Here is a 57,671-nt window from a genome sequence, read left to right on the forward strand (position 1 = left end):
CTCTAAAGCAAATTGATTTTTGCAAGGCAATTGCAACAAGATTGAATCTCAAATTACCAGTAAATCTAGAAAAAGACTATCGTATTGCCAAAGAATTTATTGAGAAAAACATCAAGGCTTTTAATGAGAAAAAGACTTCGTATTATCATGTTTATTGATTCTTATGTTGATTAAGGTTTATTTTGATACTAAAATATTCTTATTAAAAAAATAATTAAGGTTTCTAAGTCTCTAATATAGAAAACGCCTTGAAAAATTAGAAAAGGAACGAAAATGGCATTTATAAAAGATACTGATTTCATAAAAAATACTGAATACAAAAAAAGACCTAAGTGAAATATGAAAGAGAAAATATATGATTTAATCGTATATAATAACTTTTACTTTGAAGATCTTAGTCCTAAAAAACAACAAAAGCTAGAAAAGAGACTCGAAAAAATATTGGAGAGGTTTGAATACTACATAGATGAGTACTTCAGGGAGAATTAAAATGATGATGAGAATCTAAAGAAATTTGAAGAATCTTTACACTCTATTAAATGTAGTCAAAAAACTTGTTAAAAGGAAAAAAATGGAACAAACTGTTTTTGAAATAGATAACCAAGAGAATGGATTTGAACTCGCTTGCAAACAGAATGGATTTTATATGACTAGCTTGTCTGTCTTATATGGCTCAAAGTATGTAAAAAGTCTATACAATGAAATTGACCCCAAAAAGCAAACCCAACCAAAAATACATACCTTAAAAGCTTATTTCATTAACAGTGCTCATTGGGCTTTAATGTGTATCGTGCTATCAATGCAAATAAAAAGCGAAAAGAGGCAGTCAAGGGTTTGGAGTTATGCAGGTTTTATGCACAAGGAGGAGAGCGAATGCTTGAAGAAGATTTGCCAGATATACGAACTTTTGATGGGCTTCCCGATGCATTGGAGCGAATTGGAGCTTTAGGCAATGCAGTGGTACCTCAAATAGTGAGTATTTTTGCTAAGAGTTTAGCACAGACACAGGAAATAGATATAAGGAGTAACAATGAATAAGAAAAAGATAAATGCAATCTTAGATGAGCTCGAAGATACTAGAATCAAGCTAAGACTCATTAAAAAAGAAGTGTTTGATTTTATTGATTTTCTTGATTTGCATGAAGAAGAAAAAAACCTGCTGGATAAATGTTTAAGAGGGGTTGTTTCTGAAATTAAAAGATATCAATGTCGTATTTCTAATATTTTAGGATTTGCAGAATTGTATAAAGATGAACTAAAGGGAATTTTAAAAGAACAAAAACAGATTTTAAAAGATTTATTTGAAATCTTAGGAGATCTCTTAAAAATAAAAATATCCCTAAAAGCTAGAGAGATAAAAAACAAATAGAGAAAGGAACTAGAAATGAATAGGAAAATAGGGAGGATTAAATGTCAAATAGTGTTAAAGTGAATGGAGAGTATTTTGATGGTTTTGATTTATGCTATGGAGATGTTGTTTTTGTACAATTTGGCAAAGAATCAAATTCGTCAGGTTTTAAAGGTGTACTTTGTCAAGTGAGCACTAAGCAAGGATCTATGAATGCGATATATGATTATGAGCATTTTTTAAAAGATTTAAAATCAAAAAACCCTCATAAACTTTTTAAATATGAAAGAGAAGAGGAATGTCTTGAATATTCTTTTTTAGCAGATGATATTCTAAACAAAATGGTGTTTTTAGATAATTTTGACAGAGAGACTATAAGAATCACAAAAATAACAGAGAGTAATACCTTTACTTATCTCTTACTAGGGGAGGGATACTTAACGTTAGAATATAGATTAAGTCACTTTGAAGAGATATTGATCAAGTTTGGAATTTATGAGCTTGAAGAGGGAGAACCATATTTTATTTTGTTAGATATAAATAATAAATTTTATTTTGTAGAATATGAGTATTTTAAAGATAATTTCAAGAAGGGAGAAAATATCACAGAGCATTTTAATAAGCTGTCAGATCAGAAATGGGAATACACAATTAAGGTAGAAGGTGTTTATAAGCCTCAGGAATTTATACTTGTTTATATCTCAAGTTTTACAGATTGGGATTTTAAAAATAAAATACAAAGGATAGAAAAAGACGAAATAAAAAGAGAATCAAAAATACCTATACAAAGATGTATGCAAGAGCAATTGATGGTTGTGAAAGATCTTAGTTAGAAAAGGAGAATTAAGTTATGGAAAAAACAAATTCAATTAATGATATAGTATTACTAAAGTCTTAAAAAGATATTAATAAAGTATATAAAAAGCATTGATATGGCTAAAATAATGAAAAAATAATGTTTTAATCATAATAAATCATTGACAAAGAATTAGTCCAGATTGATTTTATAAAGGGTTTGTGATAAAATGATTTAAAAAAGAAGATTGGAGATTAAGATGGATAAAAGTGTGTCGTTAAAAATATCAAGGAGAATATCTTTATGTTTTTTAATTTATGTTCTAGCTATAGGTATTTATGGATCAATTGTGATACTTCCTAAAGCTAAAATAATAGAAGCTAAAATAATAGACGATCAAGATGTAACCATTGGCCTTTTAATAATAGCTACAGCTTTTTTTGCAATAATGGTTAAAATGACACCTAATGATTTTTTCTATTATTGGAACAGAAAACACAGAAAACTAAAAAGACAATTCATAAAGAAGTGCGGAAGAATTGAAGAGAGTTTTAATAAAGAATATGGGAAACTTGAGGACATGAAAAAATATTCTAATATGAATTTTCCATCTTTGACTTTTATCTATATTGCAATCATGCAAAGAGAAGAGATACTAGAAGAAGTTTTTTTTAAAAATTCTTCAAAACTTTTAGGTCTAAAAAGAGACCTTAAATTTCTCTACAAGGTTATAGGATTTTATAATAAAAATGCTATTGATAATTTTTATAAAGAGAGAAAAAGGAAACACTATGATTATGGCTTTTTGAAGTATTGGACAACTGGTCATGAAATTGCTAAAGAGTTTTATTCTGAAGTTCGATTATATAATTTTTTCTTAGAAGAAATTTAATATAAAAATAGAATAATAAATGAACATAAAAGATGAAATCATTTTAGCTTGTTTTAGGGAAAAGGCAAATGAGATGCCTAAATAACAATATAATTTGAAAAGATACTTGCTGATTTTGATAGAATCTGTTATAGATGATATGCATTATAATGATTCTTGGTTTTCTTCAGATTCAAAAGCCTCTGGAATCTTTGATTGGGGCTGTTTCTTTTCTCTTTTTTCCATAAAATCAGTGATGAGACTAGCAATCTGTTTTTGTAACTCATATTGTGCAACATGTTCAAGATGAATTATTTTTTCATATCTGATTTTTAATCCTTGATTATCTTTTTTAAAACGAATGCCACCTTCAAAAGATTTTTGATTTCGTTTTTTGCTTAGTTGCTCACCTTTAAGGATTGCTTCAATGTATTCTAGTGTCATATCTCTGTTAATTTTATCTTCTTGATATGAATTCCACAATTTAATCTGTTCTTTTGGATAATCTTTTAAATTAGAAAGTCTTTGCAAGACAACAATATCTTTTTTAATAGGTTTTTTACGGTTTCTAATAGTCCCGCTCAACTCATCAATGATGTCTTGATGCAAAGATTTCTCAATTTTTAGAGCACGATAAATCTTTAATGGTTTGATTCCTAGTAATTGGGCAATTTTTTGGATTGATGTTTTTTCTTCAAGCTCTCTATAGTTTTCTATGATTTTTTTATAAATCATTGCTTCTTCAATAATATTCAATTCTTCTCTTTGAAGATTTTCAATAATATTAAATATGAATTTCCTCTCAAGATCCAATCCATTCTCTTCAAAATTTTCCATATCTTCCTTTTTATACAAAATGGCTTTGATGGTTTGAAAATTATTTTTTATACAAGCATAAACTCTACGGTGACCAAAAATTACCTCATATCCCTGTTTTATTTCACCTGTTTCAAGTCTTATGCTTACTTCTTGAACACCAATGGGTTGTTGTAGTCCAAATTTCTTAATATTGTCAGCAAGATTGATAATATCTTCGTTTTCTAGTATTTTTTTATCTTTAAAATCATTATAAAGAAGTCTAGTTTGATTTTGATTCGGTTGTAATTTATCTATTGGGACATCAATGATTTCAACGTTACTTCCTTTGGGTTTTTCATTATATAGATCTGGATATGCGGATTTGAGATGAACTTCAACCTCATTCAATCCCTTAGGAACGTTATTTCTCATTGCTTCTTCCTTAGAACTTTATTGTTTAATTCTAGGAATTGTAGCAAAAAAAGATTATTAGTTCCTTAATGGTTAAAAAAATAGATGAAAGAAGGCTCAGTCCAGAAGAGAACTGAGATTTGATTAAGTATGCAAATAAGATTATCGTTAAGGCTTTTTTTGATTGTTGTTTTGCCAATTTTGATTCAAATTATTTTTAGGAATTTCTTGTTTGGGGATTTCTTGTTTAGGTATATTGTTTTCTTGAAAGTGAGATTGTTGTTTAGGAAATCCCTTTGGAAATTCTTGCTTGAATGCATTGTTTTCTTGAGAATGAGGTGATTTTTTATTATTGTCATACATGATTAATCCTTTATTTTTTTGTCAGTAACAAATTTATATGGAACAGCATTGATTCCTGCATCAATTACCATCTTTGAGTTTTCTTTAGCCTGTGAAACATCTTTTACAACTGGTTTGTAAGATGAATCAAAATACACTTTTTTAATATGATTTAAGATTTCCTCCTCTTTGTTTTTTTGATTTTTTTTGTTTTTTAGAACATCTTGCGTGTATTGTAAAATATCAGCACTTTTGATCTCTGAATTTTGATGTCCAATGATTCCCACAAAAATAAGAGCAACATTGCTATTTTGTAAAATATCATCAATTCTTTGCATCTCATCTTTGCAATAAGGGCAATTTGGATCAGTTACAATATAAGTGGTTTTGTTTGTTGCTACACCGCTTGAAAGATAAACAATATTACTCGGATATTTCTTAAAAGCTTCTAGCAATCTTTCTTGTTTGCCTCTAGAGTTATAAGCTTGAGTTTCCCTAATTGTTTCTTGGGTGGCATCTAAAACTTTTTGATCTGAGGTTACGAAAATTTCGGGCATTCCAAAAATAGTTTTTCCATCATCAGAGCTGAATAATGCTAATTGGTTGTTATTTATCTCAATGATTGATAAATTGAGTTTTTTTATATCAATGGGCTTGACCTTGATGACCTTTACTTGGGTATTTGTTTTTTCAAAGATAGTTTCTTCTATTTTTTTGCTCAATGAATTTGCCCCTAAAGGGGATAGGGAAACTAAAGTAGTTGCTATAAGGGCAATTAGTTTATTCTTTAGCATCATTATGCCTCTAGGGATTTCTTAAGTTCTTGCTGAGCATCTTTAAGCTTGTTGGCAATCTCAATTTTAAGTTTTTCTATTTCTTCTAATTGTTCAATATTGTTTTTGATTGCATCAGAGTCTTGATTAGAATTTATCTTTGATCTGATATTTGACTCTAAATTAGTGATGTTGTTAAGCTCTCTAGATATATTTTTAATAAAGCTGTCCCCTACAAGAACATTAACATCATTGATTTGGGTTAAATTCTGAAAAATGATGTAGGATTTATTAATAAAAGAAGTTTTTTCATAATTGAATCTGTTATTTTGCAAGAACCTCATGATTTCACTTGATTGTCTTTGAGCTCTTTTTTTAGCAAACTCAATTTGCTTTTCTCTACTTCTTGTGTTATTTCCACTTGCATTAGCCTCAGTGGAGGTTTCGTTTTCAGCTGATTCATTTCCCATTATTTCATTATTTATTTTTTTTGCCATTTTTTATCCTTATTATGTTTCCCTTAAAAAAGGGGATTGTTTTTTACTTTAAGTTCTGCTTATGATATGCTAAATCACTTATATTATTTTACGCTTTCTTGCACCTCCTTATTTTGATAGAATGTTTTTTTGGATTCTATATACTTTGTGATATTTTTCATATCTAATAATATTGTTTTTGAAGTGTATCTAATGATTGGTATTTCATTATTTTTAATAATTTCATCAAGCTTTCTTCTACCGATTTTCATTACTTTGGTGGCTTCAGGAATCGTCAAAAAAAGATTTTCAGTAGATAATTCCTCAACCTTTTTTTCCAACTTTTTTACATCATCACATAAAACTCCTATCTCGATTTCTAAGTCTTCTAGGGATTTAGAGGCTTCTTTGCTTAAATTATCATCTGCACTGATTCTATTGATATATTCTATTATTTCGTCATACCTTGTCATTTTCTTTCCTCACTTGTTATTAAATTTCCTATTGCATTAAAATATTCAGAATTTTTAAAAGTTTGAATACTTGATGCGTATTCTTTGTTAATGAAATATCCGCCTCCACCAACAAAACAAATTGCATCTAATTTGTCAAATTCATTTCCATACTTTTGCTCTAAAAACAACATCGTATCTTTAGTATAGCTGTTTTTAAAGTCAGTTACAACTTTATTAAGCTGGTGGATCTGTCCTCTTAATTTATATTCTCCACATAGGATAACAGCTAAAGCTTCTTTGAGTGTTATTTCTTTATTGAAATGCTCTCTAATATGATTTTGCATCATTTCAGCTATCCTTACCACACCTCTTTTCTCAAAAGAATTGTTTTCATTAAGTCTTGATTTATCAATTTCTCTGTCGTAAATGATAATGGTGTCGATTGTGTTAAACCCTATATCAATGACGATATAGTTATCATACTCTTTTTTATCCTGCTCCTTCCAAAAATATTTCAATGCTATTGTTGCACCAAAACCTTGTGGAATTATTAATGTCTTTTTAAAAGAATAGTCCTTTTTGTTTAACGAAAAACTAGAGATTTTTTTTCTAAAATTTTCTACTTGATTGATATGAGCTGGTGCCAATCCTAGTGTGATGACTTCTATCTTTTGAGGACTTAAGTTTTCTAACTGCAAGGTTTTACCTATAAGCAAAGGAGCATATTTTTCAAGCTCTTTGTATGTATTAACTTCTTTGATTCTCTTTAAATCTTGTTTTAGAGCAATGTCGCCAATATAATAAGATTGACCATTAAAGAGAAAAATATTTTTATTAAACTCGTCTATAACCTCATCTGTAAGAGCTAAAACACTAGGAAATTTTCCGAGTTTAAAGCCACCATCTTTGTTCCTGAATGCATATTTTGTGTGCCCAAAGCCAGTATCTATGCCTATTAACATTGTTTTCCTTTTTTTAAATATTGAAGCCTTTTGATTCTATTTCTAATGCTTCTTCTGCTTGATTAGAAATTTCTGTAGAAACTTCTTCTCTTGTTTTCATTTTCTTGTTATTTTTAGATAGAGATAAGCTCTTGTCTAATTCTTCAATGATGCTGTTTATCTCATCTTTTTGAAAGTATTTTATTAGAATATTATGTAATGTTCCGTTTTTGATACTTTCATTAATAATATCACTGATGATATTTGATGAATTTTTGCCTATGTTATCAATAAGGGTTTTACTTAAACCATAAAATCTTAATTGCTTCATAGTGTAATCATTTCTCATTCCTGACCTCCTTTCAATGGTTTATCTATATTCTAATAATGTTTTTTCTATGCCAAAGCATTACTCAGAAAAAATCACACATAGAAAAATTATGCTTTAATAGTGTTTTTTCTATAGTAAAGTATTGAAAAATAATCAAAACAATAAAAAAATACAACTTTTACAATAGAATGACATGATCTTTATAATGCTAAAATATAGCTTTTGTTTTGAAAAAACATAGTTTAAAACATGTTATAAGTTGGTTTAAACTAAAAAAATTGTATCTTAAATTTTAAAAATAATCAAGTTTTTTTCTGAAATCTTTTTGATTTTCTGATACGTTTTAACAAAAAAGATGATAGAATATCTGTAAAAAAAATATCAAAAAATTCATCATAAAACGAATCAAAAATCATAAAAAGGTAACCTTTGACTGAAGAAATTGAAGCTAATTTTGTGCTCTTATGTGACAAATATTGTTGTAGTAGTAAGTTCTTAATTCTGTCTATCAGGAATGCTATTTGTAGCTTCTATAGTCATAAAAAAATCATCTCTTTTGATCTGGAAAAGCAGTTAATATATGAACTTAAAGATGAAAAAATAGTACCCTTTAGAGCTAAAAAAAGAGATCAAAACATTATTAAAAATAATCTAATTAGAGCTTTAGAAGATAGAAGAAATGAGATTTTTTTACAATCAAATTCGTTAAAAATTAGAGAATTTTATAAGAATTCTTTAGGAGAAATTAATAGATTTTCTATCATAAAAATCGAAGATAGAGAGATATTTTTGACTCTAAAAAGTGATAAAAAGGTTTCGGACAGAGTGATTTTTTTAGCCTATATTGATGATTTTTTAGACAAAGATTTGATTTCAATTGGCTATAATTTTTTCTTTTTTATTAAGAATGTTGAGTTTAAAAAGGAGGGGATTTTTATAAAATTAACTAGAAAAAAGAACGAAATTATTAGAAAGGAGGTTGAAAATATTTTTGATTTTATTGCCAAAAAATATGATAAAAACATTGATTTTAATATCAATTTTATCGATTTTAGGAACAAAAAAGTGGTGCTAACGGTAGCTAAAAAAGAAGAAGAATCTATCTTAAAATCTATAAAAAAAATTGTAAAAAGTAGGATAGATTTTGAAATATTTTGGAAAATTAGAAAGGAAAGAAGATGAAAAAAACTAAAAATATTCATTCTATTTTGGATAAATTAAAGCAAAAAAATGGAGAAAACAAAAGGATAAAAGTATTCAATGATGTGTTATTTTTAGACTTAAAAACATATCAAAATATTGAGTTTTTAGTCAAAGTTTTTGGGTGGGAAAAGCTAACTCAGAGTATTCCACAATGGAAAGAACTGTGCAATATTATTAATGAACTAGCAGAAACTGAGAGAAATAAAGAGGTGAAAAATGATTGATAAGATTAATTTTGTGGAGACAAAAAAGGTTGATTATAGTGAAATATTGCAGGTTTCTGAACTATTTTATCGCAATAGAATGCCTATCACTATGTTCAATGCAATGGCTTATATGGTGAATTTCAGCATTGATGAAAAAAAGAAAGATGGTAATGCTTTCCCGATGATCATACATACGGGAGTCTATGAAGCTATTAATATTGAGTTTAATCTCTTTATAAAAGCATTAAGTATGAATTTTACGAGGGAAACACAAAGCAAGTTTCTGTTAGATTTTTCTATTAGCGAAGGCATTAGAGAAGCGAATAATATGAAGGCTCCATTATTCTTGTGTAACTCAATTTTAAGGACTTATTGTAAGTTATGTACAGAGGCTAAAAGTTATTCTTTTGAGAAAAATGGGGGCGTCTATAATGTTGCGAATTTTTATGTTCCAGTTATTTATGAAAAAGATGGAATTGCTAAGCAAATGTCGGCTATTACGGTAAAACTAAATAGTCTTATTGAGCTAATTAGTGATGTTCAAAATTCTGGTGTTTTGTATAGTGCCCTAGAGTATTGTTACGGTGCGATTGTTGAATACAAGCAGGTTGCTTTTGGAGTAAGGCAGTGCAATGAGTATTGGATAAAAAATAATCGACATAAGACTGTTTTATATAAGGCTTTTGTTTGATAATTGAGAGTAATTATATATTCTAGTATATTCTAGTATATTCTAGTATATTCTAGTATATTCTAGTATATTCTAGTATATTAGTTACTTTCGTAAGAAAGTATGGCAATTTTTAGAAAAGGAGCTTGAATTGAATTTTTTGATAAGCGACTCAGTTGTATTTTTAATTTCATTGAAGCAGGATAAACCTGATGTTTTGTTTTTTCTATTTTTTCTGATGAGTCATCTTTTATTTTTTGGATCAATATCTTTTTTGAGATCTTTTTTCAAAAAATCAAAAAAAAAGAGTGTGGGCAAAAAAAAAGATATTATTGGCAAAGTTAATCAGGCTGAACAAAATAATTTAAAAAACTTTATGTTTAGGTTCAATGAAAAAGAAAATGACAAGATCGGAATTTTTGATTTTTTAGGAGGAGTAAAAGATGTTCTGAAGTTCATTTCAATTAAAAAAAATATCAACAGCAAAAATAAAATTTCTATACCTCTGCATCAAGCTATTTATTTATTGAGGCATTACCCAGAATATTTTTATTATGCTGGAGAAAAACAAAAAATCTTTTTTGAAAAGATAAATGAGAAAATTCTTGAACCATCTTTTCAGGATTTGCATAATCAAAAACTACAAGAACCTCCTTTAAAAAAAATAGAACTTGACAATGGGTCCAAAGTCTTAATTGATTCAAGTGGGATTATTCAGGATTTGGTTTCGACAGAATCTGAAAATAAAAAAATTGCTGAAAATATTTTAAATGATTTTTCTACTAGCGAAGATAAGAAACTCGAAGAAGAAAATAAAAATCTTTTATTGCAAGATGATGCTAAAGAAGAAGATGGCAAAGTTGAAGAAACAAAGCCACTTAGCAAAAAAGATTTTCAAGAAAAAATTAGAAAAGAAAAAAAGGAAAAAAAAGAAAAGCTAGAATCAGAAATTGACAAAAACCAATTGGAACAAATTGAGGAGATTGTTGATTCAATTTTAGAAAATTCACATAAAGACTATCTTGATAAAAAAACTAAAAAGGAATTAATTGAAACCGAAAAAAATATTAAAATCAGAAACGATTCAGAAAAAAAAGATACACAAAATATTTTGAATACTTTAAATTTGAAATTCATAAAGGAGAGAATAAAAAAAGATTTTTTTGGAGAGATGGTTTTTTTGATTAAGAACAAACTGGTTTTAGATAAAAAATTTTTCAGAGAATTTTTAGATTTTAAAGACAGTGATTTCAACAAAGAGGAGATCTTGCTAAAAAACTTAATTAAAAAATTTGAATTTGAGTACCAGATTAAAATTTTAATCAATCAGGAAATTGATGGTTATTTTGGAGAAAAAAAAGTAAATGGAAGATTCTACTTGATTATTTTGAGTGAAGACGAAAAAAAGACCGTTATTGATTTTTTTCATTTAGATTCAATACAAAATACTCTCTAGAACATTCAAAATGGCATCTAAAATCGATTTTATTTCATTCATAGTATGTTTTTAAGATAAAAAATAGATCGTTGATTTTAGATGGGTTTTTGTGCGTTTTTAGATTTTTAGATTTTTTATAAAAAAATATGATAAAATTTTGATAAAATTCAATGGTGTATTTAATAACATGTTGCAAATTATCAAGAAAATATGAGGTGCTTATACAGCTTATTGACCTTGAACATCTATTATAAGGATTCCATCTTGTTTAAAAAGAACAAAAAAGAAGACATTGTGAGCATTTTAAATAAAAATATAATCATCTTAAAAGAAATCAGTAGGGCTAGAACTAGAATCAAGATTCTACAAAAAACAACTAGTGATTCTATCCTTAATTGCAAAGATGAGGCTATTTTACAAGCTTATGGTATCTATAAAGAACGTTTTAAAAAACCGCTTTTTAGTGATTTAATTTCAATTTTTTTGAATCATGTTGAAGAATTTGAATTTCATAAATACACTTCTGTGCCTCAAGCATTTAAGGTTCAGTACAGAGAGAATGAATCAAGATTTTTAAAATTAGGAAAAATAAATTTAAAAGATCATTCATTGAGAGTCTTCACCATCGCTTGTTCTAAAAACAAAAACAATCCAGACAGGTTTGCTGAAGAGATTGTTTTGTTGGCCTTAACCCATGACTTTGGAAAATGTAACAAGGTTATTGATTTTGTTGGTTCTAGTGCAAAAGAAACTCACAATCAGGTCAGTGCTCATTATGTTTCAATAATAATGCGTCAATTGGGGTATCCTGAAGAATTTGTTGAATTATTTTATCAAACACTTTATCATCATCACTCTCATCAAGAAACGATAAAAAACACATTTTATATTCAAGCATTAAATGAATGTGACTATGAAGCAAGAAGAGAGGAAGAGAAAAAAATAATGAAGCTTGAAGGAAAACAAAAAGGAGCCTACCGTGACTTTTAAAAGCCATATTGCTTTAGGTGCAATAGGAGGATTAACATTAGGGGCACTTACTCCTATAGGGGAAATAAAAACTTTTTATACAGCCATGATGCCTTTAATTGCACTTGGCTCGGTTCTTCCTGATATTGATGAACCTAAAAGTTTTATCGGTAGAAAATTACCAGGATTTTCACATATTATCAGCTTGACTTTTACACATAGAGGTTTTACTCATTTTTTGATTTGCCCATTGCTCATAGCAGTAATAGCTGGTTTATTTTTAAAAGAGGGTAGGTTTTATGTCTATGCTTTATGCTTTGGAATGATCATGCATCAAATTGGAGACATGCTTACAAAAAGTGGAATTCCCTATTATTTTTTTCCATTCAAAATAAAGGCTGTCCTATTGCCAAAAAAGCTTAGATTTTATACTGGCGGTATTATTGAAAGACTTGTTTTTATTTTTATTTTGATCCCATTATTGGGGTTTATATCTTATCAAACTTTAAATTTTAAGGGAGGCAAAGATGTAGCAAAAAATATTTCGCATTATTATAAAAATTTTTAATAAGGAGTAAAACAAATGAGAAGAAGTCATAGCATTTTTAAAAATCCAGAAAGCCTGAAGTTTTATAATCTTGCAATTTGGATTGATGCTCAAATATTAAAAAAATCAAAAAAAGACATTAAGCAGGGCATTATCCTAAAGCAAAAAATTAATGCTTTTTATGAAAAGTCTTCTTTAGAGCTAGATGAGATTTTAAGGAAAGGAGGGCAAGATGATAGGTGATCAAAATTTTCCTAACGGAGGAATACCTAAAGGGGAGATCCCCAAAGGAGAAATACCTAGAGAGGAAATACCTAAAAATATCCCTAGACAAGAAATTCCTAAATCTGTTATTGAAAAAAACAATCACCCAATGAGTTGGAAACAAACTTCTCAGCAAGATAAGGCTGAAAGGCATACTTACCCAATTTTTTCTGACATTCAAGAGATGCAAGATAGAATTCAAACTCTTTATGCTTCTGGAAGTTCCTTTGCGGAACAAAAAACGATTGATATTACTGAATCTGAGTATAGAATGTTGCCGTTTGAGATGCTTAAAATTGTTGGAAAGAACTTAAGTTTTATTTTTATAACTTATTTGGCTTCTGCCATCTTAATTGGATTGGGATTTTATATTGAAAAGCTTTATAAGTATTCAAGTTTTTTGTTTCCAATCCCATTGAGCCTTTCTTTTGCTTCTTTGTTGTTTTATGCATATGTCATATATGCAATGAGGCAATTTGTGATTGAAGATGAAAAGCAACCCAAAACAAAACAGTTTTATAAAATTGTTTTGTTTTCTTGGCGATCTGTAGAGTTTTGTTTGGGGCTATGCATTATTGGAATAGGGGTCTTATTCTTAAAATCTCAGAGTATTCAAGTTGCCTTGTTGAAGGTTGATTTTTTAAAAAAAATAGATTTTACAGAAATGGCAGGACATTTATTTTTTCTCTCTATGTTCGTAGGTTTGTTTTATACTATTTTTGCTTACTGTCTAAATAGAAAGTTCAAGAGAGTTCAAGAAGAAAATATGTTGGCTTTATATGCTCAATACGATCGAACTGAAGCAATAAATAAGAGGCTTCAGGGAGAATTATAAATAAAAGGAAAAAAATGAAAAAAAATACAATGAAGAGAAGTTTTATAGTTAGGGTTTTATTATTATTTTCATTATTGGGGGTGTCGTTTTGTTTTGGTGCTAATTTGTTTGATGCTGTAACAAAATCTATTTTTGATATAGCTAGAGAATATTTTCTGCCAATTGTTATTTTTATCACTGGTGTAGCCGCTCTTGGATTGTTTTGGGCAGGAGTACAGATGAAATGGATTGTAGCTTCTTTCTTAATTGTTGTTCTTGGTTGGGTGTTTTTTACTGACTTTGATTTGATTCTTGGAGCGATAAACTTCTTATCTTCATTTGTCAAAAAAATGCTTTAGGAAGGATAAATAATGAACAATACTAAGGCAATTGCTTTTCCAAATACAATCAATCGCCCGAGGTTGATTGGACCTATAGAAATAGATACATTGATTACGATTTTTATGGCCTTTTTTATTTCTTTCGCATTGGGAATTCTTATATTAGGATTTCAAGCTATTGTTTTGGTCCTATTTTCAATAATTACTACTGTTGCAACGACTTTTTTATATTCATTTTATAAGAAAAATGCCAAAAAGGGATTCTTGTTTCATTGGCTGTATGTTAATAATTTATTTTTGCCCAAATATAAAGGAATAGAAGGGTTGCCATCAAATTTTTTACCAAAAGGATATGAGTGTGAATTTAGAGATTAACAATAAAAAGAACAAAAAAGAAGAAGACGCTAACTGGGAAAATCCAGTTCCTGAGTATGATTATTGTGGCTCAATGGGTAAGGAGGCTATTGATTATACCCATAGAGTCATTATAAATAATAGATACTTTCAGATTTTTATTGGAGTTTTATTTTTGGTATTATTTATATTGATTTATGGATATTTTAAGCTATCTAACAATCTCGTAGCTCTTGTTAAGATGCCTGGCTATGGTGAAATAAAAATTGCTAAAATGCAATCAGACCCTCTTTATTTTAAGGTTTGGGGCGATTATGTTTTAAGCTATTTCGCTAATTTTACGTCAGTCAACATAAGAGAAAATATAGATAGGGGGCTAGTTGTATTTGATAAGGATGTTTTAATAGAGAAGAAACCTGCAATTGAAGCCTATTATCAATCGATAATAACCAATAAGATCACTCAAAATTTTAAAGTCAGAGAAAATAAAGTTGAAGTAAAAATAGAAGACTCTGGACATGGTGCTACGGTTTTGTATCCAGGAGAGGCGATTCAAGAAATTTCTGATTTAGCGACAAGAAAAAAAGATTGTTTTTATGAGATGCATTTTTTTATTAATAATGGAGAAATCATTCAAGATGCGTTAAAGACTAATTGTCTTGATGATAATTCAGTTGTACCAAAAAGCAGTCATGAGGACAAAGCAAAATCAAAACTAATAGAAGAACCTAATATTGATCTGGTTCCTGATAAAAAAGAGGACGCTTATAAAATAAAAATAGATAATGACTCCATAATGAAAGATCTCAAAGAGAAATCTTTTGAACAAATAAACAAGGTTGAAGCCCCGCCTGAAACTACCTATAATAAAGAAAATGCTTTAGAGCAAGAATTAAAAACTAAAGAAAAGGCAAATTATGAATAAAATCATTTTATCATTCTTTTTATTGGGGGGAATATTCTTTAATTTAGATGCCCAAACAGAACAAGAACGCATCAATAAATATATTTTAGACGCCAATAAGAATCAAGCTAAAAAAAAATCAGAAAATAAAATAACAGGAGATGATGGATATTTACAAAAGGAAGACAATGGTAATGATAGAGCTTCTACTCCCTTATCTTCATCTTCTAAAAATTCAAATTCACAAGCCGATAGAAAAGCAACAAAACCTATAAAAACGATTATTCCAAAGGGAGCGAAAGTTATTCATCTAAAAACCTCTTTGGAGGTTAGAATTCCTAAAGGCAAATACGCTATTTTGGATTTTCCTTTTAAAATCACAACTTTTGATTTTAAGGGGTTAAAGTCAATTCAAGCAAAAAAAGCTGATTTTGATCTCTCTGCTGATATGGATAAAATAAAAAATAAGGCAGAATCTCCTATAGATTTTGAGCAAAAAGGAAATCGAATTATTATCAATTCCAAAGTTCTAGGTTCTGGGCAAATGATTGTATGGGGTGGCTCTTATCCTGTTATCATTAATTTAATTGTTCAAAATGTTGGTATAGAGTATTATAGTTTTATTGACACCACGAATAACAATAGTGACGTTGAGGTAAAAAGACTTGAAAACAGAGAACATCAAAAAGTCTTAAATATTCTTTCAGTGGCACTCTATCGAGATAAGACTCCGAAAGGTTATGAAAAAATTGAGAATAGGGATATTTTCAATTATAAAAAAGAAAACTTACAGCTAGTTCGATCTTATACCTTGATAGGCAAATACTATGTAGCAGAAAAATGGTTTGCTTTAAACAAGGATAAAAAAAGGTCACTGAATTTATATGAAGAGATGTTTTATATGCCTGATGTGTATTCAGTATCAATTTTGACCGACAGAGTGGAACCTTTAAAATCAACGGCTATTCTTATCATCAGAAAGAAAGATTTTTAATGGATTTTTTTATCAATAACACCAATATATGGCATTTAAGCATTTTAGATTTTGTTCTCATTATTTCTTTTTTTAAAATAAGAGGATATTTTTTAAATTCAATGACAGGGGTTTTCATATTTTATTTTCTAGGAACATTTTTGCACGAGCTTTTCCATTTTTTAATGGCACTCATGTTAAGGGCAAAACCTAGAATATCTTTTTTATTTCCCAAAAAAATGAGCGATGGCTCAATCATGCTAGGCAGGGTTGAAACCTCTTATAGCTGGTGGAAAGCTCTTCCTATTTCAATGGCACCACTACTTTTATTGATTGTTGTTTATATGGTTTTAAGAGCCTATTTTTTATTTTTTGGTTTTAGCTTTTTTTCTTGTGCATTTTATTTATATTTGGCGTTTGTGTTGATAGATTCAGCTATTCCATCTAAACAAGATTTTAAGATAGCTTTTTGTAGTCCTATGGGAGTTTTTTTATGGATTTTTATAGGAACTTTAATTTATAACTATTACAACTATCTTGACCCTAGAATGTTTTATTTGAAAATAAAGGAATTCCTATGAAAGCTTTTTATTTCCTTGCATTGTGTTTTTGTTTTATGTGTGCATATGAAAACTCATCATTGCAGGATTGCGATAGAGAAGAAAATCCATCTCCAATAAAAAATGAATTAGATTTTGGTCAGAAGTTTTGTGATAGCAAAAAACATCTTCAAAAACAAGATGATCAATTTAATTCCAATTCCGTTGATGATGAGAATCTAAAGAAATTTGAAGAATTTTTACACTCTATTGAGTGCAGTCAAAAAACTTGTTAAAAGGAAAAAAATGAGATATAATCACGAGGAAGAGAAAAATCTAAGAAGGGAAAAAAAATTGCCAAGTAGTTATGCTAATTTAAAAAATATAGCTGAAAAAATTTACAAGCATAAAAAAAATGGCATAGAGATTGCTCTAAGAGAAGTTCTTGTAAATGCGACCCATGCTTGTATTATCAAAAAGAAAGAACTAGAAAATTCTTCAGATTATATTCCAAAAATTAGTATCAATATTCTTCCAAATGATTTTTCCATTACTGTTGAAGACAATGGTTGTGGTTTTTCTGAAAATGACAAAGATATATTTTCAGAGATAGCCAGTATTAATTATTTTAAAGTATCACACCAACTACCATCAAAAGGACTAGGAAGGTTGGCTATTGTGTATTTTTCTTGCAAGACAGTTTTTGAGACGATTAGTGATAAGCTAAAGCCTAGAAAATTAACCTTTGATTACCCTGAAATTCAAAATCAATTACCATTTTTTTCACAAAGAACAGAAGAAACCAATGAAGAGAGTGGGACAAAAATTAAAATAACTTTTAATAAAAGCTTATATGGAGGCTTTAATAACAAGTATAATGAATTATCAAAATTTCAAGCGTGGATTCTAGAAAATTTTATTTATCTATTGTATGATTTAAATGATCTCAAGATGCAATTAACGCTAGATAATGAGCAAATTCAAGTGAAATTTGAAGATATAAAAAAATATTTTTTTTCTATTCACGTCAGGCAAAAAACATACCCTTGTGAGATTTTAATGGTTGATAGTGATAAAATTTCTTTGGTTTTTATTGCTCATAAAATGCCAGTTGAAAATGATAAAATAAAGTATGATAGGCAATTTAAGTCTAATAACAAAAAAATTTACATATCTTCAGAACTTTTTGATGAGTATATTTCTTTAGATGGGCTAGAAATAAAGATTCCATCTGAAATATGCGAAGAAGTAGAAAAACAAATTTGTGATTTTTTGGATAAAGAGTTTTCACACTCCATAGAAGAACAGAAAAAAGAAAATTGCAAGATTTTAAAAAATGTTCAAAATGAGTTCCCCTATTTAACTGAATTTATGCCAGACTTCATAAAAGTTACAGGACATAAACCTGTAAAAAAGGAAGTTTATATTAATGATGCAATCAAAGAAAAAGGAGAGGCAGAGAAAGCTTTTTGGAAAAATGAAGGTGTTATGGATCCTAGATTGGGAAAATCTGCCTTATATCTGTATGTTAAACATCGAAAAAATATTTTATTTCTTTTAGAAAATACTTTAGGAGATGAAAAAAAGAGTGAAAATGACTTTCATGAACTCTTGACAGGTAGGGGGTGTATAAATCTAGCAGAAGCAAAGCATAATCTTTGGCTCATCGATGAGAAATTTTCTTATTTTTTAGAAGGATATAACTCTCAAACTGGAAAAAAAGAGGTTGATATTGAACTTTATTTTTATGCAGATTCTCAAGATAAACCAAATAATATTGTTTTAATTGAATTAAAAAAACCAAGAAAAGCTCATAATCCAGGCAAAATGATTGATCAAATTCGCGGTTATGGTTGTGATATTTTTAAAAAAGGTAGAACAAGAAATGGATTGAATTTTAAAGCAGAAAAATGCCAATTTTATGGATATATCATTTCAGACATTGAAGATATCAAAAAAGAAATAAAATCAAGATATGATGATACATTTAAACCCATTGTCTATACTGAAGGCAGCTATGAGGGGAAGATTTTTCTTGATGATGAAAAAAAATATTCTTTCTATCTCACTCTACTATCAACTCAAGATTTATTGCAAATTGCTAAAAATAGGAATAAGATTTTGTTTGATTTATTAAAAACCCCGAACCCTTAAGATTTTTCTAATTTTACTTATTTTTTTTTAAATTTCTTCTCAAAAATTTCTGTTGAACTAAAGAAAACAATTAGATTGTAGAAATTTAAGCAAAGAAGTTCATGAAGCGTAGCAAATTGTCCATATTTTTATAGATTTCAAGTCATTTTATATGTAAAATCAAGTGAGATAAAATATACTGAAGTGAAAAGGAATTTGATATAATCTATATGAGGTTTTGCCAGAGAGCCAGAACCTCTCGGGCAAATTTATAACCTCGAAATGAGGTGATTGAATATGCTTGAATCAAAGACTATCAAAGTCTTAGTAATCATTATAGCACTTTGTTTATTAATAAGCAAACTATACTGACACTAAGACAAGGGGAGACTCTTCCCCTATGATAGTCTAGCTCTCTTATTTTTCCTTATCTATTTATTTTCATAAATACACCAAAAATAACCTTCTTCATTTAGTAAGACGTTAAATTGTTCACTTGCTCTAAAGAGACGATATGGGACAGAGTTTTTATATACTTTCTATGTTATCCATTTTAAGGCGACTTTTGTTTTAAATTAAAGCTATAAAAGAATCCATTTTGACAAAATGATACTTGAACTATAAAAATTGTATAAAAGTAATACTGGAGTACTAAAAGGTAGATACTAAGTTTTTAGAAAAAAAATTATCCTAAGAAAGAATATATTTTACACTTATATAAAAATATTATATAATACAATCAATATTAAAGAGAGAGAAGAGGTTTAATGAAAGAGCGTCATACAGAAGAGAGGAACACTCAATATTCGAATAAAGATGGCTACATTATAGATTTCATTTCTGGAAAAGAAATAAAAGGAACTCCAGAGGAGATTGATGCGACACAACCATTTTCAAAGATTTTAATACAAGATTATTTTTATACAAAAGACCAAATACAAACAAGACCGCAATGGAGAGTAAAATCTTCTCCATCTGATAAAAATGGAAATTACCCAATTGATATAGCGATTTTTAAGAATGATCAAAAAAAAGATGAAGATCTATATATTATTGTTGAATGCAAGAAGAAGACACAAAAAGATGGTCTCAAACAACTTAAAGATTACCTCAAACTCTCTTCTGCAGAATTAGGTGTTTGGTTTAATGGAAATGATACACCAGTTTATATCCAAAAAATTACAAAATCAAATGGGATAGATTTTCAACAAATTCCCAATATTCCAAAAAGAGGTGAAAGAGTTCAAGATATAGGAAATTTTAAAAGAGGAGATTTGATTGTTCCACATAATCTAAAAACAATATTTAGGATATTAAGAAGCCATTTGGCGGGAAATGCGGTTGGAACAACACGAGATGAAGAACTTGCCAGACAATTAATAAATATTATATTCACAAAGCTTTATGATGAAAAATTTAAGTCTTATGAAGAGATAGTTGATTTTAGGGCGGGTGTAGATGAAGAGCCTATTATCGTCAAAAAAAGAATTGATGAGATTTTCATAAAAGTCAAAGCAAAGTATAAAGATATTATAGAATTCAATGAGTTCATCACATTAGATGCAAATTCAATTTATTATGTTGTAGGACAGCTACAGAATTATTGTTTGGTAGATGCTCAAAGAGACGTGATAGCAGATGCTTTTGAGACTTTTATTGGTTATGCCCTAAAAGGACCACAAGGGCAATTCTTTACCCCTAGAAATATTGTCACACTAATGGTTGAAATATTAGATCAAACGCCTGATGAGATGATTATAGATCCAGCCTGTGGCTCAGGTGGATTTATAGTTGAATCATTAAGACATATTTGGAAAGCACTTGATGAGCAAGGAAATAAATTAAACTGGGGTAATTTGGCTTTAAATGAAGAAAAACAAAAAGCTGGAATGAGCAAAATTTATGGAATAGAAAAGGACTCTTTTCTCTCAAAAGTGGCCAAGGCTTATATGGCAATACTAGGTGATGGCAAAGGAGGAATTTTTTGCGAAGATAGCTTGGAAAAACCTGAAAATTGGGCAAGGAACACTCAACAATCTATTAGATTAAATTCTTTTGATTGCTTGTTGGCAAATCCACCTTTTGGAAAAGATATTAAAGTGATTGGAATTGATAAGCTTTCGCAATACAAACTTGCTAAAAAATGGAAAAAAGAAGATGATGGCTTTAAAATCACTTCAAATCAAAATACTGAAATGCCTCCTCAAATTTTATTTATAGAAAGATGCTTGGATTTTCTTCAAGAAGGAGGAAGGTTAGGAATTATCATACCAGAGACTTATTTTCATGCTCCTATGGCAAGATATGTGATGGAGTTTATGGCTAAACATAATATTTTTTGTTTGATTGATTTGCCGCATAATACTTTTAGACCTCATAATAATGCAAAATGTATTGCCATTTTTATACAAAAAAATAAGCCTCAACAAGAAAAAATAATGATGTGTGCAATGCAAGAGATGGGGCATGATCATCAAGGTAAAGAAATTTATAGATGGAATAGTATTGATGAAGAGTCATCAGGTGAACTTTGGGATGATATACCTTTAATCATAGATGAAATCAATCATATTAAAGCTCAATTACCTATTCACAAAGAACAGCACTGGATCCAAACATCTCTTCTTCATAACAAAACCCTCGATGGAAAATATGTTTTTTGGATAGAATCTCAAGAAGTTCAAAGAACAAAAGTCTATGTCCCAAGATATTATTGGAAGAAAAAAGAAGAGGATTTGGGGCAGTTTGCAGAAAAAGAAGGTTGTGAACTTATAAGCATAAATGATCTTATCACCTCAAAAATAATAACTTATTTTGATGGACATGGATCTCCTGAATCGGAGAATAAGGGAAAAGGAGAAATACCTTACATCAGAGTAAAAGATATTGTTAATTGGGAAATATACAAAGATCCGACTTCTAAGATACCATTGAAAGTTTATCAAGAAATGCATAAAGAAAGTAAAAGATTACAAGAGGGTGATATTTTGTATGTCAGAAGAGGAAGTTATCGAATTGGCAGTGTAGCAATGGTGTCAAGATTCGATACAGAAGTTCTTTTAACTAGAGAGATACTTGTACTAAGGGTAAAAGAACAAAACAAACTCGGCATTACTCCTTATTACCTTCTTTATTTGTTGAGTCATCAAATCACTCAAGAACAGGCAAAAAATAAAATACTCATAGAAACAACTCTTCCTAACATCGCAGATAGATGGAGGGAATTAAAATTACCTATCCATAAAAACAAAGAAAAAATTAAAGATATTTCCGAAAGAATCAAGTCGGCGATTGATGCAAAATGGAGTGCCATAGAAAAAATTCAAAATATTGCTAAAGAATTAGGTGCATTGACCACTTAATTTTGATGGAATCACTATATCCTTAAGACTTTTCTAATTTTACTTATTTTTTTTAGATTCTGCAGCATCTTGAATAGCTTTTTGTCCGCCCTCGTGGTATCGCATTTGTTCGCCCCTTATGTAGGGATTCAATCAAATTTTATGTTGATTTAGGTTTATTTTTATATTAAAATATTCTTATTAAAAAATAATTAAGGAGTCTTTATGCTTATTGAAACTGTATTAGTGATTTTTCTTGTGGTTAGTAGTTATTTTATTTATCTTTGGAGTTACGATGAAAAAATTATGATTGTTTCAGGCATGTGTTTTTTTGGTGCAATGTTTTACCTTGTCTTTTTTCTCATTCTTCCTATTGGGGATTATTCCGATCTTCTAAAGTAGCATCAGTGCCCCCTGCTTTCTACAAGCTTAAACTATAGGGCAAGGTTTTTATATAGTTTTCCATAAATTCCCAATCAGGATTATTTTCTTTATCAACAGGAAGCTTGATTGATAATTTTTTTAATCGTGTTTGACTTGCTTTTCTTCCATAGCTAAATCTATGATGTTCAAGGTTGATGATGGTGCTTAAGAATAAAGCTATCCATTTATTCATTTGAAATTTAGGAATCAATTTTTCAACATGATCACTTGCTGAAAATTGATATGCCTGATAGCTGCAATAACCCGTAATAGCGGAATCAACTGTTAGAACATTTCCTTCTTCTGTGTAATAAGCATAAAATCCACGTGTTCCATTATTTGTTGATTGAGTGCTAACATATGGATATTTTCCAGTTCCATATTCTTTTAAGGTTTCAAGAGGTGTTGTTTTTGAACTTGAGACATTGAATAGATGATTAAGGTTAAAGTATTTCCAAGATTTTGTATCTATTGACATTTTCAAATCAGAACAGTTGTTTTTCGTAACCTCTATATCATAATTTAGCATATTAAATGCCACATACTGTTTTATATTTTTTTCAAAAATATCTTTTGTAAAAGATGAATAATCTGTTTCCATATAGGCTTCTGCACACCACTCATCTTCATAGCTTATTTGTTGCATGATGCTTAGACCAGGAATTTCTTTTAGTGTTTTATAAGTATCTAACCATCGCTTTTTAATGCCCATCCATTTTTTATTTTTATCAATTCTTCCTTGATCTTTACTCTTGATAAAACCATCATCTTTAAAATATCCAAAAAATACTGGATTATCTTTATTGTGTGGGTTATAAGCTTGAAACACCAATATAGAAGTAACAACACCTACAGGGTGAAAAAGATCATTAGGCATAGAAAATACAGCCTTTAAAGTATGTTTTTCCAATAATCTTTGTTTTAAAAGTTTGACAGAGTTTTTATCTGAAACAACAGTAGACATTTGGCATATTGCCACACAAATACCATCTTTCTCAAGACATTCTAAAGTGTTTTCTATGAATTCAAGTTGTTCATCAGCATTGCCATCTTGATAAGGAGGATTTAAAAAACCTCGAGTGGGTTTTAAAGATTTAACTTGTTCTTTTAGTTTTTCATCAAAGCAACTGCCATAAAAGATATGACTTTTCCCATCACCTCTCATCATCATATTAGAACAAGCATGGGCAAACATATCAGATCGTTTTTCAATTCCAATTAACTGATCAGATTTGATTTTAGTATGCCTATCTGTATTGTTTCCTGATTGATTGATCATGTAATTCATAGCAGAAACTAAGAATCCACCTGTTCCACAACAAGGATCAAAGACAGTATCATTTTGGCTTAATTCCGCTATTTCACAAAAAAAATCTGTGATATGAAATGGTGTTAAAACAAGACCAGTTTTTTTATCACTACCAGCATATCGAATGAATTGAGTATAAAACTTTCCTAATACATCAAATTGACTATGACCAATATAAGGAAGAATATCTTCTCTTATTTTTGAAATAAAATCTCTTAAAATGGTATTTTTTTCTTGTTTCTTTGTTTTTTTATCATACTTGATTTCAGAAGAAAAATCTGAATTGTTTTTGAACTTAGAATACTCTCCGATAATGACATCTATTTTTTGATAACCAAGATGATTTGATTTCAATACTCTTTCACAAGCACCAATAAGATTGAAAATTAAATCGTGATTATTTGAATAAGATAAATAACTTTGCAAAAATGGCTCATCTTCTAAAGCCACAAGAATAGCACTAATAAGGGTACAACGCTCTACTTCTGGTATAGAGTTCTCATGTAAAAAAGAATTATAATCCATGGCTTTTTCATTGAGCTTTTCTTCTGTTATTGGGAGGGATTGTTTTGTAATGATACTAGCAATATCATTCAGGCTTAAGAAGTTTTTATCTTGCAAGTCTTTATAAGTATAATGACCTTTTAGCCAAAGGAAGTTAGATATTTTCCTTTCTTTTTGATTTTCTCCACTCACTGCAATAGCTATAACATTAAAATCATCTTTTAAATAATTTGCATATAACAAGACACCATCTACGGCATAATCTTTGTATTTGTCCCTTTTTGGACTCTCATGTTTAGACACATTGGCCTTGCATTCTATAAGAATTATCTGCGGACTATTTCTAAATTGAATGATAAATTCAGGATACCCCTTGCCTTTTCCATTTTTAGAAGCAAACTTGAGCAATTTATCTATTTTAGGATTTTTAGAAGATTGCTCTTCTACTATTACATTAGGATCATTATAATATCCTTGTTCAAAAAGCATTTCCCTTACTAGTATTTCTGTGTTTTTCTCATTAGCCATTTTTATTCCATTTAAAATTTAATAGGTATATGGATTATATATAATTCTAAGTGTTCTGTCAATTTATATAAACCTTTGTCAATTTTAAAGCACACCATGAAGCAAAAAGAATAAAGAGGTTTGAAATAAGATATAGAAATAATTTTATTTGAGATTTATAAATTAAATAATTTAGATCATAGAGGATAGAGAGGCATTGAAAATTAAAAACCCACCTCAAAAAGAGATGGGCTATCCCACACAAGGTTCCAAACGTTCTCAGCCTTTTACGCTAACTACTACTATTGGCGTGAAGGAATTATATCAAAAAAATATTTATAAAATATCGCAAGTCAGCACAAAAACTTAGCTGCAAAAATATTCAAGGATTAAAATATCGCTTCAATATGTTTTCTAAAATAAAAAAGATTACTTTGAAGAGAGTTTTTATTATTTTTATGGATATTTAAATCTTTATCGCAAAACAATGCTAAATCCTTAAAATACTTCTCTGCATTTTCTATAGAGCCACCTGTGTTTTGAATTATTTGAAATATATCTTCTTTTGATTTTAATTCGCCAGTATCTTTGCACCCTAGTTTTTCTGCTAATTTTTCTTTTTTAATAGGCGGTTTAAAATGATGTCTGAGCCAGTCTTCAAAATTTGAATGTGTCAAAAATATATGACTCTTGTTCTTTCTTTTTTTAATGACACTGATTAGTTTCTCTAAATGTTTATATTCCGTTTCATCTGCTTTTGCTCTATCTAAATCCATAATAACTATAAAAATATCATACAGCTTCTCGCTTCTTTGTATAAGGTATTGAAAATTTTTATAGCTATTCTTTTTTGTTGAATTCAAGGCATATCTACTAGAAGGTAAAAATCCATCGAATAAGCCTTTTAAATATATTTCTTCTGTTTTTCCTTCGCATAAAATAAAAATCTTTCTAATATTCTTAGGATTGCTACTCATTGTAAAAACCCTTCAAATAATCTAAATAAGCATTTTTCTTCTCGCTTCTAACATCAAACTCATAAAAACTTTTTATCTGCGTACAAAAATCAATGTCTTTAGAAGTTATAAAAATTTGCTGAGAATTCAAGAATGATATATCAAAGAGCATTATATTATGAGAAGAAACAATGAGCTGTCCAGATGAATTTTCTTGAGTATTAATCAATTCGTTAAAAAGCCTAATAAGAGCATATGTGCTTATAGAAGAATCCAATTCATCAATAATTAATATTTTATTATGCTTTATTAAATCTACTATAGAAATCATTAATTGAATGATCTTTTTTACTCCTTCAGATTCTATCTGAAATCTAAAGAACATTTCATTTCTTTGGATTAAAATATCATATCTTTGTTCTTGATCTTTAAGACTCTCATGAAACTTAAAATCCGTAATACTCGCATCAATAAGACTTAAAACATCAAGTATGATTTCTTTGTTTTCCTCAAAAAACTGCTTTTTAGATTCTGTGAAATTCATCAAATAGTTTTTTGAGTAACTACTTGTCATTTGAAGCATGATCTTATCAGTGCATTTGAAAAAATCATCTACTCTTAATAATGGTAGAAATTTCAATCTTATCAATATAGTTTCTGAATCATCTGCTAAAAGAGAATTAGTTATCATCTTAGACATTTCAGGAATCTCAAAAAATAATTTCCGATTAAACTCAATTTCATGATCTTTGAGTTCATAAATTTTATCACCATCTATTTTTAAAAATTCTTCAATCACAAAATTTTTATCAAATTTGATAAAAAACTCAAAAAGATGATTTCCTTCAGTTATGCCTAACCCAAAGCTTATAGAATTACATTTTTTATTGAGGGCATTTTGAAAAAAATCTTCACTTTCTTCTATAGTGGCTTTAAGCCCTTTTTTTATAATGGATAGACAGGTTTTTATTGCTAAAAATAGATTTGTTTTTCCCGAAGCGTTTTGTCCAAAAAATACAGCAGATTTCATAGGCTTATACTTATTTGAAAGATTGAAGTTATATTCATATTTTGTATTTGCCAAGCGGGATCTTGGTTTTGCTCTAAAATCAACAGTTTGTTCTTTTTTTCCAAAAGAATAAAAGCCTGATACACTAAAATACACTAACATCAAGCACTCCTTTTGCGATTTAAATTCGTTGTATTGTATCTTTAAATTATAAACAGAAAAAATGTTTATATAGTTTTTTGATTAGAAAAACCCCATTGTTCTGATTCATTTTTCCTGACTAACGATTGATTTTTTGCCATGTTGATTTTTAATATCTCTTTTGTTAATATAACTGATATTTTAATAAAGGAGTAAAAAATGAGTAGTGATTTTTGGAATGGCTGGTGGTGGAATGAGCTGACACAACCAAATAAAAAACCATATATACCTGATGTTGAGGATTATGAACCAACTGAAAAAGAAAAAGATGCTATAGCGTATTGTTTAGTAGAAGGCGAAAAAGCTTATCAAAACGGCATCAAGAAAGGTTATGCGAACGACGCGAAATACGAAGAAGGCTACCAAGAAAAGTTTCAAGATGCTGCAGTACAAAGATTAAGAAACGGGGAATGGACAGATAGAGCTCAAGACTTAGGATTTAGTTCTTCTTCTGAATTAGCAGATGCGATAGAGGCTGGAAAAGTCACTCCATATGGAGAAGATGGGTATATGAGGTTTAAGAAGAACTAAATCTTCTTATTCCCCGTTTCTTAATCTATTTAAATTCTGCAGCATCTTGAATAGCTTTTTGTCCGCCTTCTTCGTATCGCATTTGTTCGCCTTTCTTGATGCCGTCTGCGTTTTTAAAATCTATATTTAAAGGACTTTTCTTCCACTCTTGAAGATGTTCTGAGCTTAGATTTTCCTTATTCCAGTTATATTTTGCTTCTGCAAATTCGAATCTTTTTTGGGCTGAATCTAAATTTTTATATTCGCTAAGTGCAGCTATTTCTCTTTTGAGTCCTTGAGCTTTGGGTGAATTTTGATCTTTAAGGTTATTTAAAGCTGATTGCCTTGAATATAGTTTTTCAACAATGCTTTCTGAAGAAAGATTTGCAAATTTTCTTCCGCCATCAAGGGAATTGATTTTTCGTTGAATATTTTCTAGGTTTCCTTTTGCTGAAGTAAAATCTTCATAACTTGAAGCCATTTTACTCATAGAACTGTCCTTCTCTTTATTTGTTTGCTTGATATTGTTTTTTCTTAACTTCACTGCAGAACCCACACCTATTGCATAAGAACTTTCAGCACCAATAGCCCCTACATCAGATAGCACACTTCCTAATCTACCACCAGGCATCAGCATACCCGCTGCTCCCATTATTGCTCCTGCAGCTGCAACAGATGAACTCATGGTTGCATAATTATGCATACCCATACCCATACTTTGAGCAGCAGCTGCAAATACAGAGCCACCTGAAGCATTGACGCCATAACTATAATTTTGAGATTCATTGTGAGAGTAAGAAACTCCTGAAGCTTGAGAGCCTTGTATGCTATTTCCACCTGTTCCAGAGACAGATGATACGATACCCCCAAAACCAATAGTAGAACTTGAAATTCCACCTTTTAGACCTGCAGCTGCAAAGTTCCCGTTTTTAAGATCTTCTTGTACGGAAAGACTTTGATTCAGTCCTACTTTTGCAGCAGATCTGTTTGCTTGTTTTTCATCTTTTTCACTAAGGCTCCTCCAAGTTCCGCTTATTGCTCCTCCAACTCCACCTACTACAGCTCCAACTGCCGCACCTGGTGCAGCTCCAACTCCAGCTCCTACAGCTCCAACTGCCGCACCTGTCATTCCGCCCGTTGTTGCTCCTACGGCCGCATCAGAAGCAATATTTGAAATAAGATCTCCTGCAAAATTGCCCTTGGTGTTCTTTTCAAGCTGACTTTCCATCTTCTTAAGGTTTGCTCTTAAAGTGTCTTCAAATTTTGCAACATTGGCTATTTCTTCATTAGCATGATATTCATTTTTATCTCTCAAATGTTCCATATAATTAATTTCTTTAGTTCCTTCCCCAACCGCATTTCCATCTTTATCAACATTTGCAGGAACAGTGATTGTGGCATTGGATCTCAAGCTACCATCATCTTCATCAACAATCCCTGCTTTAACTTTACCATCAAATCTCGTAACTGAACTAAAGGTTTTTTCACCAATCTCACTAGCCCCAGCTGTGGCTATTTCGGTGGCAGCTTTTTCTCTGCTCATTCCTTTTTTGCCTTTTGCCATTACGTTGGTTAGAGAATTATGAAAGCCCTTTAGATTTTGACTGGTTGTGGTCTCTGCCTGAAGTTCTATAAGACTTTTCCCGCTTTCAGGATCATAATAATTGTCTTCCTCTATCTTCGTAGCTTCACCTTTCATACTTTGATGAGATTTGGCAGCAAGTTGATAGGCGGTTTTTTTGTAATTACCTTTCCCGCTTCCGCCTATAACATCTCCAAATTCTTCCCTCGCACTTTGAACGGTTTGAGCGGTTTTGATATTTTGCATATCTGTATTTGTTGCTGCGATATCAGAAACTCCTTTTATTCCTCCATTGTCTTTAAGGTATTTTGCATTGGCTTTGCCTTGCCCCATTTCATTAGCGTAAGCAACTTCAGCACTACTTTCTCTTCTATTAAAGATCTGCTTGGTACCATTAGTAGAGTTAATGGCGTTAAAAGCTTTAGATTTCGCTGATTGAGATATTGCAGCATCTATAGCATTGTTTTCACTTACTTGTGAATAGCCTTGCCCACCACTACCAACTCCACCTTCTAAATCCTTACCATAGACATTTCTTAAAGCATGTCCTTGTGCGATTTGATTTTTAATTCCTGCGTGTGCTCCATATTGGATTGCATTCATTTTAGCTGTATCTAGTTCTTCTTTGCCTATTCCGATGGTTTGGTTGGCAGATATTCGAGATTGATTTTCAATGCCTTGTTGATAAAGACTGCCTTCTCTGTTGTTTCTTATATTTCCAGACTCATCATAGATTCCTGCTTTTTGTAGTCCTTCAGCTCGATTGATTTGTTGGGTTGCTAAATCAGTTCCTAAAGTTCTAGCATGTCCAAGACCATTATTGATCGCATCTGTTCCTATTGCGGCTGAAGCTGCAATTTGTTGTGTGCCTTGTGCAATTTGAGCTGCAGATGCTTCTCTAGCTTGTTGGAATCTTATATTTTCAATAAATGCCGCATTGTTCTGTTCAATGCCCTGCATTATTTTTTGTCTATATTCAAATTCTGCAGGGGTTAATCCTGTAGTTTCTAATATCTTTTGAGATATGTCCGATTTAATTTGTTCCTCTTTTGCCATCTCAGCATTCATATTTGCTTTAGCAGCGGCGGCATTAGCTCCTGCTTTTGCAATCATTCCAAAAGACTTTAAGGTACCAGATATAACGATTCCAATAATTAAAAAAGAAGCCATAGTTGATGATGAGGCTAATAAGCCATTTTGCATGGCAATGTAATCATAATAGGACTGATCATAAACCATTTCTCCCCCACTTACTACAGTATTTCTAGCCAATCCTATTACTTTTTCATAAACATCTCTTGCTGTTAAATTTGTATAAAAATCATGAGAGATTGCTAAAGCTATTCTTTCAAGAACAACTCCACCAAGTCCGATGAAATAAAGAGCATACATTTTTAAAGCTTTAGTACCACCTTGTATTACTAAGCTTAATAAAAAAAATGGAAAAACTGAAAGAGCTAGAGCTTCATAAAAATTAAATAGAAGAGGAATTTTTTCAAGGAAGGTTGCAGCTGAAGCTATTGCAGAACCACTTGCTAACTCTGCATCGACCTTCAGTTTATTACGAGCAATGAGCTCAGCAGTAGCTCCTGTAAGTCCTAAACTATCTTTATAAATTGCTCTATCCACAACTGGTTGCATTGCATTTTTAAGAGTAAGATTTAAAAATCCATTTAGACCAGAGACACTATCATGAAGAAATTCTAAGCCCATATCTTTGGAAATATTTTTTACAAACTCATCTTCGCTTTTTGTGATTCCAGCTTGAAGCAAAATTCTTTTTTCAAAGTTGGGTTTTAAATATCTCCAATGATCCTTTACTTCTCCCCAGGCTTCAACTGAACATTCTTTTCCACTTGTTGTTTTGAGCCCCTCCATTACGCTTTTATTTGTAAATTTGCTTTTAAAATTATCAGGTGCTATGCTCTCTAGAGTGATTCTACCTTCTCCGATATATAAATCTCTAGGAACATTCTTTATTTGTATTGCTCTAAAAACGCAATCACCAATATAATCTCCTAATTTCTGCTCAAACATCAATCCTTGTTCACCCATTCTTTTAAAATCTACCCATGCTTTTTTATTCATAATGATTTCAAAATTTTTCTGATAACCAATTTGTGAAAATCTCGTGCCATTGATGTCTGTAAAGGTAGAGTCTACAAGATTTATTAAAGGAAGTTGCAATGAACTAAAAAGAGAAAAGGGAAGGGCAAGTAAATAGGGAACATTATCAATCTTAGCTTTAGTTGGACCAGTGTTTGTGCCTGAAAAATAAGATCTTTGATCTTGCAAATAAACACTCACTCTAAATTCAGGAGCAAGACCCAGCACTACAATTATAAGGAGTATTCCATATCGAGAACTAAAAAAATTTAAAACTCCTGGAGTGCTTATTTCTTCAAGTCCTCTTAATCCTATACGACCATAAAGTACAGCCACTATTCCTCCAATACCAAAAGCCAAAACCATGAAAGCATAATAGTCTCCACTTCCCATAATCATTGCGACAATGTTTAAAGCTTGTCTATAAAGATCAACATCACCAAAAGTATAAACAGGAAAATAATCAATGAATAAAGTGCCTTGTGCGGCAAAAGCAAAACTTGAGAAAAATACCAATAAGGTAATAATCTTATTAAACATAGAAATCCTTTTTGTAAAGAATAAATATTATGGTATTTGATATAAAATTTATTACGTTTTGTTTTTTTATATCATTCTTTATGATTTTGTTTGATGATGAATATTAACAAATTTACTTTGTTTGTAATATGCGATAAACAAAAAAGAAAGAGATATAAAGAACATAAAAATTTATTTTCAAAATTACGTATAAATCATATCACAAAAAAGAAATGATTTCAAGTCAGATTTAAATTTCTAAATGATTCTCCCTAATTAGCGGAGGTTGAGAACTTATAAATCAATTCAAGATTTTTATTGAATTTTTAATTTCTTACTTTTTTAGAAATTTTGCAATTAAAAATAAAAATAAAAATTTTTAAATTTTATTTAACTTAATAACATGTTAATAATTTGACTTGACAATATTTGATAATAGAGTATAATTATACTTTAGTATAACGTAAAGTATAGCATAATTCACTATTTATATCGCTTGGTCGAATATAAAACGTTCCGATAGCTCTTCTTCAAGAACTTAAAAAAAATTAAGGTTTTCAATTGCATTAAAACCTTAGACTACTATATACATTTTTCCCCTTTTTAGGAAAAACATATCTCAAAAGTTAAATAATAAACGAAATTCATGTTAAACGGTACATGTTAAATAATATTCATATTAAATAACATGTTATATAAACATGCTATGTACTAAAATCATTAAATAGAAAAATTTTCAAAAAAAAAAAAAAAAAAAAAAATAAAAAATAAATTTTGAAATTAAAATTTTTGAATTTGATTTTTTTCATTTAGATTCAATACAAAATACTCTCTAGAACATTCAAAATGGCATCTAAAATCGATTTTATTTCATTCATAGTATGTTTTTAAGATAAAAAATAGATCGTTGATTTTAGATGGGTTTTTGTGAGTTTTTTAAAAGTCAGTCTGTCCAATTGCAATTATCTTAAATAACATTATTGTTAAAATATCTAATCTTTGATGTTGTGGTTTAAAGCAAGAAAGTGAAGTTAAAGAAAGTTGTAAAGAGAAATTACAGAAAATTGAATATTATTACGAATAATTTGATTAAAAATCTAAAAAATTTAAAGAAGAGGAATTTCCATCTTCTTTAAAAATATTTATTCAGAAAGGAACTTTGAGCCTATTACCTTAAAGGCTCGGAAAAATTATATACATTTTTGGTAAATGAAAAAATATTGTATAATTTTTTTAGATTTTAAGACAAGTTATTAAGAGTGCCTTATCAAGATTGATTCTTAAGGCTAATTCAAAAAAAGGAGATAATTTGTATATTAGCGTATTTTTAAATTTTGTAAAGAAAGCTTTTAAAGGGCTACTTTTAGTTTTAAGGTGGTTTGCTTTTAAGTTATTGCTTATTCTCGAAATGTTTTCATTTACAGTTTTTTTTATATTGATCGGATTTTTTATAAGTTTGGTTTTTAAATTCAATCACATCAATGAACCCTTTAAAGATCCTTTTTTCATTCTTTGTTTATGTTCTGTATTGTTAATGCCCTTAATATATTTATTAATAAAATTTTATTTGCTACCAAAGTTTCCAAATTATTATTTATTCAAAGGAACTGATGGAGATAATTTAGGTGATTGTCTTAGGTACTACAAAGAGAACAAAAAAACCATTTTTGTTTCAAAACAAACTTTAGATAATGATGAAATAACTGTCACTCAGAAGCTTAATAAACTTCAAAAAATGATGGGAATCAAAAGTGAAACTTGGAAACGAAGACTTAGCAACTATGAACAAAAAGTGAAAAATGAAGATTATGCCTTTTTGATAGGCTATCATTATGAAATGATGAAAAGATTTGCATATGCTGGTATATTTTTTTATATTATTTTTTGTATGATGCTTGGAACGAATTTTCTTGGTTATGATGTTCATGACCCACTTTTTAATGTTATTGGTTTTTTCATTGCATCGCTTTGGTTGATTTTCGGTTTTTTATTTGGTTTTGGTGGTGATCATCAAGATAAAATGGAAAATTTTAGAAAAAAGATGTTAGAAAAAAATAATAAGGAGTTATGATGTGAATGTGATTGCAACATGTTATAAAGAATAATCAAGTGGCTCAAATAGGATTTTTATAAAGTATAAGGAATAAAATGTTTAATCAAAAAAATACTAAGACTCATTGTGTTGATGAGCAGAAAATACACACATCAAAAAACAATAAGATTTTAATACTCATAGTTGTATTGGGAGTCTTTGTTGTAGGTCTTTTTTTTGGAAAGGTTATTTTTAAGACTGATGTTATGGAGTATAAAAAACAAATTTCTGATCTAAGCTCTAGGATATTAATACTTGAAGAAGCACAAAAGAATTCAAAAGAAAATGCTATAAAACTTCAAGGACTTGTATATGAATTAAATGGGAGCAAAAAAGAGCTGGCAAATGCTTTTCAAAAAGCTATTTCAATCCAAGAGGCTATCAATGCGATCAACCGAAAAGCCGAAATGGTAAAAGGCAATGCCGAAAGAATTAAAAGGAACTATATTAACGATAATCTAGAAGTCAAAAACTTAGATTATAGTGTAATTAAAGAGTTGTTGAAAGTTGTTGATGATGATACTTCTAAGCAATTAAGTGTTTTGAATCATTCAGTTGAAATTTTAAGTGATTTTCAAAAAAAAGAGTCATTGCCAATTAGCGGTAAGGCTCAAAACAAAGAGATTGAAAATCAGAAATTTAACACAACAGTTGGAAGTGAAATTGACAAAAAAGAACACTTTAATCAAAATAATAGTGATTTTCAAGATAAAACTATAGAATTACAATAAAGGAGATAAATGCAGAAAAATAATTGGCTAATAAGCGATAATCTGACTTATCGTTTTAAAGATTTACAAAAAAATTATGGTAAAAATGTCAATAAGAAAATAAGAGATGATTTATGTTTTGTGTGTTTAAAGGAATGGGAAAGATGGGGAAAAGATAATAGTTTCTTGTTAGATGAAAATTCTATACGTTATCAGATTGATTTTGACTTTAAGAGAGCTTATGATTATTTGATTGAGACAATCAAAAAGACTAATCTTAAATTAAGGGTCAGTATTTGTTCTAAAAAAATACAAGAAGGGAATAACAATCATTGGGCCTATGAAAAATATCGCCTTTCTTTAAAAATTATGAATATCGATACAAAAAAGATAATTCATCTTGATAGTGTTAAGTCTATTGAATGTTTTTGTTTTGAAATTATCCATGTATTGTTTTGTTCTAAAGCTCCTTTTGATTTCACTGAGAGTTCTTTTCGCGATTTTTTGTATGGGATAAAAGATGATGAGATAGGTTTAGAAAGGAATTTATTTGAATCAATTAACTCTTGAGCAAAAAAAAATTGTTGCCAATCAAGATAAAATATTGCTTGTAAATGCTTATGCTGGGACGGGTAAAACTTCTACATTGGTTGAATACTGTAAAGCAAGAAAAAATAAAAATATTTTATATCTTGCCTACAATTCATCAATGGCAAAAGAAGCTGTTAAAAAATTCGAGGGACTTAACGTAAAATGTCTTACGATTCATTCATTGGCTTATCAGAATATTGGTATTGCATATAAAGATCGTTTAGAGAAAAATGCATCTTTAAAACCATTTCATCTGAGTAAGTATTTTAAAAATCCTAATTATGAGAAAAATAGTGCATTAATGGATCTTTTCTATAAATTTTTAACTTCTAACAAAACAATTAAAGAAATTACAAGAGAGAGCAAAGGAGAGGTTGATACAGAAATATCAGATAGACTTTCAGTTTTATGGAATGATATTTTATATAACAATTCAATGCCATTTGAACATGATTTTTATCTTAAAATGTATCAACTCGCTTTCCCGAAATTAAGCTATGATTACATCTTGGTCGATGAAGCTCAAGATCTTAATCCAGTAATGTTTGATATCATTGTAAGACAAAGTGCCAATCTCGTTTTTATTGGAGATTCTTATCAGAAAATTTATGGTTTTAGAAGATGTATCAATGCTCTAGAGCTTCTTGCGTCTAATCCAAAATCTAAAACTTTATATTTGAGTGAGACTTTTAGATGCCCAACAAGAATCATTAGCCTTGCTGATCCTTATTTAAAACTAGCAGGGGCAAAAATACCTCTTGTTTCAAATAAAAAAAGTGAAGAAAAAATGTTTTCTCCCAAAAAACAAAAATGTATAATATGTCGAACCAATGCAAAGATTTTTTGTTTTGCTTATGAAAATCAGGGTAAAAAAATACATTTTGTTGGAGGTATAAAGAATTACAAACTTGATGAAATGGTTGATTTGATGCTAGTTTTTTCAAAGAACGAAGAAATTAAAAAGAATATTAGAAATCCGTTTTACAAAAATTTTAAAAGTGCCTCTGATATTATTGAGTACGCTAATAATTCAAAAGATGTGGAAACTAAAAGCAGAATAAATGTTCTTTTGAGACTTTTAAATGCAAATATGAATCCTTTTGAATTTGTTAGAGATATCAAGGATTATCCACTAAAGGACGCTGATTATATCATCACTTCAGCTCATAAAAGTAAGGGGCTTGAATGGGATCATGTTGTCTTGGAAGATGATTTTTTGGATATTGAAGAAGAGTTATTGAGGGGCGAATTGTTAAAGAAGAGTGAAAAGAATAATTATATTAGTATAGAGGAAATAAATTTGCTTTATGTTGCGATAACACGGGCTAAAGTTAGTTTAGAATCTTCTAAAAATTATTTTTTTGATGAGGAGATTTTTAAAGAGGCTAAAAAAATACTAAAATTTGTCAATTAAGGATAAAATATGGAGAAGAAAAAAGGTTTTTGGGAGAAGTTTTTTAAAATAAAGACAGACACTAAACTTGATGAAATTCTTTTAAAAAAAGATGTTGAAAAAAAATTCAAGAGCAGGATAACAAAAAAGTTCTTCATTTTATTGGGTCTTGGTTTGATTGTTTTTTTCATTCTGGTTATCGTTCAGTCAATTTCTATTATGAAAAATGAGAATATAGAAGTAGCTGAAAAGAAAAATCGTCAGGTTGTTGAAATAAAAACAGATAATTTCGGAATTTGGCAATCTCAGTTTGAACAAAAATTTAAAGATGAGAAAAAAGAAAGGATCGCTGATGGCAAGAGAATTGAAAGCAAGATTGATGCAACGAATGATTTTTTAACTAAAGATCTTCCAGAGACTCTTAAAAAAATTGTTTCAGGAATAAATAATAAATTTAAAGATTTTGCAAGTGATTTTAAAGAAGAAACCAAAAGTTTAGGTAACAAAATAGACAATTTAGCTAAAGATACAGACAGAAAAATAGACAATTTAGAGGACAAAATTAACAAGGAAATAGAAATAAAGTTTGTTGATGTTAACAGCAAAATACAAGATTTAAGCAATAAGCCTATTGTTGCACAAGGAATTTTGCCAGAAGTCTCAAACAAGGACACAGCATTGCCAAAGCCTGTAGATATTCCAAAAGAGGAAGAAGAAGTGATTTATCAGGCTAATATTAAAGTTTCTCAACCAGATCCTGTTGAAGAAGAGGTTCAGGAGAGAAAAGAATTAACTTTTAATGCTCCATTAGGCGTTGCTCAAGCAATTTTGTTAAATGGAGGTGATGCTAGTGTTGCAAATATGGGCAATCAAGAGGATTCTCCTGTAGCTCTTTCTTTGCTAACAAAAATGAGTATTGCTAATGGAGAATATACAAATGTTGAAGATTGTTTATTGCTAGGAAACGCTATTGGAAATATGAATACAGAAAGAGCGAATATTCGATTAACTAAAATTTCTTGTATTTTTAAAGATAAACAGGGCAATAAATATAGGGCTGAAGGTGCTATAAAGGGCTGGATCTATGATGAAACTTCTAACTTAGGGGTAGGCGGAAAACTTATTACTAAAGAAGGAAAAATTATTCGAGCTACTTTGCCACTTGCAGCCGCTCAAACTGGATTGGATTATATTACAAGGAAGGCTAGTAATGTTAGTTTGGTTGGAGGAGGTTATAGCGACTTAACTGCCGCTTTAGGTTCAGGTGGAAGTTCTGCAGCTACTCAAACCATCTCCAAAATGACTGATATTTACACAAAATATTTAGATGCAATGACGCCAAGTATTAATTTTAAAGGAGGCAGGAAAGTGAGTATTTTATTTCAAGGAGGGGAGAGTATTCCATTAGTCCCTTATGATGACAAAAATAATTTTGATGGAGAAGGTGTTTTTAACAGCATTCAGGGAGAAAAATACAACTATCAAGGAAATGAGGCAGACTATGATTAGGAAAATTATCTACATTATCTCAACGATATTTGTATCTCTATTGATAGTGCAGGGTTGCTCTATTGGATCTTCAAGTGGATATTGTGAGTATGGTTGGTTTAAAAATGTTAATTTAAGTTTGAATAAATGTAATTATAGAAAAACTGGAGTCTGCAAAGATTCTTTAGATATTTTAATGCACAGAGAGGCTACTTTGAAAAAATCTTATGAGGGGCTAAAATGCGAAGAAAATTAGTTAAAATAAATATGTTCATATTTGGATTTTTCTTTCTTCTGACAGGTTGTTCGCAAAAAGAGATTAGAATTACTTTGGATCAGCAAGTCTATTCTCCAAGATATAAACCCATTATTGGTAGTGGTAACAATGATGCTAGAACGATTATTGATTACGGAGTAGTTTTAAAGATTTGGGTAACTCCATACAAAGACACTGAAGGAACTTTAATTGCAGCTCATTATGAATATGTTTGGGTTGATAGACCAGATTTTGTTCCAGGAAGTGCTGTTCCTCAAATCAGTGGAGGTGGTGGCGTGATCACTCCAACAGGAAAATTGCCTTTTTCTATATCGCCTAATGAAATTGATAGGTCAGATATTAAATCCGATCAGGTAATCAATCGTTTTAATATTCAGAGTTCAAAAAATACTAATTCAAGGATTTTGCAAAGAGCTAAAAAAGAAGATACCTCGCTTGAGGTGAAGAAAAAACAACCAGTTGACCCGTCTAAAAAACAACTTATTAAACAACCCGTCAAACAAAATACAAAAGGAAAGAAATGAAAAAGAAAATTTTAGCAAGTATTTTAGCAAGTTTGGTTTTAAGCTCTTTGTTAGTAGCTTCTCCGCAAAATATTTCAAATATATCAGATTTGAAAGAATCCATAGCTATTTTGATAGATAAAATACAGACTTTAGAGAATGAATTTGAAGATCTCAAAAAAACTCCTCTTCTTGTTCAAGAGGAGAACAAAACGCAGGATAAAAACTTTGAAAGTAAAGACATTGAAAATAGAGATGATAGACTTATATCTACCTTAGCAGATAAGATACAGGCTCTAGAAAATGAAATCAAGAAATTAAAAAAAGTCCCCCTAGTTTCTCAGGATAATAAAGGCATTAAAAAAGAAAAGACTCAAGAGGAAAAATCTAAAGAAGAAGATGTGGTGAAAAGACTATATGAATTAGAAAAATTAGTGCGATCACTAAGAAATAACCCTTCTAATGATCCACTTTTAGTCCATAATGACAAAGAAGAATCTAAGAAAGATTTAGAAAAAAAAGGTGAGCCTTCAAAAGAATCAACTAATGATGCCTTAAACAGACAATTTAAAATTTTTACTGATTATGTCAATCAAAGAATCTCTGATTTAGAAAAAAAGACAGTTCAACAAGAAGTTAAAACAACTGAACCTTTAACTTATGTTCAGCAAAGTTCTTTGCCAACTTGTGATAATCATTGTGTTTCTAAAGCTGATTTTTCAAATTATAAATTTGAATCTATTAAAAAATATAAGAATTTACAAACACAAATTAATGTTTTAAAAAAGCAAGTTGAGAGTATTCTTTTAGAAATCAGAGAAATCAAAAATTATTATCAGGGTAGTTAGAATGATGTGGAAAATCTATTTAGCCATTATTTTTGCAGGCGTTGGCTTATTTTTCTATCTGAAAAACCCAAGAAATATAAAAAAAATTTCGCCCATTATAAAGAAGATTTGGAATCTTGTTTTTCCAGATGACTGGCAAGAAAATCTTGATTCTTTAGAACAGCAAAAAATTAGAGCTCTTAATGAGACAGGTTCTATCTCAAAAATGCTTTTACTGCAGTCTTATCAAAAAATTGATAAAGACTTTGGATTCTTTTATCTGATAACTGGAAGAATTGGAGTGGGTCTAGAGTTAAATCTTTCTTCTATGCTTTCTGAAAAAGCAATTAAAGAAATTCAAGGTGTTTTAAGCTCTATCAATATAAGAGATGTTGCTATGCAGATAATAACCTATGCGTCTAGCGATATTCAATATTATGTAGAAAATATTGAAAATTCTTGTCATTGTGATTCTAAAATAGGCAATATTGAAAATCTTGAATTGATGAGAGATGAGAGAATAAAAAAAACAAAACAGTGGTCTAAAAATAGTATGTTATCTGAAGAGTCAGGTGCTGATTTAAGGGCTAGAAACTTTATTAATATGATAATCTTTATTTTTCCACCAGAAGCTAATTTAAGAAAAATAAGGAGTCTGATGAATACAATCAGAGGAATACTAGAGTCTTTTTCGCCAAGATTGCTTTCCCCCACAATTGTTGCAAAAATTTATGGAGAAATATTAAGAGAAGATTCAAGTTTGAAGGATTATGATATTCACAAGAAAATGAATGTTCAATTAGCTAAAAATGCTCATGTTAGAATTGATCGAGATGATGGCTTGTTAAAGATTGGTAGAAAAACATACGCTAAAGTTTTGACAACTGATAAATATCCTTCTTTTACTAGTTCTTATGAAGTTTCAAATGCTTTTTTTGCATTTGAGGGCGAGTATCAGATCCCTATTGCCACACCTTTTTTAGCATCTTTAACTGTTCATATTGATAATCCTGTAAAAGCAAAAAGAAAGATTTTAGATAAGGCTAGATGGAATATTGGACAAGTTAAAAAAATTGGTGGAGAAGAATTTCTCAAATTTCCATCTTTGTCTAAAGTTATAAAAGAAAGCAAGGAGGTCATTGAATATGTTGAAGAAGAAGATCAAATGCCATATGATGCAATGTTTTCAATAACTGTTTTTGATACCAATCAGGACAATCTAGAACAATCTATTGGACGATTGAAGACAAAATTCAAAGCAATAAAAGTTGGTGGCTGGGAGGTCAATGAAGAAAAATTTGGCTTGATCGCTTATCAATCCCTCTTATGGTCTTTACCCTTTCAATTCGATCTTGAGACAAAAGAGCATTTAAAAAGATTTGATTTAATGTTTAACTCAAATATCACCTCAATTGTTCCTTTAATATCTTCTTTTAAGGGAGTTGGAGCCCCAATTCTTAGATTTTTTGCAAGAACAGGGCAAGTTGTGGGAATTGATTTTTGGGCTGGTAGAGAAAACTATAATGTTTGCATCATAGGTCCTTCTGGTTCTGGAAAATCATTTTTGAGCAACAGTATTCAAGCCTCGCATCTTCAAGCGGGTGTTAAAGTTACAATTTTCGATAAAGGGCGTTCATATCTTCCGCTTTGCCAAGAGCTTGGCGGAGAATTTATAGACTTTGCTAAAGTAGATGAAAAAGGTAAACCAAATATCAAGTGCCTAAATTTTTTCACAAACATGCAAACTGTTTTAAAAGATCCTGAAAGTTTTGGTGGTGGAGACAGGATTGTGTTAAGCTATGCTTCTTTTAGAAAAAGCGATCTTTTAAGAGAAGATGGAAAAATTGAGGCCATTGAGGAAGATTCCTTTCAAGCTCTTGTTCTTATTATCGGGATTATGTGCGGTCAAGATTATTCTTCAGGTATAAAAAATCAAATTGGACATAATGATAATTCAACTAAGAGCATTATGCAAAATCTTATAGAAGAGGCCTTAATGAGTGCTTTCTATAAAAAAGGCAGAGAAGCGGGAATGAGGGAAGTTGGAGAAGCATTAAGCGAATTTAAAGATATTGCAATGAAAAAAAATGAAGTAGAAATTGCAAATGAACTCAATAAGCTCATTTTGGCTTTAACAGCTTTTACTTCACCGAGCGGAAAGTTTTTTAGCTATTTTAATGGAGCTTGTAATATAAACCTTGAAAATGATTTCACTCTTTTAGAGCTTGATGATTTAACCAACAAGGGAAACCTATATCATTTAGTTTTAATGAGTATGCTAGAGCGTTGTGCTTCGGACATGTATTTTGATAGAACGAAGAAGAAAAGTATTGTTGTTGATGAAGCGGCAGATGCCTTAAGCGATATGACTTATGCTAAATATTTTGCTGACTTTTGTAGAAGAGTAAGAAAATATGGAGGATCAATGATGACAATCACACAAGGTGTTCGAGATTATATGGCAAATTCTTTTTCAGAGGCCGTTTGGACAAACTCTTCACATAAGATGCTCTTAAGGCTTAATCCAAATGAAATTGCTAAAGGCTTTGAAAGCGGAGGGTTATTTTCTGGATACTCTGATTTAACTAGAATACAAATGAGTTCAGTTTCTAATAGAGCACCTGAATATTCTGAATTTTTATACATTAGTGATAACGGGTTTTCTGAAGTTCTGATTTTAAAGGCAACTTCTCAAGAGGCTTCAATGTTTACGACTAACCCTTTAGAGCAAAAGCAAAAAAAAGATCTCCAAGAGCAATATGGATTAACACCTCAACAAGCCACAGGTCTTTTTGGATACCTTAAAGAGGGTATTGATATACAAGAGGGCTTAAAAAATGTTAAAGAAAAGAACAAAAAAGGAACAACAGAGTTTTGGCTCAATAAGATCAGATCAAGTTTTAATAAAGACCAAATAATTCCATTTGCTCAGAAAGTTTGCGATGAAGAGGGAAACGTTATATACTATGAAACTTTTTTGAGGATTCTTGATGAGGGAGATGTTTATAGCCCTAAGGATTTTTTAGAGACAGCCATTGAGCAGGAACTTCTAGGAATGATTTTTAGGAGACATCTAAAAAAGTGTATTAATTTTTTCAAACCTCTTTCTCAAAAATTTTCTATTAATTTTCATATTACAGAAATCAATGATCATCTTTTGGATTCCTTAGATGAGCTTTTCGAGGACAACGATAAAGGATTGCTTATTTTAGAAATAGAGGCAAAGAATATTAAAAATAAAGATGTTTTCGATTTTTGCGTCAAGGCAAAAAACAAAGGATTTTTGATTGCTCTAGACAATATAGATTTCAATATTAAATTAGTAGACCTAGAGATTCTTCGACCAAATTTTATAAAAATTGATGGAGCTCTTGTTTTGAGTGCATATAACAATGAGACCGATAGAAATAAAATTTACATTTTTTCTCAAATCGCTAAAACTTTTAACATGTTAGAAATTGCTAGTCATATTGAAAATAGAAAATTGCAAGAAATGAGCAAGGGTATTGGAATTAATCTCTATCAAGGTTTTTATTTTCAGGAACCACAAAGTATTTTAGATATATTTAATATAAAGGATTCAAAAGATGCTGTTTTGCAGTCTTGAAGAGAAATTATTAAAAGCCCATAACGAGCTTAAAGATTTTGAGAGAAAAATAAACACTAAAAAGTTGGATATCAAAAAAGAAAGAATCAAAGCTAAAAAAGAAAAACTTGTGCAAAAAAAATATGATATTGAAGAAGAATATATCACAAGGCATAATAAGGAAGGACTATATGTAGGGATTGGAGTAAATCTGCAGACCTTAAAAAAAGAGCCCTTGCTTTTGCCCTGGAAAAACTTTTACAACCATTCAGCAATTTTTGGAACGACTCAGGTTGGTAAAACAAAATTCCTATTAAGTTTTGTTCGTCAAAATATACTCAAAGGAGATAATGTTTTGATTATGGATCCAAAAGCTGGAAAAGAGCATGAAATTTTAAATAAATTATTTGAATTTGTTCATGAAGCTGATAGGCACAAAGATTTTTCATATATCAACCCACTATCTCCAAAATCAACAGACTATTTTAACCCACTATATGGATTAGGAGATGATGAAATCGCTTCTTTGATTGCAACAATCCTTTACCCTAATCCTCAAGGAGATGGAGAGTTTTATTCTGGAAATGCTTTTGCTATTTTAAAAGTTGTACTTTATTCCTTGTCTTTTTTGGAAAAGATAGGCGATGAGGATGGAGAGTATCGAAAAAAAAAGGAAAAAGAGGAATACATTAAATATATCAAACTAATGGAGTTGCGAAATGAGAATTTAAGGTCTTATGATTTTAAAAATGAATTAATGTTTCCAGATGTTGCTGAAAAGCTTTTTGCAGAGATGAAGGATTTTGAAATAGAGGAAGAGGGAATTTTTAATAGAAGCTTTTTGACATTTCAGGACTTGCTTTATTACACAACAGTTGAAAAATTAAAAATCCTAAAAGAGACGGTTTTTGCAATTCCTGTAGACAAAAAAGATTTTGAGCTAATGAGAATAAAAAAAGAGCTCGTACTGTTATGGGAAAAAATTGATGAAATTTCACCTGAACACCGAGCAAAAATTTCAGTTTCACTGTCGAATTTTTTGAGTAATATAGGAACAGGAGAGTTGGGAAAAATATTTTGCACTATTAAAATCAATCCTATTTTATCAAAAATAGCCAATCCCGAAAGAGGCTTAATTTTACTTTTACACCCATTCCCATTAAAGTTTAAAAAGATCTCTGAATTCGTAAATAAGATTCTCATTAAAGTTTTTGAATCATTATTTGGGATTGTGAGTGTCAGTGGTAGAATGCTTGGCAATAAGAGGCTTTGGGCACATTTAGATGAGGGGGAAGCTGCTATTTATCCTGGTATTGAGAGTCTTTTAAATAAAGGGGCAGGTTTAGGATTTACAATTAATATTTATACTCAGTCTTTAGCAGATCTTGAATCAAAAATGGGGACAATCTTAGCAAAAGTTTCTAGAGATTCTTTGAATACTTATTTTGTTTTAAAAATGAATGAAGAACACAGTATTGATAGCATGATCAGAGCTTTTGGAATTATAAATACAACAAACACAAATATAGTTGGTGGTTCTAGAGGAATGGGAATTAATTTTTCTAGATCTACTGAGAGTATCTTAAACTCTAGTTCTATCATGAACTTACAACCCGCTGAAGGATTTGTGAAAAATATGGGCAAATACTGGAAGGTTAATTTTCCAATTATGCCAGATAGGGATTCAAGGTATTTAATAGAACCCGAAACGACTGAAGATGAAAAAATGTTTAGAAGAATGATTGAGCTTGAGAAAGAATTAGAGAAGCTAGGAGAAGCAGATGTATAAAGAAAAGATAATTCGTTTGATTTCTGAATTAGAAACTAAGCTTATCGAGAGAGAAGAATTTATTCGTCTTTCGATTTTATGCATCTTTTCTAGACAACATTTATTTTTTATTGGAGCACCAGGTGTTGCCAAAACTTATGCAGTTGAAATTATGTCAAAAATTTTTACTGATTCGGTATTTTGGCAAAAAACATTAAGTGCCAAAACTGAAGAATCCGATTTTCTTGGGAATAAAAAAGATACACCTAAAGAAGAAACGATTTTAGGAGCAAACTTTTTATTCTTTGATGAAATGTTTAAAGCCCCTGATGATACTTTGGTAGCACTACTTTCAGTCTTAAATGAGCGATATTATACTATTGGCGGGAAACCTTATCCAATTCCTTTATACACATTATTTTCTGCAAGTAATGAAATCCCCGCAACTGAAAAAATTGAACCTTTTACAGATAGGCTTTTAATTTGGTATCGAGTTGAAGAGATTTTAAAAAGTGAAAACAGAAATAGATTTTATCGAAATGAATTTGGTGGGAACAAAAACTTCTTGAATACTTTTTCGCTTAAAGATATTGATGAGGTTTGTCAAAAAGCCGAGAGAGTAAAATTAAATAATGAGATTTTGGAGATCTATGAAAAAATAAGAATCAATCTAAAAACATCTTTTTTGGGTGTGTCCGATAGAAAAATGGGGCCAAAATATATTCTTCAAGCACTAAAGGTCAGTGCTGTTTTAAATGATAGAGATGCTGTCAATCATTCAGATTTATTATTGATGAGACACATGCTTTGGACAGATGATAAAAAACGTAATCGCGTGTTTGAGATTGTGGAAAAAACAATTTTAGGAGACAAAGTAAATATTCAAACCAGAATTGGAGTTATCAAGAAAAAATTTGAGGATTTTAACAATGATTTTGATAGATCTAATTTTAAGTTCTTAAATCACCAATTGTTTATTACAAAGAGCGAAGTCTTTAATCAGTCTATTCAGAATTGCTATGAGTTTGAGAGGTTGTTGACCCAGCTTGAAGAAGAGAGTAAAATTATCGAGGATTTTTATAAAAAAACAATTCAAATACAAAAAGAGATTGAAGATAATATTTTATGCTGGAAGAATAGACATTTTGCTTTCACTCAAGAAACTTTAGATTTGTTTTATAACTGCTCATCAATGATAAGAGTTAAGCTAAAGGCTCTAAAGACATTTATTGAGCAAAATAACGATTTGTATTCTTATCAAAAAAATCAATACAAAAAAGGAGTACGACATGTATAAAAAAATAATTGCTATAGGTTTGATGGTGTTTTGCTCTCAATCTCTTTTTGCTCAAAAAGAGGAAAAGATTGGAAGAGGGTGGCTTCAATATGATGATCCTGCTCAACAAAAAGAACAAAAAGATCTAGGTAAAAATAGTGAAAAGGAGATTTTATTGGCAATTTTGAAAGAACAAAGAAAGCAAACTGAGATTCAAATGCAAATTCTTGATATTTTAAAGGTGACTAATGACCTACCAGAGATAATTGAAGTTAATGGGAAAAAATGTCTTTCAAATTCTTCAGTAGATTGTTTTAAAATGCCTATCATTAAAGATGCTGCTAGGATTCCTGTAATGAAAAAATGGTTAGAAGAACCTACTATTGAGAATGCTTTAGCTTATTATAAATGGCAAACTAAATACCTTAATCAAACTTTTGATGTGGGCTATTCATTAAATCTAGCTTCTATTTCTACTCCTCCTGAGATGAGCAATATTCCTAGCTATGCTCAGACAAATGGAACCAAGTTAGCAGAAGATCAAAAGAATGAATATATCTTTAATAAGGTTTTAAAGAGTCTATCTAAAAATATGGAGCTAGATATTTTGTTAGGAAAAACTTTTGGTTATGATATTGATAAGGCGATTAGAATTTTTGACATTTATGATAATTATAAATCCATTGGAGTTAAAGTTAAGTTTGTGTTTGAAAATGAGGATTCTTTAAATAAGTTTGCTTATGCCAACAAATCAGCTCCAGCTGAAATATATGGAGAAAGATGGGCAAAGATAGATTCTAGGGATAAAATCATTTCTCAAAATAGTTTTAAAGATAAAGATGTTTCAATTTATGCCACACCAATGTATATTCTACGTTTTAATGATCTAAAAAAGAACATTCATTTTTCGCAAATTTTAGGTGTTGGAAAAGATGATTTTGAGGTTATTTTTAAATCAAACATAAGGGCTTTGATTCTTTTTAAGGTCATCAAACCAAAAGACATTAATGGAATTAAAACCGAAAAAATGAATACTGAGACGATGATTAAAGAACTCAATGGTATGAACTTTATCAATGAGCAAGGAAAAAAAGAAAAAGCACAATATTTTAAACAACTTTTGGAAAAGGAGATAAAAGATGATCAAAAATAAAAGAACACTATCTTTGATTTTATGTGTAGGGTTGTTAGGAAATCCATTAATGGCAAATGTGTTTGATTCTTTTGGAAAAGGCTTTACTGACAGGTTGGATATTAATACAAAAAATGATGGAAAGGATCTTGGTTTTAGCAATATCACAGCTCCAGGAGAAATTAGAGATGGTGGTGAAAGTACTTTCTTTGGTGGGAATATTGAATTTAGATTTGACAATAAAATGAACATGATAAAGCCATGGTTGGATTTTGAAGTTCCTGGCATCAAAGCTGGTTGTAATGGATTTTCTGTTAATGGTGGTTTTGCTAGTTTGATGGATTTAAACGATATTGCTGAGCAGCTTGGAAATGCATCAGGAGCTATTGTTTGGGGTTTAGTTGTTGGACTTATTAATTCCATGCCAACTTTAGAACATACATTTTCAAAAATCAAAGAATGGATACAGAATATTCAAGATATGATCAGAAATGCTTGTAACTTTACTTCTAAACTAACACAAGATGCATTGAAGGGTTCATCGTTCCCAAAAACTGCACAAAAAGTTTTTGATGAACCAAGCGACCTTATAGATAAAAGTGAAGATAAGCTTAAAAAGATTTTTAAGGACAAGATTTCTGGAACAAACACTAGCCCGACAGATGCAGATTCTGAAAAAATAGCAAAGACTTTTGAAGATGGTCTTAGTGTTTATTATTTTGTTCGAGGTTCAGCTGGAGACTTTTTGTTTGATAAATTTATGCTAGATGAGAAATCCTTTAAGGCTTTAAGTGATGATGAGAAAAAGAAAAAAAGAGAGATAACTGAACAGGTAATCAAAGATGATGATGATATAAGTTTTAATTATTTATTATTTGTTAATATTTTTGGCGAAAGTGCTATTTCTCCTAAACTGAACTTCTTTTATAAGAATTACGGCAATGTCATGTCTGATTTGATTGCTGTAGGAAAAATCGATACTAAAGCTAAAGGATCAGCTAGAATGGCTTTAAAAGAAAATGCTTTGGAAAAAATAGCTACAGATAATGTTGAAGCCGCAAAAGAAGGAGGATTAAACGGCGGTGTTGATTTAGGTAAGGTTTTGGAGCCTAAGATGCTTCCTTCTCCAATTCAAAAAGTAAATATCATTAACACTCTGCTTAATGGAAACAGGAAGAAAGAGCTTAGACTCTACCCTATTAAAATTTTATATGCTCAAGTGCAAGGAAAAACAGGGGCAATGCATAATCTTTTAGCACCTATTGTTTTTGAAGACAAAATGATAACTACCAAGTGGACTGGATTGATTGATATGGCTAAAGAAAAAATTAGATGCCTAGTCAAGGGCAATAAAGACAAAACTTGCGGAGAGAATAATAGCCATGTCACCCTGATTGTTCCTGGAACGGAAAGAATCGTTGAAACCATTAAAATGCAAGATCAAGTTGAGAGAGAAGCTAAAGCATCAACAAATGGAAATTTTGGAGCTCAAACAGAAGATTTAATTCAAGCTTTTGCTCGATACAATGCTTATCTTTATGCTAAATTCTTATTGCAAAATTTAATGGATCAAAAGAGAAAGAACTCTGCAGGTAATGAAGTTAAAGAAGAAGAAATAAAAGAGTCTGAAATTATTGAAAATACTCTAACGTCATATCTTGAAGAAATCAAAGAACTATCCATAGGAGATTTAAAAACAATCAAAGAATTTAAAGATTTTTTCAAAGAACTTGATAAAGATCTAAAAGAAGAAAGAGCAAAAAAATGATGAAAACTTTATTTTTTATTTTTTTAATGGCTTCTTTTGTGGTAGCTGAACATTCTTTGATTCCAAATATTAGGATCGGAGGAGATATTTTAAAAAATCCAAATTTTAAGGAAGATAATTTAGAAGAAAGTCTTTTGTATTTAGAGAATCATATTGGAGGAGACTCTTTTTTACTGGAAGCCAACCTTTATGAATTAGGTTCTTCTGATGGTAAAATCAAGCCCGATTTGAATCGCTCTTTAAAAGCTTATGAAAAGCTATATAAACAAGGAAATCCTATTGCTGCTTTTAAGATAGGCATGTTTGCTTGGGAAATTAAAAAAAATCCTAAAGACATAGATATAGATTTAATCAAGATAGTTAAACATATTGATGGGTTAGATCCTGTTGTTTATTTTAAAAAAGGCTCTGAAATGAACTCAAATTATCGTTATCGTTCACTCACTCCTCTTTTGAGAAAAACATTAGGTATCTATATCTTTAGTGAGTTAAAGGATTATAAGAAAACTATAGAGATTATGAGTGATCCTTCTGTGTCTTCTAGTGCTGGAGCTCAAATCTATCTAGCTTTTGCTTACTATGAGTTAAGAAACGAGAAATTGGCGAATTTTTTTTTAAATAAGGCTTGTAATAACCTTAAAAAAGGACAAGATATTGCAATGTTCTGTATGGATTCAAAAGCTATTAACAGACAGAACATGGGAGAATAAAAATGAAGTTATTTAAAACTGTTTTATTAGGACTATTACCCATAGGATTGTTTGCTCAAAATTGCGAAGTTGGTTATAAAGTTCTTTATACGATTGCAAGTGTTGAGCGGCATCCTAAAAGGGATATTGGCTATCCTTATTTAATTAGTTTTAATAAAACTTCCCAGATGATTTATTTATCAAAAATCAAGCCAAAACCAAAATATAAAATTCTTGATAGTAGAACTATTGATTGCATGGATCTAAGAAATTGTGTTTTTATTTATAGAGAGTTAAAAAAAAGAGCTATAAAGAACCTTGATTTAGGGGCATTCCAAATCAATCCTATATATCATAAATATAAAGATATGGATTATTTTGCTCTTAAAAACTCTCTTTTAATCGCTTGTTCGATTGTAACTAATCTGAAAAATAAATATGGATGGTCTTGGAAATCTTTAGCTAAATATCATTCTCATAAAAAAGAAAATAATCTCAAATATCAATATTATTTAAAACGTTATGCACTAGGAAAATAAAACTATGATTAAGAATTGCTACTCACAATATAACCTCTTGCTAAAAGTAACAAGAGGCCTCCAAAACTATTGCCAAATCTTGATTATTAATTCAAGAAGTGATACAATGACGTTTAGAATTGTTAGTAGCAATTCAAGGAACTTCATAAGAAACACCTTTTTAAGGTTGTTCAAATTTATCCCTCGAGGTTGTTCTCCTCAAGGGATAGCAACCTCAAATATTATTTTATCAAAATTTTTCTTTCTTTTTTTATTTGTTCTTATAAGCATCAATGCTTATGCGGAAGATTTTAAAAACAAATACTCTTCAAATATTCCACTTGAACAAGAATACATAAAATCTTTTGCAAAAGATATAGACGTAAAAATTACCCCCACTCCCTTGTATGAAAAAGCGATGGAACTATATTATCTAGAAAAAAATTATAAAAATAATGCGTTGATAAGAACTCAAAAAAATGAGAAAATAAAACTCAAAATACCAGATTTTCCAAAAATACTAGATGTTTTTTTAAAAAGTTTTAGAGAAGAGCACAATCTAGCTAGTATTTATATGGCTGCAAGAATGCTTGAATTTATTGGTTTAGATGATTTTAAAAATCAGGCTCTTTATTTTGACTTGATGAATACCTTAGCACAGAACAATAACTGTAAAGGGTTAGAGAGAGTGGGAGTGTATTATTATTATGGAAAGGGCGGGGTGATTGAAGATAAAAAAGCTGCGATGAGTCTTCTTAAAAAGGCTTCAAAAGTTTGTTCAAATACTATTTATCGCTACTCCATTGATTATGTATTAAGTAAAGGAGATGAAAAATGATCGATTTGAAACAAACAGATCAAAACGATGATTATATATTTTTATATTGGGAGTAGAAAATGATTAAAAAGATCTTATTAATACTGCTTTTTATTACAAATGCATTTGCTTATTATGATTTTGGAGTACTTGGAAATACTTATATTATAGAGGAACCTGATGCACTTGAAGAGATGAAAAAGGCTTATGAGCAGACAGATAAGAAAGCACTTAAAAAAGAATTGATTGATGAATACAAGAAGAACCTAGTAGGCAATATCCATCTTCCTTATTGTAAAAAAAACTCTACAAGAAAGATTGATCTTTTTAACAAGAGGGCTCCTTATGATATTGATATAGAAGAAGTGGATATTCATATTAAAGCAGGTACTCCTTTGAGTGATTTTTATCAAAATGTTCATTTAAAATATGCTTTAATGAATGCAACTTCCCCCGATGAATTTTCTTGGCTCAAATCTCAAAAAGTGCAAAATGTCATTATCACTGAAGGCATTTTAGATGAATTAAAAAAATATTCTCAAAAATTCATACTAAATACAACCTTGAAAGATGCTTTTGAGTTTAAATGCACTCCCACTATTTTTGAAATAAAAAAAGGGGTTTTAAATATCTATGAATATGAAATCAAAAGAAAAGAGGAAGCACAATGAAAAAAATCTTCATTTTTTCTCTGTTCATGTTGCATTTATGCTTTGGAGGACAAGACACTTATGGCTCACAGCCAAGTGATACAGATCCTGCTTCTAATCCAGCAGAATCTTCAAAAACTCCTATGCTAGATTTTTTCAATTCTTTAGATTGGGATATATTTTTTGATAAATTCAAGATTGAGATAGAACCTTGCATTTGTGATAATTCAACTTCTAATATTAATGGAGTTGAAATACCTTTGGGATTTAAAGCCTCATTGATAGAGCCAATCATGGGGATTTCAAGTTCAAATCAACCTGGGGACCTAGTAGGATTAAATATTGATCTAGGGAAGGATCTATTTGATAAAGAAGGAACTTCTCGTGAAGGTTCTAGTGGCTCAGGAGAAACGACAGTTTTTAGACAAATTAATTTCGTTACCTTTCCGTTCATGGCTATGGTTGGATTTGTTTTACCTGAGGCAATTTGTTTTGATAAGACAACTGAAATCACAAGTAGTTATATGAGCGATGTTGATCCTTTATATCAAAATGATATTTTATCTCTAGCAGTAAATACTGGTAAATCTTGGGGCAGGGTATTTTTAATCAACCCCCTTGCAGATCTTGCTTGTGTTGCTGATTGTGCGGCATCAACAGCGGGTTATCCTATTAATAGTCTTTATTGGTGCGATGGGTGTAGAGGAAATATTGGAGGAACAGATACTGGATATACCAAAACAGGAGATCCGATTGAGAATTCTGAAATGATTATTTTCAGACAAGTTGCTGCAATGCATGAAACATCTAGGCTTTTAAAAACCAGTAATGCCTCTTTTACATTTTTGCCCAATGAGAATATTTCAAAAGGTAAAAATGAAGACAAAAGCCAAAATAAAAGCAAGGGTAAGAAAAAATCATTAGAGTTGCCAAACACGATGTGTAAGGATAAAATATTTCCTCTAATCATTAAGGATCAGTATTATTTACAACTTGCTTATGGGAAGGCCAAACCCTTTGGAGCCATGAGGTTTCATTATGATTTTAAATCCAGCCCTACAGATAAAGACAGATTCTTTTTTTGGCTTTGGCGTGTGAGGGATTATTGTTTTGGACAAACCCATTGTCAATAAAGGAGAGAGCATGATAAAAGTATTGTTTGGTTTATTGCTATTTTTTGGTTTCTCTTATGCAGAAGGTGAATTTTTAAATAAGGATATAGCTAGATCTCTTTTACCTAAAAACCAATTAAAACTTTATGAGAATAAATTGAATTTGATACAACAAAGCAAGGAGAAAAAACTGACTATTTTTTATCTCACGAGTGCTCCTTTAGCTAAGGGGAGTAAGAATTTTAATAAGCTGATAGAAAAAATCAATAAAAATGGTAAAGAGGTCATAGGATTGATTATTCTAAGGGGATTTCCAAAAAAAGAAAAAATAATGGATTTCCTAATGAATACCTATGAAAAAGGAGTGGGTGGCACCATTAAAATACACCCTCTTATTTTTAACACTTTTAAAGTTACAAAAGTCCCAGCTTTTGCTCTTTCTTATTGCCCGACAAATGAAAACTTTGCATTTAGAGATTGTGAAAATAAATTTTTGGCCATAGGGGATATTACCTTGACCGACTTTTTTAAAATGGTGAGTGATTATGATAAAAATTATGAGAGCTACTATTTTACGCTCATAGAGCCAAAATAACTAATGGAGTATTGAATGAAAAAAATCAATATTATTTTTTTGTTAATGATAGGATTGCTTATAGCTCAAGATACCTCAAATATAAGGGATTTATATAACAAGCTTCAAGAGAATGTTTCACAGAGTCCTAATGATTTTCAAACACAAGATCTTCTTAATAAAATGTATCCTCAAGAAGTTCTAGATTCGGCTAATTCTAAAAATCCTGAAAATTTTTATGATTTTAATGTTGCTAAAGAATTTGGATCAAAAACTGATGATAAAGATGATATAGGTGCAAAAGGAATAGGGGGATATATAGAAGCTGAAAAAAAAGATATTAGAAACAAGTTGCTTGAAGTGACGAAACAAAAACTTGGGGGTATTGCAAAATCAACAGGTAGAGTGAGCTGTTACATCACCAGAAGTCAGGGTTTTTTCAAATATCATTGCCCCATCAACAATCAAAATTATGGATTTTCTTCTACCAATCCTACGGATTCTCCACTGAGTGCAAAGACTAACTGTGAAGCCAATTGTTATGATCCTAAAACAACAGCTTGTGTTGCAGTCAAACCTCTTGCAAAACAAATAGATGATAAGGAAAAAAAACAAAAGGTGTTTCAGGCAATTATTTTAAATAAAAAAATCCTCAATGAAACGATCACTAAAGATTTTGATAAAAATATCAAAGTGAAATATTTTGAATTTAACATCAAAAACAATGCAGATATTTATTTGGATTTTTCCTACGAAGATGAAACTGGCTTTAGAAAAGATATGGCAAAAAATCTTCTTTTAAAAGCTCTTGATGATAAGAACTTAACTAATGGGGAGAAAAAAAGATTTTATATCAACTCAAAAGTTTCAAAAGTGATTCTTAATTTCCATGTAGGTAAATTGACAAAAAACAAAAATGGAATGTTTGAATATGAAAAAGTTGATTTGGATAATTTTGCCGATGATGAAAAAATAGATGATGATAAAAATAAACTAATCATCAAGCTAACAGATGGTATTTTATTTACACCACAGACAAAACGTTTTGCCTGTAAAGCCTCTGATGTTTCAAACAAAAAACACCTATTTGTTAAAAGTGATTTAACTGATTTTATAACAGAAGATGGATCAAGGATTTCTCTTGCAAAATCAGTGAGTTCAGGTGATAACGAAGATGGAAGTTTTTCTCAAGAATCTACTTGTTCAGCAACCTGTAGAACCAAGCAAGAATGTACCCTAGTTCAGCCAGAACTTAACATTGAAGAGTTTTTTGGTTTTAGTGAAGATTGTAGCACCTCTACAAAAGCAGGAGCAGAATGTTCTAAGCAAAAATGTATCGATGCAAGAGAAAATGGTGCCCCAATTGTGAATGAAACAATCTATGATGCTAAAGGCAATGCAATTCAAACAATTGTTAATGGAGCAGTTCCTTCTGGAGTGAGCAGACCTAGAATATTAGCTAAAAATGATCGATCTTTTTATGAAGAAAAAATTAAAGAAGAAGCCAAAGATCGTGCTTATAACAACATGTTGAAAGATCATAAATACGTTACAAGCTTACCTATTAAGAACAAAAGAGAAACAACTTACGCTATTAAGACCAAACAAAATTCTCAAAAAACAGAGAATAAGGTTGTTTTAAAAGAAAAAAATATTGATTTGCTTTTAAAGCCTGGTAGTGAATTTTTTGAAAAACAAATGTATATTTATGTGTTGCTGACTCTAGAAACAACCGACATAAATTACTACTACACAAATAAAAAAGGTGTCAAACAAAACTATAAAAGTCGTTTTTATTATATGGTCAAAGATAGGAATACATTAGAGGATTATTTTTTCTCAAGGAAAGGTATTAACTGGTTTCACTCTGATGATTTAGGATTTTTTAGTAAAAATGGGACTGCTCCTGCATTTAAAACTTACAATGTTTTTAAGAAAATAAAAGAAGAAAATGCCAAAAAAGGAGAAAATAAATTTTATATACAAGAGAGAATTTTTGATGATAAAGAGAGTCCTTTAAATGCTTATGGTCCAGTTCGAGTTCGTGGCTATTTGATTTCAAATTCTCAAGGAGCTGATGTTTCCAGCAATGATACAACTTTACATGTCTCAAGAGTCCCCGTTGAAGAATTGCTAATTAATCCAGGCAAAAATTTTCCTAAAAAGAACAATGTTCAATATCTTGCTGGTGATATTCCTGTTCAATACTATCTCACCGTTTTAGCTTCTGATAAACCCCTAAGCTACAAGGAAATTAAAGAAAAAATGATTGATGAAGAAAAAAAATTGAAGCAAAAAAATATCATCTATAATTTTATGGAAATGCCCGATTATATTGTTTCTGAATTAAAAGATGATTCTATCTTGCCTAATGAGAATATTTCTATTTATCTATTTGGTGATGATAAAACCTTATCTGCTTACGCTTCATTTAAGAGCGAGGAGGATTATAAAGAAGCTGGTTATAGTTACTTTTGGTGGGGTGATCCTAAAAAAGAGCAAGGCGATGAGTCAATTATAAGTCTCAAACCTTCAGAAAACGAGCCCTTTAAATATTATCCACAATTACCTAAAGAAGACTCTTTTATTCCTCTTTTTGAAAATTTAGACATCAAAAGTATGGAAAATAAAAATATTAGCTTTGGGTATTCAACTGGTAAGTATAGCGATTCTGATTGCCGGGTTTTTAAAACTAAAAAGGGTCTTCAAACAATATGCCTTCCTTGGTGGGGAATAGAAAGAGAATATGCAGAAAAGAAAGAACCCATTGCTGATAATGCATTTCAAAAATGGATTAAAAAATATGAGTTGCCTTTAGTTTCTAAAATAGTAGATGTTTGCACAAAAGTTGATCCTTATGCAAATGCTTTTTATAATAATGATAAAGAACAAAAAGTGAATTGCACGAGCTATTATGATAAAAATAAAAGTGAGTCTTGTAAAAGCAATCCATATTCAAAAGAGTGTTTCGTAGATACCTGTCCTGCTAAGGTGAAGAATAGTTGTGAATTGTTTAAAACTGATAATTTTGATTCAGAATTACCAGCTATTTTTACTAAAAAAGATCTCAATAGTTTAGATCCAAATAAATTTGATAAAAAATTTGGTGAAGGGAAGGTAGGATTAAAAAGTTATACCTACAAATGTCCTGCCCATTCTGATGTGGAAATTAATAAGGTTTGTTTAAAACAAGAGCAAGTTGAGATGAATCCAGCAAATTGCAATATCAGCCAAGCTTCAAATGAGGAGGATAGGTTAAAATTAAAGAGTAATTGGATTTATTGTTCGACAAATAATCCAATCATGGATTCTTCAGGAAATCTCACTGGTTTTAAAGGTATTTGCCCTAATACAAAAAAAGAAGTGATCTGTGGCATCAAACAGGTCAAGCAAGTGATCAAGACTTGCATTGCTCCTATTTTTAAAGATGAAGCTTACGATGATGTTTCTGTGAGCGAAGAACATGCAAATTGTGATTTTTATTCTATTGCTATAACTGATGAGAACGATGATATTTATAAAAACAATCCTACTTGCCTCAGAAATAATGACGCAGCTGATTCTAGAAAAGGAAAACTCAATGTGAAATTTATAAATGAAAATGTCAATAGGACATTTATTGTTTCTAAAAATTACAAGGACGCACAAGAAGATTTATATTGTCAATATGATGGATTTAAAAGTCCTTTGTTGTCTTCAAAATGTAAAGACGTTCAATCTCAAGGAGGCACATTTATGGATTTCACTACCTCAATAAATGATTCTAAAGAGATTTTATTTGTTGAGCAAGTATCGTCTTTAAATAGTTCTGGAAGAATTAATTTAGGAATTGGAGATTCTTTCAGTGGCACTCTTTATTATCTTAGAAAAGTCCCTTTAAAAATGGATTCAGTTCCAGAACGATGGGAAAATTTTATTATAATAAATGAGGGTATTCCCATAGAGCTTATACACAAAATCAGGGAGTCCTATTATAGAGATGATTTAAATATTTTTTCTCAAAAGCTTATGGGAGAAATAGATTTACACCCATTGG

The 57,671-nt window shown here is 30.1% G+C and carries 54 protein-coding genes (1 of these 54 running past the window's edge); 43 read left to right on the forward strand and 11 right to left on the reverse strand.

Going from position 1 to position 57,671, the window contains the following annotated elements:
• The first annotated feature begins 571 nt into the window (after positions 1-571).
• From BKH42_RS09760 to BKH42_RS03445, 4 genes are all read left to right on the forward strand, one after another.
• Positions 572-949, forward strand: coding sequence for a hypothetical protein (locus tag BKH42_RS09760; RefSeq protein WP_219349826.1), 378 nt, complete (start codon positions 572-574; stop codon positions 947-949).
• A gap of 81 nt (positions 950-1,030) precedes the next feature.
• Positions 1,031-1,369, forward strand: coding sequence for a hypothetical protein (locus tag BKH42_RS03435; protein WP_095294932.1), 339 nt, complete (start codon positions 1,031-1,033; stop codon positions 1,367-1,369).
• A gap of 41 nt (positions 1,370-1,410) precedes the next feature.
• Entirely contained in the window at positions 1,411-2,181 is a 771-nt protein-coding gene (locus tag BKH42_RS03440) for a hypothetical protein (protein WP_095294934.1), read from the forward strand.
• Positions 2,182-2,403: 222 nt separating this feature from the next.
• A complete protein-coding gene (locus BKH42_RS03445; RefSeq protein WP_095294936.1) occupies positions 2,404-3,036 on the forward strand; it encodes a hypothetical protein in 633 nt (210 codons plus the stop codon).
• A 144-nt stretch (positions 3,037-3,180) separates the two neighbouring features.
• Here the strand turns inward: BKH42_RS03445 and BKH42_RS03450 are convergent, their stop codons facing one another.
• The 7 genes from BKH42_RS03450 to BKH42_RS03480 form a co-directional block, all read right to left on the reverse strand.
• On the reverse strand, positions 3,181-4,245 hold the full coding sequence (locus tag BKH42_RS03450) for a ParB/RepB/Spo0J family partition protein (RefSeq protein WP_095294938.1): 1,065 nt from the start codon (positions 4,243-4,245) through the stop codon (positions 3,181-3,183).
• A gap of 147 nt (positions 4,246-4,392) precedes the next feature.
• Complete coding sequence (locus tag BKH42_RS03455) at positions 4,393-4,587, reverse strand: hypothetical protein (RefSeq protein ID WP_095294940.1); 195 nt, start codon at positions 4,585-4,587, stop codon at positions 4,393-4,395.
• 2 nt (positions 4,588-4,589) lie between these two features.
• Positions 4,590-5,360 (reverse strand): thioredoxin fold domain-containing protein, encoded by a 771-nt coding sequence (locus BKH42_RS03460; RefSeq protein WP_095294942.1) that lies wholly within the window; start codon positions 5,358-5,360, stop codon positions 4,590-4,592.
• 2 nt (positions 5,361-5,362) lie between these two features.
• Entirely contained in the window at positions 5,363-5,836 is a 474-nt protein-coding gene (locus tag BKH42_RS03465) for a hypothetical protein (RefSeq protein ID WP_095294944.1), read from the reverse strand.
• Positions 5,837-5,919: 83 nt separating this feature from the next.
• A complete protein-coding gene (locus BKH42_RS03470) occupies positions 5,920-6,288 on the reverse strand; it encodes a hypothetical protein (RefSeq protein ID WP_095294946.1) in 369 nt (122 codons plus the stop codon).
• Complete coding sequence (locus BKH42_RS03475; protein WP_095294947.1) at positions 6,285-7,232, reverse strand: ParM/StbA family protein; 948 nt, start codon at positions 7,230-7,232, stop codon at positions 6,285-6,287. Before BKH42_RS03475 ends, BKH42_RS03470 begins: the two co-directional genes overlap by 4 nt.
• A gap of 13 nt (positions 7,233-7,245) precedes the next feature.
• Positions 7,246-7,560 carry a hypothetical protein gene (locus BKH42_RS03480; RefSeq protein WP_095294949.1) on the reverse strand — a complete coding sequence of 105 codons (315 nt, stop codon included), beginning with the start codon at positions 7,558-7,560 and terminating at the stop codon, positions 7,246-7,248.
• A 411-nt stretch (positions 7,561-7,971) separates the two neighbouring features.
• Here BKH42_RS03480 and BKH42_RS03485 point away from each other — a divergent pair, with 411 nt between their 5' ends.
• From BKH42_RS03485 to BKH42_RS09435, 17 genes are all read left to right on the forward strand, one after another.
• Positions 7,972-8,724: a hypothetical protein gene (locus BKH42_RS03485; RefSeq protein ID WP_095294951.1), complete on the forward strand. Its 753-nt coding sequence runs from the start codon at positions 7,972-7,974 to the stop codon at positions 8,722-8,724.
• Positions 8,721-8,969 (forward strand): hypothetical protein, encoded by a 249-nt coding sequence (locus BKH42_RS03490; RefSeq protein ID WP_095294953.1) that lies wholly within the window; start codon positions 8,721-8,723, stop codon positions 8,967-8,969. The genes BKH42_RS03485 and BKH42_RS03490 overlap by 4 nt, the downstream gene beginning before the upstream one ends.
• Positions 8,962-9,642 carry a hypothetical protein gene (locus BKH42_RS03495; RefSeq protein WP_095294955.1) on the forward strand — a complete coding sequence of 227 codons (681 nt, stop codon included), beginning with the start codon at positions 8,962-8,964 and terminating at the stop codon, positions 9,640-9,642. Before BKH42_RS03490 ends, BKH42_RS03495 begins: the two co-directional genes overlap by 8 nt.
• Before the next feature lie 130 nt (positions 9,643-9,772).
• A complete protein-coding gene (locus BKH42_RS03500; RefSeq protein ID WP_095294957.1) occupies positions 9,773-11,077 on the forward strand; it encodes a hypothetical protein in 1,305 nt (434 codons plus the stop codon).
• A gap of 246 nt (positions 11,078-11,323) precedes the next feature.
• A complete protein-coding gene (locus BKH42_RS03505; RefSeq protein WP_180673957.1) occupies positions 11,324-12,049 on the forward strand; it encodes an HD domain-containing protein in 726 nt (241 codons plus the stop codon).
• A complete protein-coding gene (locus BKH42_RS03510; protein WP_180673958.1) occupies positions 12,039-12,596 on the forward strand; it encodes a metal-dependent hydrolase in 558 nt (185 codons plus the stop codon). The genes BKH42_RS03505 and BKH42_RS03510 overlap by 11 nt, the downstream gene beginning before the upstream one ends.
• A gap of 15 nt (positions 12,597-12,611) precedes the next feature.
• On the forward strand, positions 12,612-12,818 hold the full coding sequence (locus BKH42_RS03515; protein WP_095294963.1) for a hypothetical protein: 207 nt from the start codon (positions 12,612-12,614) through the stop codon (positions 12,816-12,818).
• Entirely contained in the window at positions 12,808-13,674 is an 867-nt protein-coding gene (locus BKH42_RS03520; protein WP_095294965.1) for a hypothetical protein, read from the forward strand. The genes BKH42_RS03515 and BKH42_RS03520 overlap by 11 nt, the downstream gene beginning before the upstream one ends.
• Positions 13,675-13,688: 14 nt before the next feature.
• Entirely contained in the window at positions 13,689-14,012 is a 324-nt protein-coding gene (locus BKH42_RS03525) for a hypothetical protein (protein ID WP_095294967.1), read from the forward strand.
• A gap of 12 nt (positions 14,013-14,024) precedes the next feature.
• Positions 14,025-14,369 carry a hypothetical protein gene (locus BKH42_RS03530; protein WP_095294969.1) on the forward strand — a complete coding sequence of 115 codons (345 nt, stop codon included), beginning with the start codon at positions 14,025-14,027 and terminating at the stop codon, positions 14,367-14,369.
• Positions 14,353-15,273: a TraE/TraK family type IV conjugative transfer system protein gene (locus tag BKH42_RS03535; RefSeq protein ID WP_180673959.1), complete on the forward strand. Its 921-nt coding sequence runs from the start codon at positions 14,353-14,355 to the stop codon at positions 15,271-15,273. Before BKH42_RS03530 ends, BKH42_RS03535 begins: the two co-directional genes overlap by 17 nt.
• Complete coding sequence (locus BKH42_RS03540; RefSeq protein WP_095294973.1) at positions 15,266-16,246, forward strand: hypothetical protein; 981 nt, start codon at positions 15,266-15,268, stop codon at positions 16,244-16,246. Before BKH42_RS03535 ends, BKH42_RS03540 begins: the two co-directional genes overlap by 8 nt.
• Complete coding sequence (locus BKH42_RS03545; RefSeq protein WP_095294975.1) at positions 16,246-16,806, forward strand: hypothetical protein; 561 nt, start codon at positions 16,246-16,248, stop codon at positions 16,804-16,806. The genes BKH42_RS03540 and BKH42_RS03545 overlap by 1 nt, the downstream gene beginning before the upstream one ends.
• Positions 16,803-17,060, forward strand: coding sequence for a hypothetical protein (locus BKH42_RS03550; protein ID WP_095294977.1), 258 nt, complete (start codon positions 16,803-16,805; stop codon positions 17,058-17,060). The genes BKH42_RS03545 and BKH42_RS03550 overlap by 4 nt, the downstream gene beginning before the upstream one ends.
• A 10-nt stretch (positions 17,061-17,070) precedes the next feature.
• Positions 17,071-18,918: an ATP-binding protein gene (locus BKH42_RS03555; protein WP_095294979.1), complete on the forward strand. Its 1,848-nt coding sequence runs from the start codon at positions 17,071-17,073 to the stop codon at positions 18,916-18,918.
• A gap of 746 nt (positions 18,919-19,664) precedes the next feature.
• Entirely contained in the window at positions 19,665-22,259 is a 2,595-nt protein-coding gene (locus tag BKH42_RS03560; protein WP_095294981.1) for an N-6 DNA methylase, read from the forward strand.
• Between the two features lie 204 nt (positions 22,260-22,463).
• Positions 22,464-22,640, forward strand: coding sequence for a hypothetical protein (locus BKH42_RS09435; RefSeq protein WP_180673960.1), 177 nt, complete (start codon positions 22,464-22,466; stop codon positions 22,638-22,640).
• Between the two features lie 19 nt (positions 22,641-22,659).
• On the opposite strand, the gene BKH42_RS03565 is transcribed toward BKH42_RS09435, so the two are convergent.
• Complete coding sequence (locus tag BKH42_RS03565) at positions 22,660-25,002, reverse strand: N-6 DNA methylase (RefSeq protein ID WP_095294983.1); 2,343 nt, start codon at positions 25,000-25,002, stop codon at positions 22,660-22,662.
• Positions 25,003-25,198: 196 nt separating this feature from the next.
• Between BKH42_RS03565 and BKH42_RS09440 the strand changes: the two genes are divergently transcribed.
• Positions 25,199-25,351, forward strand: coding sequence for a hypothetical protein (locus tag BKH42_RS09440; protein WP_180673961.1), 153 nt, complete (start codon positions 25,199-25,201; stop codon positions 25,349-25,351).
• Positions 25,352-25,370: 19 nt separating this feature from the next.
• Here the strand turns inward: BKH42_RS09440 and BKH42_RS03570 are convergent, their stop codons facing one another.
• Together BKH42_RS03570 and BKH42_RS03575 are read right to left on the reverse strand one after the other, a co-directional pair.
• Complete coding sequence (locus BKH42_RS03570; protein WP_095294985.1) at positions 25,371-25,958, reverse strand: RloB domain-containing protein; 588 nt, start codon at positions 25,956-25,958, stop codon at positions 25,371-25,373.
• Complete coding sequence (locus BKH42_RS03575; protein ID WP_095294987.1) at positions 25,951-27,108, reverse strand: AAA family ATPase; 1,158 nt, start codon at positions 27,106-27,108, stop codon at positions 25,951-25,953. Before BKH42_RS03575 ends, BKH42_RS03570 begins: the two co-directional genes overlap by 8 nt.
• Positions 27,109-27,306: 198 nt before the next feature.
• Here BKH42_RS03575 and BKH42_RS03580 point away from each other — a divergent pair, with 198 nt between their 5' ends.
• On the forward strand, positions 27,307-27,678 hold the full coding sequence (locus BKH42_RS03580) for a hypothetical protein (RefSeq protein ID WP_095294989.1): 372 nt from the start codon (positions 27,307-27,309) through the stop codon (positions 27,676-27,678).
• 25 nt (positions 27,679-27,703) lie between these two features.
• Here the strand turns inward: BKH42_RS03580 and BKH42_RS03585 are convergent, their stop codons facing one another.
• Complete coding sequence (locus BKH42_RS03585; protein ID WP_095294991.1) at positions 27,704-31,885, reverse strand: conjugal transfer protein TraG N-terminal domain-containing protein; 4,182 nt, start codon at positions 31,883-31,885, stop codon at positions 27,704-27,706.
• Between the two features lie 1,546 nt (positions 31,886-33,431).
• On the opposite strand from BKH42_RS03585, the gene BKH42_RS03590 reads away from it, so the two are divergent.
• The 20 genes from BKH42_RS03590 to BKH42_RS03685 all read left to right on the forward strand — a co-directional run.
• Complete coding sequence (locus tag BKH42_RS03590) at positions 33,432-33,935, forward strand: hypothetical protein (protein ID WP_143428558.1); 504 nt, start codon at positions 33,432-33,434, stop codon at positions 33,933-33,935.
• Positions 33,936-34,012: 77 nt separating this feature from the next.
• Entirely contained in the window at positions 34,013-34,687 is a 675-nt protein-coding gene (locus tag BKH42_RS03595; RefSeq protein WP_095294994.1) for a hypothetical protein, read from the forward strand.
• Positions 34,688-34,696: 9 nt separating this feature from the next.
• On the forward strand, positions 34,697-35,236 hold the full coding sequence (locus BKH42_RS03600; protein WP_095294995.1) for a hypothetical protein: 540 nt from the start codon (positions 34,697-34,699) through the stop codon (positions 35,234-35,236).
• Positions 35,217-36,671, forward strand: coding sequence for a UvrD-helicase domain-containing protein (locus BKH42_RS03605; RefSeq protein ID WP_095294996.1), 1,455 nt, complete (start codon positions 35,217-35,219; stop codon positions 36,669-36,671). Before BKH42_RS03600 ends, BKH42_RS03605 begins: the two co-directional genes overlap by 20 nt.
• Positions 36,672-36,680: 9 nt before the next feature.
• Positions 36,681-38,159, forward strand: a complete 1,479-nt coding sequence (locus BKH42_RS03610; protein WP_095294998.1) for a TraB/VirB10 family protein — start codon at positions 36,681-36,683, stop codon at positions 38,157-38,159.
• Positions 38,152-38,394 (forward strand): hypothetical protein, encoded by a 243-nt coding sequence (locus BKH42_RS03615; protein WP_095295000.1) that lies wholly within the window; start codon positions 38,152-38,154, stop codon positions 38,392-38,394. The genes BKH42_RS03610 and BKH42_RS03615 overlap by 8 nt, the downstream gene beginning before the upstream one ends.
• Positions 38,379-38,939 carry a TraV family lipoprotein gene (locus BKH42_RS03620; protein ID WP_095295002.1) on the forward strand — a complete coding sequence of 187 codons (561 nt, stop codon included), beginning with the start codon at positions 38,379-38,381 and terminating at the stop codon, positions 38,937-38,939. Before BKH42_RS03615 ends, BKH42_RS03620 begins: the two co-directional genes overlap by 16 nt.
• Positions 38,936-39,766 (forward strand): hypothetical protein, encoded by an 831-nt coding sequence (locus tag BKH42_RS03625; RefSeq protein ID WP_095295005.1) that lies wholly within the window; start codon positions 38,936-38,938, stop codon positions 39,764-39,766. The genes BKH42_RS03620 and BKH42_RS03625 overlap by 4 nt, the downstream gene beginning before the upstream one ends.
• Position 39,767: 1 nt before the next feature.
• Positions 39,768-43,352, forward strand: a complete 3,585-nt coding sequence (locus tag BKH42_RS03630; RefSeq protein ID WP_095295007.1) for an EAL domain-containing protein — start codon at positions 39,768-39,770, stop codon at positions 43,350-43,352.
• Positions 43,333-45,120 carry a TraM recognition domain-containing protein gene (locus BKH42_RS03635; protein WP_095295010.1) on the forward strand — a complete coding sequence of 596 codons (1,788 nt, stop codon included), beginning with the start codon at positions 43,333-43,335 and terminating at the stop codon, positions 45,118-45,120. The genes BKH42_RS03630 and BKH42_RS03635 overlap by 20 nt, the downstream gene beginning before the upstream one ends.
• Positions 45,113-46,396 (forward strand): MoxR family ATPase, encoded by a 1,284-nt coding sequence (locus tag BKH42_RS03640; RefSeq protein ID WP_095295012.1) that lies wholly within the window; start codon positions 45,113-45,115, stop codon positions 46,394-46,396. Before BKH42_RS03635 ends, BKH42_RS03640 begins: the two co-directional genes overlap by 8 nt.
• Positions 46,389-47,528 (forward strand): hypothetical protein, encoded by a 1,140-nt coding sequence (locus BKH42_RS03645; RefSeq protein WP_095295014.1) that lies wholly within the window; start codon positions 46,389-46,391, stop codon positions 47,526-47,528. The genes BKH42_RS03640 and BKH42_RS03645 overlap by 8 nt, the downstream gene beginning before the upstream one ends.
• Complete coding sequence (locus BKH42_RS03650; RefSeq protein ID WP_095295016.1) at positions 47,515-49,275, forward strand: conjugal transfer protein TraH; 1,761 nt, start codon at positions 47,515-47,517, stop codon at positions 49,273-49,275. Before BKH42_RS03645 ends, BKH42_RS03650 begins: the two co-directional genes overlap by 14 nt.
• Positions 49,275-49,985, forward strand: coding sequence for a hypothetical protein (locus tag BKH42_RS03655; RefSeq protein WP_143428559.1), 711 nt, complete (start codon positions 49,275-49,277; stop codon positions 49,983-49,985). The genes BKH42_RS03650 and BKH42_RS03655 overlap by 1 nt, the downstream gene beginning before the upstream one ends.
• Before the next feature lie 2 nt (positions 49,986-49,987).
• Positions 49,988-50,503: a hypothetical protein gene (locus BKH42_RS03660; RefSeq protein WP_095295020.1), complete on the forward strand. Its 516-nt coding sequence runs from the start codon at positions 49,988-49,990 to the stop codon at positions 50,501-50,503.
• A 106-nt stretch (positions 50,504-50,609) separates the two neighbouring features.
• Positions 50,610-51,320 (forward strand): hypothetical protein, encoded by a 711-nt coding sequence (locus BKH42_RS03665; RefSeq protein WP_143428560.1) that lies wholly within the window; start codon positions 50,610-50,612, stop codon positions 51,318-51,320.
• A gap of 59 nt (positions 51,321-51,379) precedes the next feature.
• Positions 51,380-51,970 (forward strand): hypothetical protein, encoded by a 591-nt coding sequence (locus BKH42_RS03670; protein WP_095295024.1) that lies wholly within the window; start codon positions 51,380-51,382, stop codon positions 51,968-51,970.
• The gene (locus tag BKH42_RS03675; RefSeq protein ID WP_095295026.1) at positions 51,967-53,082 is read left to right on the forward strand and encodes a TraU family protein; all 1,116 of its coding nucleotides are present in this window, start codon (positions 51,967-51,969) and stop codon (positions 53,080-53,082) included. Before BKH42_RS03670 ends, BKH42_RS03675 begins: the two co-directional genes overlap by 4 nt.
• Positions 53,083-53,092: 10 nt before the next feature.
• Positions 53,093-53,656 carry a TrbC family F-type conjugative pilus assembly protein gene (locus tag BKH42_RS03680; RefSeq protein ID WP_095295028.1) on the forward strand — a complete coding sequence of 188 codons (564 nt, stop codon included), beginning with the start codon at positions 53,093-53,095 and terminating at the stop codon, positions 53,654-53,656.
• Positions 53,657-53,671: 15 nt separating this feature from the next.
• Positions 53,672-57,671: the 5' portion of a hypothetical protein gene (locus BKH42_RS03685; RefSeq protein ID WP_095295030.1), read on the forward strand. Its footprint extends 1,703 nt past the window's final position; 4,000 of the gene's 5,703 nt are visible here — the first part of the coding sequence; the start codon lies at positions 53,672-53,674; its stop codon lies beyond the right edge, outside the window.

Origin of the sequence: Helicobacter sp. 13S00482-2 (assembly GCF_002272795.1) — a bacterium.
Taxonomy (GTDB): domain Bacteria; phylum Campylobacterota; class Campylobacteria; order Campylobacterales; family Helicobacteraceae; genus Helicobacter_J.

Coding starts and splice junctions, on each gene's coding strand:
- BKH42_RS03565 (WP_095294983.1), bottom strand. CDS start 25,002: ATGGCTAATGAGAAAAACACAGAAATACTAGTAAGGGAAATGCTTTTT.
- BKH42_RS03520 (WP_095294965.1), top strand. CDS start 12,808: ATGATAGGTGATCAAAATTTTCCTAACGGAGGAATACCTAAAGGGGAG.
- BKH42_RS03560 (WP_095294981.1), top strand. CDS start 19,665: ATGAAAGAGCGTCATACAGAAGAGAGGAACACTCAATATTCGAATAAA.
- BKH42_RS03615 (WP_095295000.1), top strand. CDS start 38,152: ATGATTAGGAAAATTATCTACATTATCTCAACGATATTTGTATCTCTA.
- BKH42_RS03670 (WP_095295024.1), top strand. CDS start 51,380: ATGATTAAAAAGATCTTATTAATACTGCTTTTTATTACAAATGCATTT.
- BKH42_RS03655 (WP_143428559.1), top strand. CDS start 49,275: ATGAAAACTTTATTTTTTATTTTTTTAATGGCTTCTTTTGTGGTAGCT.
- BKH42_RS03645 (WP_095295014.1), top strand. CDS start 46,389: ATGTATAAAAAAATAATTGCTATAGGTTTGATGGTGTTTTGCTCTCAA.
- BKH42_RS03480 (WP_095294949.1), bottom strand. CDS start 7,560: ATGAGAAATGATTACACTATGAAGCAATTAAGATTTTATGGTTTAAGT.
- BKH42_RS03460 (WP_095294942.1), bottom strand. CDS start 5,360: ATGCTAAAGAATAAACTAATTGCCCTTATAGCAACTACTTTAGTTTCC.
- BKH42_RS03550 (WP_095294977.1), top strand. CDS start 16,803: ATGAAAGCTTTTTATTTCCTTGCATTGTGTTTTTGTTTTATGTGTGCA.
- BKH42_RS03680 (WP_095295028.1), top strand. CDS start 53,093: ATGATAAAAGTATTGTTTGGTTTATTGCTATTTTTTGGTTTCTCTTAT.
- BKH42_RS03580 (WP_095294989.1), top strand. CDS start 27,307: ATGAGTAGTGATTTTTGGAATGGCTGGTGGTGGAATGAGCTGACACAA.
- BKH42_RS03545 (WP_095294975.1), top strand. CDS start 16,246: ATGGATTTTTTTATCAATAACACCAATATATGGCATTTAAGCATTTTA.
- BKH42_RS03450 (WP_095294938.1), bottom strand. CDS start 4,245: ATGAGAAATAACGTTCCTAAGGGATTGAATGAGGTTGAAGTTCATCTC.
- BKH42_RS03435 (WP_095294932.1), top strand. CDS start 1,031: ATGAATAAGAAAAAGATAAATGCAATCTTAGATGAGCTCGAAGATACT.
- BKH42_RS03440 (WP_095294934.1), top strand. CDS start 1,411: ATGTCAAATAGTGTTAAAGTGAATGGAGAGTATTTTGATGGTTTTGAT.
- BKH42_RS03625 (WP_095295005.1), top strand. CDS start 38,936: ATGAAAAAGAAAATTTTAGCAAGTATTTTAGCAAGTTTGGTTTTAAGC.
- BKH42_RS09760 (WP_219349826.1), top strand. CDS start 572: ATGGAACAAACTGTTTTTGAAATAGATAACCAAGAGAATGGATTTGAA.
- BKH42_RS03470 (WP_095294946.1), bottom strand. CDS start 6,288: ATGACAAGGTATGACGAAATAATAGAATATATCAATAGAATCAGTGCA.
- BKH42_RS03640 (WP_095295012.1), top strand. CDS start 45,113: ATGTATAAAGAAAAGATAATTCGTTTGATTTCTGAATTAGAAACTAAG.
- BKH42_RS03660 (WP_095295020.1), top strand. CDS start 49,988: ATGAAGTTATTTAAAACTGTTTTATTAGGACTATTACCCATAGGATTG.
- BKH42_RS03570 (WP_095294985.1), bottom strand. CDS start 25,958: ATGAGTAGCAATCCTAAGAATATTAGAAAGATTTTTATTTTATGCGAA.
- BKH42_RS03585 (WP_095294991.1), bottom strand. CDS start 31,885: ATGTTTAATAAGATTATTACCTTATTGGTATTTTTCTCAAGTTTTGCT.
- BKH42_RS03620 (WP_095295002.1), top strand. CDS start 38,379: ATGCGAAGAAAATTAGTTAAAATAAATATGTTCATATTTGGATTTTTC.
- BKH42_RS03600 (WP_095294995.1), top strand. CDS start 34,697: ATGCAGAAAAATAATTGGCTAATAAGCGATAATCTGACTTATCGTTTT.
- BKH42_RS03665 (WP_143428560.1), top strand. CDS start 50,610: ATGACGTTTAGAATTGTTAGTAGCAATTCAAGGAACTTCATAAGAAAC.
- BKH42_RS03525 (WP_095294967.1), top strand. CDS start 13,689: ATGAAAAAAAATACAATGAAGAGAAGTTTTATAGTTAGGGTTTTATTA.
- BKH42_RS03465 (WP_095294944.1), bottom strand. CDS start 5,836: ATGGCAAAAAAAATAAATAATGAAATAATGGGAAATGAATCAGCTGAA.
- BKH42_RS09435 (WP_180673960.1), top strand. CDS start 22,464: ATGCTTATTGAAACTGTATTAGTGATTTTTCTTGTGGTTAGTAGTTAT.
- BKH42_RS03540 (WP_095294973.1), top strand. CDS start 15,266: ATGAATAAAATCATTTTATCATTCTTTTTATTGGGGGGAATATTCTTT.
- BKH42_RS03530 (WP_095294969.1), top strand. CDS start 14,025: ATGAACAATACTAAGGCAATTGCTTTTCCAAATACAATCAATCGCCCG.
- BKH42_RS03650 (WP_095295016.1), top strand. CDS start 47,515: ATGATCAAAAATAAAAGAACACTATCTTTGATTTTATGTGTAGGGTTG.
- BKH42_RS03610 (WP_095294998.1), top strand. CDS start 36,681: ATGGAGAAGAAAAAAGGTTTTTGGGAGAAGTTTTTTAAAATAAAGACA.
- BKH42_RS03475 (WP_095294947.1), bottom strand. CDS start 7,232: ATGTTAATAGGCATAGATACTGGCTTTGGGCACACAAAATATGCATTC.
- BKH42_RS03495 (WP_095294955.1), top strand. CDS start 8,962: ATGATTGATAAGATTAATTTTGTGGAGACAAAAAAGGTTGATTATAGT.
- BKH42_RS03490 (WP_095294953.1), top strand. CDS start 8,721: ATGAAAAAAACTAAAAATATTCATTCTATTTTGGATAAATTAAAGCAA.
- BKH42_RS03555 (WP_095294979.1), top strand. CDS start 17,071: ATGAGATATAATCACGAGGAAGAGAAAAATCTAAGAAGGGAAAAAAAA.
- BKH42_RS03455 (WP_095294940.1), bottom strand. CDS start 4,587: ATGTATGACAATAATAAAAAATCACCTCATTCTCAAGAAAACAATGCA.
- BKH42_RS03515 (WP_095294963.1), top strand. CDS start 12,612: ATGAGAAGAAGTCATAGCATTTTTAAAAATCCAGAAAGCCTGAAGTTT.
- BKH42_RS03445 (WP_095294936.1), top strand. CDS start 2,404: ATGGATAAAAGTGTGTCGTTAAAAATATCAAGGAGAATATCTTTATGT.
- BKH42_RS03675 (WP_095295026.1), top strand. CDS start 51,967: ATGAAAAAAATCTTCATTTTTTCTCTGTTCATGTTGCATTTATGCTTT.
- BKH42_RS03635 (WP_095295010.1), top strand. CDS start 43,333: ATGCTGTTTTGCAGTCTTGAAGAGAAATTATTAAAAGCCCATAACGAG.
- BKH42_RS03630 (WP_095295007.1), top strand. CDS start 39,768: ATGATGTGGAAAATCTATTTAGCCATTATTTTTGCAGGCGTTGGCTTA.
- BKH42_RS03575 (WP_095294987.1), bottom strand. CDS start 27,108: ATGTTAGTGTATTTTAGTGTATCAGGCTTTTATTCTTTTGGAAAAAAA.
- BKH42_RS03595 (WP_095294994.1), top strand. CDS start 34,013: ATGTTTAATCAAAAAAATACTAAGACTCATTGTGTTGATGAGCAGAAA.